Annotated in this window: 50 protein-coding genes and 2 other annotated features (1 of these 52 cut by a window edge); of the genes, 38 read left to right on the forward strand and 12 right to left on the reverse strand. The window is 24.0% G+C overall.

The genetic code is table 11. The annotated features are described in order from the left end of the window. The first annotated feature begins 309 nt into the window (after positions 1-309). The 6 genes from BGI42_RS03445 to BGI42_RS03470 all read left to right on the forward strand — a co-directional run bounded on the left by BGI42_RS03445 (position 310) and on the right by BGI42_RS03470 (position 6,735). A complete protein-coding gene (locus BGI42_RS03445) occupies positions 310-1,548 on the forward strand; it encodes a L,D-transpeptidase family protein (protein WP_069678980.1) in 1,239 nt (412 codons plus the stop codon). A gap of 162 nt (positions 1,549-1,710) precedes the next feature. Next, the gene (locus BGI42_RS16505) at positions 1,711-2,448 is read left to right on the forward strand and encodes a GntR family transcriptional regulator (RefSeq protein ID WP_069678981.1); all 738 of its coding nucleotides are present in this window, start codon (positions 1,711-1,713) and stop codon (positions 2,446-2,448) included. 80 nt (positions 2,449-2,528) lie between these two features. After that, positions 2,529-3,665 carry an N-acetylglucosamine-6-phosphate deacetylase gene (nagA, locus tag BGI42_RS03455; protein WP_069678982.1) on the forward strand — a complete coding sequence of 379 codons (1,137 nt, stop codon included), beginning with the start codon at positions 2,529-2,531 and terminating at the stop codon, positions 3,663-3,665. 14 nt (positions 3,666-3,679) lie between these two features. Then, the gene (gene nagB, locus BGI42_RS03460; protein WP_069678983.1) at positions 3,680-4,429 is read left to right on the forward strand and encodes a glucosamine-6-phosphate deaminase; all 750 of its coding nucleotides are present in this window, start codon (positions 3,680-3,682) and stop codon (positions 4,427-4,429) included. Positions 4,430-4,562: 133 nt separating this feature from the next. After that, positions 4,563-5,987, forward strand: a complete 1,425-nt coding sequence (locus BGI42_RS03465) for a PTS transporter subunit EIIC (protein ID WP_069678984.1) — start codon at positions 4,563-4,565, stop codon at positions 5,985-5,987. A 76-nt stretch (positions 5,988-6,063) separates the two neighbouring features. After that, positions 6,064-6,735: a copper homeostasis protein CutC gene (locus BGI42_RS03470; RefSeq protein WP_069678985.1), complete on the forward strand. Its 672-nt coding sequence runs from the start codon at positions 6,064-6,066 to the stop codon at positions 6,733-6,735. A 93-nt stretch (positions 6,736-6,828) separates the two neighbouring features. On the opposite strand, the gene BGI42_RS03475 is transcribed toward BGI42_RS03470, so the two are convergent. After that, entirely contained in the window at positions 6,829-7,338 is a 510-nt protein-coding gene (locus tag BGI42_RS03475) for a ferritin (protein ID WP_069678986.1), read from the reverse strand. A 405-nt stretch (positions 7,339-7,743) separates the two neighbouring features. On the opposite strand from BGI42_RS03475, the gene BGI42_RS03480 reads away from it, so the two are divergent. The 6 genes from BGI42_RS03480 to BGI42_RS03505 all read left to right on the forward strand — a co-directional run bounded on the left by BGI42_RS03480 (position 7,744) and on the right by BGI42_RS03505 (position 14,177). Then, positions 7,744-8,316 carry a hypothetical protein gene (locus BGI42_RS03480; protein ID WP_069678987.1) on the forward strand — a complete coding sequence of 191 codons (573 nt, stop codon included), beginning with the start codon at positions 7,744-7,746 and terminating at the stop codon, positions 8,314-8,316. Between the two features lie 284 nt (positions 8,317-8,600). Continuing rightward, complete coding sequence (locus BGI42_RS03485) at positions 8,601-9,092, forward strand: CarD family transcriptional regulator (RefSeq protein WP_069678988.1); 492 nt, start codon at positions 8,601-8,603, stop codon at positions 9,090-9,092. A 167-nt stretch (positions 9,093-9,259) separates the two neighbouring features. Continuing rightward, positions 9,260-9,415 carry a zinc-ribbon domain-containing protein gene (locus BGI42_RS03490; RefSeq protein WP_003372054.1) on the forward strand — a complete coding sequence of 52 codons (156 nt, stop codon included), beginning with the start codon at positions 9,260-9,262 and terminating at the stop codon, positions 9,413-9,415. Positions 9,416-9,672: 257 nt separating this feature from the next. Then, on the forward strand, positions 9,673-11,379 hold the full coding sequence (locus tag BGI42_RS03495) for an FUSC family protein (RefSeq protein ID WP_242984744.1): 1,707 nt from the start codon (positions 9,673-9,675) through the stop codon (positions 11,377-11,379). A gap of 265 nt (positions 11,380-11,644) precedes the next feature. Continuing rightward, positions 11,645-11,915 (forward strand) — a binding site (T-box leader). Between the two features lie 109 nt (positions 11,916-12,024). Further along, a complete protein-coding gene (gene brnQ / locus BGI42_RS03500) occupies positions 12,025-13,365 on the forward strand; it encodes a branched-chain amino acid transport system II carrier protein (RefSeq protein WP_069678989.1) in 1,341 nt (446 codons plus the stop codon). 131 nt (positions 13,366-13,496) lie between these two features. Continuing rightward, positions 13,497-14,177, forward strand: a complete 681-nt coding sequence (locus BGI42_RS03505) for a Crp/Fnr family transcriptional regulator (protein WP_069678990.1) — start codon at positions 13,497-13,499, stop codon at positions 14,175-14,177. A 243-nt stretch (positions 14,178-14,420) separates the two neighbouring features. Here BGI42_RS03505 and BGI42_RS03510 read toward each other — a convergent pair whose 3' ends face one another. Further along, complete coding sequence (locus BGI42_RS03510) at positions 14,421-15,200, reverse strand: DeoR/GlpR family DNA-binding transcription regulator (RefSeq protein ID WP_069678991.1); 780 nt, start codon at positions 15,198-15,200, stop codon at positions 14,421-14,423. A 260-nt stretch (positions 15,201-15,460) separates the two neighbouring features. On the opposite strand from BGI42_RS03510, the gene deoC reads away from it, so the two are divergent. The 15 genes from deoC to clpB all read left to right on the forward strand — a co-directional run bounded on the left by deoC (position 15,461) and on the right by clpB (position 32,910). Then, entirely contained in the window at positions 15,461-16,126 is a 666-nt protein-coding gene (gene deoC, locus BGI42_RS03515; RefSeq protein WP_069678992.1) for a deoxyribose-phosphate aldolase, read from the forward strand. A 380-nt stretch (positions 16,127-16,506) separates the two neighbouring features. Continuing rightward, on the forward strand, positions 16,507-18,150 hold the full coding sequence (gene hcp / locus BGI42_RS03520) for a hydroxylamine reductase (RefSeq protein WP_069678993.1): 1,644 nt from the start codon (positions 16,507-16,509) through the stop codon (positions 18,148-18,150). Positions 18,151-18,290: 140 nt separating this feature from the next. After that, positions 18,291-19,061 carry a viral A-type inclusion protein gene (locus tag BGI42_RS03525; RefSeq protein WP_069678994.1) on the forward strand — a complete coding sequence of 257 codons (771 nt, stop codon included), beginning with the start codon at positions 18,291-18,293 and terminating at the stop codon, positions 19,059-19,061. Positions 19,062-19,262: 201 nt separating this feature from the next. Continuing rightward, positions 19,263-19,931 carry a YczE/YyaS/YitT family protein gene (locus BGI42_RS03530; protein ID WP_069678995.1) on the forward strand — a complete coding sequence of 223 codons (669 nt, stop codon included), beginning with the start codon at positions 19,263-19,265 and terminating at the stop codon, positions 19,929-19,931. Between the two features lie 281 nt (positions 19,932-20,212). Beyond that, positions 20,213-20,773 carry an accessory gene regulator ArgB-like protein gene (locus BGI42_RS03535; protein ID WP_069678996.1) on the forward strand — a complete coding sequence of 187 codons (561 nt, stop codon included), beginning with the start codon at positions 20,213-20,215 and terminating at the stop codon, positions 20,771-20,773. 40 nt (positions 20,774-20,813) lie between these two features. Next, positions 20,814-20,936, forward strand: a complete 123-nt coding sequence (locus BGI42_RS16510; RefSeq protein WP_275542703.1) for a hypothetical protein — start codon at positions 20,814-20,816, stop codon at positions 20,934-20,936. Positions 20,937-20,963: 27 nt separating this feature from the next. Beyond that, entirely contained in the window at positions 20,964-22,226 is a 1,263-nt protein-coding gene (locus BGI42_RS03540) for a sensor histidine kinase (protein ID WP_069678997.1), read from the forward strand. 81 nt (positions 22,227-22,307) lie between these two features. Beyond that, positions 22,308-23,537, forward strand: a complete 1,230-nt coding sequence (locus BGI42_RS03545; RefSeq protein WP_069678998.1) for a histidine kinase — start codon at positions 22,308-22,310, stop codon at positions 23,535-23,537. 451 nt (positions 23,538-23,988) lie between these two features. Further along, positions 23,989-24,951, forward strand: a complete 963-nt coding sequence (locus BGI42_RS03550) for a YkvA family protein (RefSeq protein WP_069678999.1) — start codon at positions 23,989-23,991, stop codon at positions 24,949-24,951. A gap of 196 nt (positions 24,952-25,147) precedes the next feature. Further along, positions 25,148-26,071 (forward strand): ribonuclease H family protein, encoded by a 924-nt coding sequence (locus BGI42_RS03555; RefSeq protein WP_069679000.1) that lies wholly within the window; start codon positions 25,148-25,150, stop codon positions 26,069-26,071. Positions 26,072-26,240: 169 nt separating this feature from the next. Then, positions 26,241-26,417 (forward strand): YtxH domain-containing protein, encoded by a 177-nt coding sequence (locus BGI42_RS15940; protein ID WP_125461012.1) that lies wholly within the window; start codon positions 26,241-26,243, stop codon positions 26,415-26,417. A gap of 267 nt (positions 26,418-26,684) precedes the next feature. Next, positions 26,685-27,983, forward strand: a complete 1,299-nt coding sequence (locus BGI42_RS03560) for a helix-turn-helix domain-containing protein (protein ID WP_069679001.1) — start codon at positions 26,685-26,687, stop codon at positions 27,981-27,983. Positions 27,984-28,031: 48 nt separating this feature from the next. After that, positions 28,032-29,294 (forward strand): helix-turn-helix transcriptional regulator, encoded by a 1,263-nt coding sequence (locus tag BGI42_RS03565; RefSeq protein ID WP_069679002.1) that lies wholly within the window; start codon positions 28,032-28,034, stop codon positions 29,292-29,294. Between the two features lie 322 nt (positions 29,295-29,616). Next, a complete protein-coding gene (locus BGI42_RS03570; RefSeq protein ID WP_069679003.1) occupies positions 29,617-30,147 on the forward strand; it encodes a DNRLRE domain-containing protein in 531 nt (176 codons plus the stop codon). Positions 30,148-30,303: 156 nt separating this feature from the next. Further along, positions 30,304-32,910, forward strand: a complete 2,607-nt coding sequence (gene clpB, locus BGI42_RS03575; protein ID WP_069679004.1) for an ATP-dependent chaperone ClpB — start codon at positions 30,304-30,306, stop codon at positions 32,908-32,910. Positions 32,911-33,258: 348 nt separating this feature from the next. On the opposite strand, the gene BGI42_RS03580 is transcribed toward clpB, so the two are convergent. From BGI42_RS03580 to BGI42_RS03590, 3 genes are all read right to left on the reverse strand, one after another. Then, positions 33,259-33,441: an alpha/beta-type small acid-soluble spore protein gene (locus BGI42_RS03580; protein WP_012423416.1), complete on the reverse strand. Its 183-nt coding sequence runs from the start codon at positions 33,439-33,441 to the stop codon at positions 33,259-33,261. Positions 33,442-33,618: 177 nt separating this feature from the next. Continuing rightward, entirely contained in the window at positions 33,619-34,587 is a 969-nt protein-coding gene (locus BGI42_RS03585) for a P1 family peptidase (RefSeq protein WP_069679005.1), read from the reverse strand. Positions 34,588-34,704: 117 nt separating this feature from the next. Next, complete coding sequence (locus BGI42_RS03590) at positions 34,705-35,298, reverse strand: ECF transporter S component (protein ID WP_069679006.1); 594 nt, start codon at positions 35,296-35,298, stop codon at positions 34,705-34,707. A gap of 565 nt (positions 35,299-35,863) precedes the next feature. Here BGI42_RS03590 and BGI42_RS03595 point away from each other — a divergent pair. From BGI42_RS03595 to BGI42_RS03610, 4 genes are all read left to right on the forward strand, one after another. Continuing rightward, positions 35,864-36,730 (forward strand): tRNA 2-thiocytidine biosynthesis TtcA family protein, encoded by an 867-nt coding sequence (locus tag BGI42_RS03595; protein WP_069679007.1) that lies wholly within the window; start codon positions 35,864-35,866, stop codon positions 36,728-36,730. Between the two features lie 273 nt (positions 36,731-37,003). Beyond that, positions 37,004-37,198 (forward strand): DUF4250 domain-containing protein, encoded by a 195-nt coding sequence (locus tag BGI42_RS03600; protein ID WP_069679008.1) that lies wholly within the window; start codon positions 37,004-37,006, stop codon positions 37,196-37,198. A gap of 350 nt (positions 37,199-37,548) precedes the next feature. Then, a complete protein-coding gene (locus BGI42_RS03605) occupies positions 37,549-39,309 on the forward strand; it encodes a putative bifunctional diguanylate cyclase/phosphodiesterase (RefSeq protein WP_069679009.1) in 1,761 nt (586 codons plus the stop codon). Positions 39,310-39,347: 38 nt separating this feature from the next. Next, positions 39,348-39,584 (forward strand) — a binding site (T-box leader). A 175-nt stretch (positions 39,585-39,759) separates the two neighbouring features. After that, positions 39,760-40,278: a tryptophan transporter gene (locus BGI42_RS03610; RefSeq protein ID WP_069679010.1), complete on the forward strand. Its 519-nt coding sequence runs from the start codon at positions 39,760-39,762 to the stop codon at positions 40,276-40,278. A 49-nt stretch (positions 40,279-40,327) separates the two neighbouring features. Here BGI42_RS03610 and BGI42_RS03615 read toward each other — a convergent pair whose 3' ends face one another. Continuing rightward, entirely contained in the window at positions 40,328-41,044 is a 717-nt protein-coding gene (locus BGI42_RS03615) for a polysaccharide deacetylase family protein (protein WP_069679011.1), read from the reverse strand. Positions 41,045-41,354: 310 nt separating this feature from the next. On the opposite strand from BGI42_RS03615, the gene BGI42_RS03620 reads away from it, so the two are divergent. From BGI42_RS03620 to BGI42_RS03630, 3 genes are all read left to right on the forward strand, one after another. After that, positions 41,355-46,622, forward strand: a complete 5,268-nt coding sequence (locus BGI42_RS03620; RefSeq protein WP_242984745.1) for a diguanylate cyclase — start codon at positions 41,355-41,357, stop codon at positions 46,620-46,622. Positions 46,623-46,670: 48 nt separating this feature from the next. Beyond that, positions 46,671-47,573, forward strand: a complete 903-nt coding sequence (locus BGI42_RS03625) for an MSCRAMM family protein (RefSeq protein ID WP_242984746.1) — start codon at positions 46,671-46,673, stop codon at positions 47,571-47,573. A 177-nt stretch (positions 47,574-47,750) separates the two neighbouring features. Next, positions 47,751-48,215 carry a dUTP diphosphatase gene (locus tag BGI42_RS03630; RefSeq protein WP_069679013.1) on the forward strand — a complete coding sequence of 155 codons (465 nt, stop codon included), beginning with the start codon at positions 47,751-47,753 and terminating at the stop codon, positions 48,213-48,215. A 91-nt stretch (positions 48,216-48,306) separates the two neighbouring features. Here BGI42_RS03630 and abc-f read toward each other — a convergent pair whose 3' ends face one another. After that, a complete protein-coding gene (gene abc-f / locus BGI42_RS03635; RefSeq protein ID WP_069679014.1) occupies positions 48,307-50,232 on the reverse strand; it encodes a ribosomal protection-like ABC-F family protein in 1,926 nt (641 codons plus the stop codon). 107 nt (positions 50,233-50,339) lie between these two features. Between abc-f and BGI42_RS03640 the strand changes: the two genes are divergently transcribed. Then, positions 50,340-50,954: a TetR/AcrR family transcriptional regulator gene (locus tag BGI42_RS03640; protein WP_069679015.1), complete on the forward strand. Its 615-nt coding sequence runs from the start codon at positions 50,340-50,342 to the stop codon at positions 50,952-50,954. A gap of 101 nt (positions 50,955-51,055) precedes the next feature. On the opposite strand, the gene BGI42_RS03645 is transcribed toward BGI42_RS03640, so the two are convergent. Together BGI42_RS03645 and BGI42_RS03650 are read right to left on the reverse strand one after the other, a co-directional pair. Continuing rightward, positions 51,056-51,676: a DUF4397 domain-containing protein gene (locus tag BGI42_RS03645; RefSeq protein WP_069679016.1), complete on the reverse strand. Its 621-nt coding sequence runs from the start codon at positions 51,674-51,676 to the stop codon at positions 51,056-51,058. Positions 51,677-51,685: 9 nt separating this feature from the next. Continuing rightward, on the reverse strand, positions 51,686-52,225 hold the full coding sequence (locus BGI42_RS03650) for a hypothetical protein (protein WP_069679017.1): 540 nt from the start codon (positions 52,223-52,225) through the stop codon (positions 51,686-51,688). A 328-nt stretch (positions 52,226-52,553) separates the two neighbouring features. On the opposite strand from BGI42_RS03650, the gene BGI42_RS03655 reads away from it, so the two are divergent. Further along, positions 52,554-53,861: an aminotransferase class V-fold PLP-dependent enzyme gene (locus BGI42_RS03655; RefSeq protein WP_069679018.1), complete on the forward strand. Its 1,308-nt coding sequence runs from the start codon at positions 52,554-52,556 to the stop codon at positions 53,859-53,861. Positions 53,862-53,956: 95 nt separating this feature from the next. Here BGI42_RS03655 and BGI42_RS03660 read toward each other — a convergent pair whose 3' ends face one another. Beyond that, entirely contained in the window at positions 53,957-55,174 is a 1,218-nt protein-coding gene (locus tag BGI42_RS03660; protein WP_069679019.1) for a 6-phosphofructokinase, read from the reverse strand. Between the two features lie 213 nt (positions 55,175-55,387). Between BGI42_RS03660 and BGI42_RS03665 the strand changes: the two genes are divergently transcribed. Further along, positions 55,388-55,939: a manganese efflux pump MntP gene (locus BGI42_RS03665; RefSeq protein ID WP_069679020.1), complete on the forward strand. Its 552-nt coding sequence runs from the start codon at positions 55,388-55,390 to the stop codon at positions 55,937-55,939. 62 nt (positions 55,940-56,001) lie between these two features. Next, positions 56,002-56,415, forward strand: coding sequence for a Fur family transcriptional regulator (locus BGI42_RS03670; protein WP_069679021.1), 414 nt, complete (start codon positions 56,002-56,004; stop codon positions 56,413-56,415). 95 nt (positions 56,416-56,510) lie between these two features. Here BGI42_RS03670 and BGI42_RS03675 read toward each other — a convergent pair whose 3' ends face one another. Further along, positions 56,511-57,305 carry a metal ABC transporter permease gene (locus BGI42_RS03675; protein WP_069679022.1) on the reverse strand — a complete coding sequence of 265 codons (795 nt, stop codon included), beginning with the start codon at positions 57,303-57,305 and terminating at the stop codon, positions 56,511-56,513. A gap of 31 nt (positions 57,306-57,336) precedes the next feature. Continuing rightward, positions 57,337-57,671: the final stretch of a metal ABC transporter ATP-binding protein gene (locus tag BGI42_RS03680; protein WP_069679023.1), read on the reverse strand. It continues 340 nt past the right edge of the window; the window shows 335 of its 675 coding nt (coding positions 341-675); its start codon lies beyond the right edge, outside the window; the stop codon is at positions 57,337-57,339.

The following is a 57,671-nucleotide window of genomic DNA, read 5'->3' on the forward strand; positions in this document are numbered from 1 at the left end:
AGTTAATTTCATTATATAGCTTATTATAATTTAATAATAATTAAAATAAAAAACATTATATATCATGTATAATATTGATAAAATTTAAGTTAATATAGTATAATTGGGTGTAAAATGTAAAAATAAAAGTTTTATATAAAAAGTAATTTTAAAATAATTTATAACATATTGCTTTACAAATGGAAAAAAATGTATAATAATAAATGTAAATTATAACTTTTATAAACATTATAATTCTATTTAATAATCATAAATTATATTAGAAATTATTAAATACTTTAATATCAAAAATAAGGGGGGATTATTCATATGGAGATAGGAACTGATAATTACAATAAGTTTGTAAGTAAGTTATTAGTTACTTTTCTAAGTTTAATCTTAGTATTAAGTATTATATTTATTAATTCTATAAATGTTTATGCAGATACTTTGAGTTCCACTTCAACAGATGAATATGTATTAAAATTAATTAAAAGGGGAGGGACTGTTGAAGAAATTAAAGGTAAAGATATAAATTTAAAACTTAATTCTGGAGATTCTAGTGTAGTTTCCTATGATAAACAATTATTAAATAAATGTTTGGATAATTTAGATTGCTTAAATACGAAAAATCTAATTGAACCTAAAAGTGCTAGACTTGAATATAGAGATTATGATTATGTAATTGTATCAGAAGTTAAAGGAAACAAAATAAATAAAGATGTATTGTATAATAAGGTAGTTTCAGCTATAAATAATCAAGAAACTGAATTGAATTTAGAATCAAATAACTGTTATGTAACTCCTAAATATAGTTCAAATTCACCTGCAATGATATATGCAGTAAATACAATTAATAAATATTTGTCAGCTAATATAACTTATAATTACGCTGGAATTGTACAAACTGTAGATAAATACAAAATAATAGATTGGATTTCAATAGATTCTAATATGTCAATAATATTAGATGAATCTAAAGTTAGAAATTTTGTGGAAGGTATAGCTAGTTCTTATAAAACTTCTTTAGGAAAATCTATAAAAGTTGGTGGAGGATATTCTGGAAATAATCATGGATGGGCAATTAATGTTGATGCAGAAACTAAAGCACTAATAAATCACATAAAAAATGGACAAACATTAACTAAAAATCCATCATATTATCAAACAGCAATATCAGGATATTTTACTAATTTGTCAGATACTTTTGTTGAAATAGATATGACTAATCAACATATATGGTTTTATAAAAATGGATATTTAGTTACTGATAGTGATATAGTTACAGGAAATATGAGTGCAGGACATGCAACACCGGTTGGAATCTATAAATTATACTTTAAACAAAAAGATACAGTGTTAAAAGGTCCAGGATATGCAGCACCAGTAAGTTTTTGGATGCCATTTAATGGTGGTATAGGCCTTCATGATGCTAATTGGAGATCCCAATTTGGAGGGCAGATATATAAAAATAATGGATCACACGGATGTATAAATTTACCTTATAGTACAGCTAAATCTATTTATGATAATATAACAGCTAAAACCACAATTATTTGTTATTATTAAATATAGGATAAAAAGTCTAATGTAGAATAAAACTACATTAGGCTTTTTATTTTTGAAAATTATTTTAAAAAGTAATTGACATTGAAAACGATATATCATATTATATTGGTATAGACCAATTGGTATAGACCAATATGATATACCAAGGTGGGGGAGATAAAATTGAAAATAGTAGACAAAAATTTAAATGTACCATTACATACTCAATTATCTTTGATAATTAGAGAAATGATAGAAGGTGGTGAATTAAAAGAAGGCAATTATTTAATGCCAGAAAGGGAAATTTGTAAGATCCAAAATGTTAGTAGAATGACAGTTAATAAAGCAATATTAAATCTTGTATCTGAAGGGTTGTTAGATAGAAAACAAGGAAAAGGAACATTTGTTGCTTATAAAAAGAAAAAACATAAATTTGAAAAATTATTAGGATTTACTGAGGTAATGAGTGAAAAAGGTTTTAAAGTAAAAAGTAAATTACTAAAATTTGAGTTAGATTTTCAAAATAAAAATATAAGAAAGAAATTAAATGTGAAAGATAAAGATACTCTTATATATAGAATTGAAAGAATAAGATATATAGACGATGATCCATTTGCATTAGAAGTTGTATATATATTAAAAAATATGTGTGAGGATTTAAACGAGGATTTAGTAAAAGAAAATTCTTTATATAAATTGTATAGAGAAAGGTATAATCATAAAACTAAAAGGGCAGAACAAGTTATAAGTCCAATAATAATAGATAATCTAACAGCAGACTTATTAAATCAAGATAATGACACTTTAGCACTTAAAATAGATAGATTGGTTTATACAGACAAAGAAGAAATAATGGAATATACAAATTCCGTATTTATAACAGGTAAACATCAATATGAAATAGTATTACATGAAGATTGAAAATGAGATAGTGTAAAGTACTCTATGAAAAAATAAAGCTAATAATTAAATAACTTAAAAAATGATAGGAGGGATTGAATATGAAAGCAATAATAAATGGAGTGATTATAACAAAAAATAGTGTTTTGGAAAACAAAGTTCTTTTATTTGATAACAAAATAATTGATATATGTGATGATGTACCAGAAGGTTGTGAAATTATTAATGCAAATCAAAAAATTGTAACAGCTGGACTTATAGATATTCATGTACATGGTAGCTGTAATTGTGACACTATGGATAGTTCTGTTGAAGCAATAGAAGCTATAAGTAGTGGAATTAGTAGATATGGTGTGACTTCATTTTTGCCAACAACAATGACAATGAGTAAAGAAAATATTTATAGTTCTTTAGATACAATAAAGAAATGTATGTCAAAAGAATTTATTGGTGCAAAAGTAATTGGAGCTCATATGGAAGGACCTTTTATAAATTCAATTTATAAAGGTGCACAAGATGAGAAACATATATTAAAACCAAACTTTGAGTTTATAAAACATCATATAGATGTTATAAAATTGATTTCATATTCACCTGAGTTAGATGAGAATTATAAATTTACTAAAGAAGTTAAAGAAAATACAAAAATAACTTTATCAATTTGTCATAGTAATGCTTCGTATATTCAAGCTATTGAAGCTATAAGATTAGGAGTTTCTAATATAACACATTTGTTTAATGCTATGACTCCTTTAAATCACAGAGAACCAGGGGTAGTAGGGGCAGCTCTTATGAGTGATGCATATTGCGAAATAATAGCAGATAAAATACATGTAGATAAAAGTTTATTTCAATTTATATTAAATAACAAAGGCAAACAGAAGGTAATTCTTATCACTGATTGTATGAGAGCAGGGTGCATGGATGATGGTAAATATGAGTTGGGTGGACAAGACGTTTATGTTAAAAATGGTGCTGCAAGGTTGATAAATGGAACCTTAGCAGGTAGCATTTTAACTTTAAATAAAGCAGTTTATAATTTCTTTGAAAATACTAATTTAGAACTTAATGAAGTTATAAATATGGCTTCATTAAATCCAGCAAAGTCTATAGGAATAGATGATAAAAAAGGAAGTTTAGATATAGGAAAAGATGCAGATATATGTATTTTCGATGATGAGATGAATTGCTATCTTTCAGTATCAGAAGGAAGAATTATTTTTAATAAATTAAATTAGAGGTGGTTAAGATTATGAAAATATTAGTTTGTGAAAATTATGATAAATTAAGTGAAAAGGCAGCTCAATTAATAATGAGCCAAATAACTTTAAAATCTAATTCAGTATTAGGTCTTGCAACAGGTAGCACACCAATAGGAATGTATAAAAAGTTAGTTGAAATGTATGAAAATAAAATGATAGATTTCTCAGATGTAATAACATTTAATCTAGATGAATATCAAAATTTACCTATAGATAATGATCAAAGCTATCATTATTTTATGGATGAAAATTTATTTAATTATATAAACGTTAAAAGAGAAAATATTCACATACCTAATGGTATGGCTAAGGATATTAAAAAAGAATGTATAGAGTATGATGAGTCAATAAGAAAAATTGGTGGAATAGATATACAAGTTTTAGGTATAGGAAATAATGCTCATATAGGGTTTAATGAACCAACTGTTAATTTTGAAAAGAAAACTTATGTAGTTGAGTTACAAGAATCTACTAGAATTGCAAATGCTAGATTTTTTAATAGTTTAGATGATGTTCCTAAAAATGCAATAACAATGGGAATAGGATCAATATTTAAAAGTAAAAAAATTATGCTTTTAGCTGCTGGAGAGAATAAAGCAAAGGCTATATATGATACTGTTTATGGGAAAGTTACTCCAGAAGTTCCAGCTTCAATACTTCAACTTCATGATGATGTAATAGTTATATTAGATAAAGAAGCAGCAAGATTGTTAAATCCAGTGGATTATAGTGTAGTTTAAAAAATTATTATTATAATATATTACAAAAAATATACTTCCAATATAGTAATTGAAGATTGGTAGAATGAACAATGATATTAAAATTATTGGAAGATATTTAGATAAAGCTTATTTTTATAAGGAGGAATAACTTATGATTAAATTTTTACAACGTATAGGAAAATCACTTATGCTTCCGATAGCATGCCTGCCAATTGCAGGCTTAATGCTTAGGATTGGTCAACCAGATGTTATTGAAGCATTAGGTTTCATACCATTCTTGGGGCAAATATTACCTTTTTTTGGAGCGGCAGGAAGTGCGTTATTCGGCAAATTACCATTACTATTTGCAATAGGAGTTGCTGTAGGATTCTCTGATGATCAAAATGGTTCAGCTGGATTAGCTGGTGTTATTACTTATTTGACTTTAACTAAAGTAACTGAACAATATTGGAGTATGAACTATGAAGCGGGATTTGCTGCAACACTTAATATTTCATTTTTAGGTGGTATAATTGCAGGTATTATAGGTGGATTGTCATACAATAAGTTTAGAACTGTAAAATTACCAGAATTTTTAGCATTCTTTGGTGGAAGAAGACTTGTTCCCATTATGTCAGGGTTAATTGGGTTTATAGTAGCAATACCTCTTGGAATGGTTTGGCCATCAATTCAAAATGCATTAGGAAGTGCATCAGCTGGAGTGGCATCACTAGGGGCAATTGGTGTAGCATTCTTTGGATTATTTAATCGTTTACTGATACCTATGGGACTTCATCATGTTTTAAATTCATTTTTCTGGTTCCAACTAGGAGAGTATAATGGTGCTACAGGAGACTTAAATAGATTTTTCCAAGGAGATCCAACAGCAGGGCATTTTATGGCAGGATTTTTCCCAGTAATGATGTTTGGTATGCCAGCAATAGGACTTGCAATTTACTTTGCAGCTAAAAAAGAAAAAAGAAAAGCCGTATCTGGAATGTTAATATCATTAGCTCTTACAGCTTTCTTAACAGGGGTTACAGAACCATTAGAATTCTTATTTATATTTTTATCACCAGTTTTATTGGTAGCACATGGTTTATTAACTGCTTTATCTTGTTTCGTAGTAGATTATATGGGAGTATTGCATGGTTTCACATTTTCAGCAGGAGTTATTGATTATGCATTAAACTTTAATTTAGCAACTAATCCATCATTAATAATACCAATAGGACTTGGAATAGGGGGATTATATTTCTTAATATTCTATGCATTAATAAAGAAATTAAATTTACCAACTCCAGGTAGAGAAGAAGATGATGAATTTACAGAAAACATAACTTTTAACATGGAAGATGAAAACGTTTATAAAAAATATATAGAGTACTTAGGTGGAAAAGAAAATATATTAAAGGTTGACAATTGTGCAACTCGTTTGAGATTAGAACTAGCAGATTCAAACTTAATTGATGAGAAAAAAATAAAATCCATTGGAGCTAGAGGTGTTGTTAAATTAAATAAAAATAGTGCTCAAGTTATAGTAGGAACCAATGTTGAATTTGTTGCAGATGGTATTAAAAATATGATGAGAGTTTAATTAAATATTTAAAATTAAAAGTATATAAGGAGTCGTAATATAAGCGACTCCTTTAAATAGTTTGAGGTGAGATATGATGTTAGAAATAATAGGAATGACATTAGATGATGCTAGGATTATAGAAGAATGTGGCGCAGATAGAATAGAACTTGTAAGTGCTTTAACTGAGGGGGGGCTTACTCCAAGTTTTGCACTTATAGAAAGTGTATTAAAAAATGTAAAAATACCTGTAAATGTAATGATAAGAAATCATGCAAAGGGCTTTATTTACAGTGATGAAGAAATAGACATAATGGTAAGAGATATTGATATAGTAAAGAAATTAGGTGCTAATGGAGTTGTACTTGGAATGTTAGATATAAACAATAATGTATCAGAAGTGCAATTAGAAAGAGTTCTTAAAAATTGCAATGGTATAGATGTGACATTTCATAAAGCTATAGATGAAATAAATCCAATAGAAGGAATGAAAATACTTAATAAATATAATGAAATAACTAATGTGTTAACTTCTGGTGGTAGTGGAAATGTGGTGAAAAATATTCCTGTATTAAAAGAAATGATAAAAAATTCTAAGCATATTAAATTACTTTTAGGTGGAGGATTAAATTTTAATAATATAGAAATAATTAAAGAAAATAAGGAATTTAAAGATTTTCATTTTGGAACATCTGTTAGAATTAACAATAATTCATTTAGTGATATTGATAGAAATAAATTAAAAAAATTAGTAAATATATTGAAGTGATAATTTAAAAATAAAATGATTTAAAAAGACTAGACATATCTTTTTTGATTGTTCTAGTCTTTTTATATGTTAAGTTTATTCTAAATTTGATTTTTAAACAGTAGTTTTAGGAGCATAAGTTCTAGTAGCTAGTTCCTCATCCATCATATATAGAGATGCAGGATTAGCTTCAAATCTTTTAACCTTTTTTAATAGTAAGTTAAAATTATTTTCTTCTTCAACTTGTTCATCTATAAACCATTTTAATAAACTCATAGTTGCATGCTCTCTTTCTTCATATGCAATATCTGCAAGCTCATAAATTTTCTTAGTAACTAATTGTTCATGTTCATAGCCTTTTTCAAAAACATCAACTATATTTTTAAAGTCTTTAGCAGGTTGTGGTATTTGCTCTAATATTACAATTCCATTCTTTTGAAAAATGTAATCATATAATTTCATTGCGTGGTCTAATTCTTCTTTAGCTTGAACTCTGAAAAAGTTAGCAAAGCCAGGTAAATCCATTGACTCAGCATAACCAGCCATAGATAAGTATGTATAAGAAGAATAAAATTCAAAATTAACTTGTTTATTAAGTTTATCTAATAAATTTTTGTTTAACATTTTTTCTCTCCTTTTCATCGTAAGTAATTATTATAAAGTATTTCGTTATTATTTTATACTACTTGATGATAATTTATAAAGTATTTTTTAAAATATTTCGATTTTCTATTAAAATATTAATAGAAGCTAAAATTAACTGTGATAATAATAATATATTCATACAGATAATAACAGAATTTTAGAAAAATGATTGAAATATCTATTTGTATATGTGGATATGTTAGTATATGAGAAAAATCATACTATGCATCATTGAAGTGCATTAAGAATTTTTATATTTTAGATTAATTATAATTATCATATAGATAAATATAATAATTAATTTTTATAAAAGGTATAATTTGTTTTATAAATAACAAAAGATATGTTATAATAATTATTATTAATTAATAAAAGGAGAGAGATATGAGTAATAAGATAACTTTAACATATGAAGAAGGAAAAATTAATATTCATATAAATGAAAAGTTAGTAATTGAAGAAAAAGATTTAGAAAAATCATTTAATAGATTTAAACAAATAATTAGAGATAATGAGGTTAAGAAATCAGTTACATGGGAAAGTATATTAGAAAATATTAAGAGAATTAATAATGATAATTTAGAAATCAATAATGAATATAAAACATTAACTTTTGGAGTTATGAAATATTTTTATAATACAGGAAAAGTATTTTATACTAAAGACAGTAAAATGACTCCATTAATGGGTGGTGCTGATTTATTTTATTTTGTTGTTGAAATGAGTACTAATGGACAAATTGATAATTATGAAGATTTTTTAGAATTTTGCAAAGAAATTTTAGAAAGTAAATCTTCTTATAGAGTAAGAGAATCAAGTTTATTTGTTTCAAATCCGGGATTTAATTATGGGTCTGCTGAATATAATTTTAGTAGCAAAAAAATAAATAAAGGTGCTTCAATTAAAAATTGTACTTTTGATGAATTTAAATGTTATGTATTAGATATAATAAAATAGTATATATTCAATATATAAGGATAATTGATTCTAATATAATAATAAAAAATCGCCATGTTATTTTAGCGTGGTGATTTTTTATATATTTAATCATTTTAAAGTGTAACTTATAAATTATTGCATGGTATATATTTTTTATTATTTATCGTTTATTAAAAAATTATCCTTATTTTGGCTTTGAAATATATTGATACTGAATTTGATTTATGATAAAATAATAATTTTATGAAAAATAACTGAATATGTGTTATACTATAAATAGTAACATAAAAGGAGGTTATATTTTGTTTAGTATAGGAGATAAGGTTGTATATCCTAGTCAAGGGGTAGGAGTAATAGAATCAATAGGGGAAATGGTATTTAAAGGAGAAAAACAAAAATATTATAAAATACATATATTTAATAATAATATGAAATTGACCCTACCAGTAATTAGAGTAGAAGATTTAAATATAAGATTAATAAGTGATGCAGAAACTTTAGATAATGCATTGAAAAATATAGAAGAATTTACCAATGATTTAGATGCTTTAAATAAATCTGATTTTAAAGAAAGAGCATCTATAAATACACAAAAAATAAAATCAGGAACATTAACTGATTATTTGGAAGTTATTTGTAATCTTACAAAAGTAAAAGAACAACATTCATTGAATTCTAGTGAAAAAGATACTTTGCGTAAAACAATGAAAATATTGGTAGAAGAAATAAGTCAAGTTAAAAATGTATCAGATTCTGATGCTAATAATTTATTAAATTCAGCAATAAATTTTTAATAACAGAAATAAAAAAATAAAAAAGTCTTGCTATTTTTTAAAAAAGTGTTAAAATTAAATTATCAGTTAGATAAAAAGGTTTTTAATATAGATGTATAAATTTCTCCTTTTAGAGAATGATATTAATCAATATACTAATCTTTTAATTAATAAGGAGGAATTTTAAAATGGAAGATAAGACTTTAGTATGTAGAGATTGTGGTAAGGAATTTGTTTTTACAGTAGGAGAACAAGAATTCTACAAAGAAAAAGGATTTACTAACGAACCTACAAGATGTATCGATTGTAGAAGAGCTAGAAAACAACAAAACAACAGAAGATAGTTTTGTTTAATTATGAGCTATTTCTTAATTTATTAAGAAATAGCTCATTTTTTTTATCTAGAAAATTATAAAACAACCATTTTTAAAAATAATATTAATTTATTTAATGAATAATTTAAGGAATTATAGATAAATTATAAATAGTGTTAATTTTAGTTCATTAAAAGATAAATATAAACTTGATAATATTAATAAACTTATATTTAACTTACTATTTAGGATTATAAATAAAGACCAAATAAAAGGAATATATATTTATGTTAATTATTAATAAAGTAATAAACAAATATAATATTAATGTTTATTCAATGTTAAAGCATGGTACAGTAGCAACAATAACTATGTTTGGAGTTAGCATGTTATTTGGAATAAAAAATATAATGTTAGCTTTCCCAATAGCTTTAACATCAGTAGTATTGGGAAGACAAAATTTGCAAGTTAAAACTGCAAGTAAAATTTTACGTATAATATTTATTGATACATTTATTGTGGTATTTGCTTTTATTTCATCATTAAATATATATTTAGGGATTATAATAAATTTTATAGCAATATTTTTAATAATGTATAATATGTTCTCACCTTATGATTTAACTTTTTATAAACCATTTATTATGTTATATGTTTTTACTGGATATGCACGTATAAATTTAAATGAATTGCCACTTAGAGTATTATCTATTATTTTTGGAGTATTAGTTATAGTTTTTTGTAATATGATAGCGAAAGCTAATGAAAAATCTAAACTTGGAAATACTGTTAATACATCTTTAGTTATTATAAAAAATCAACTTAATAATATTATCATTAATAATTTAGATGAAGAATTAATAAAGAAGTGCTCTACAATTATGAGAGAACTAGTATATAAAATATATATTACAAGACATAAAAAATATTTAACTACCAATTTAGGAAGAATACAATTTAATATATACATAAATATAGAGTATTTTAATCTTTATTTAAGGAATATTCATCTTGAATATAAAAATAACAATATTAAAAAAAATGATATTTTAAATATAATTAGTATAATAGATTCTATACTGCAGTATTCTGATTATGGAATTAGCATAGAAGAATTAGAGAATGAAATAAATTTGTTTGAATTCATAAATAAAAATAAGTCTAAGGTTTTAAATGAAATAAGTAATACAATCAAATCCCTAGAGATAAGTTTAAAAGAATTAAAACAGTTAAGTCATAGAGACATAAATAAAGTTTATGAAGAATGGGAAAAAGAAAAAATAGAGAGTTTTAAAGAAGCCTTTCGTAAAGGAATGAGATTTAATTTTTCTATAAGAATGGCAGTTACATTAACAATAGCTTTATTCATTGGAGAAAAGCTTGGATATTATAAAGTGATTTGGGCAATTATAACCATAATGTCTGTAATTCAACCTTATTATGAATATACATTAAAGAAAATAAAGGAAAGAATAATTGGGAATGTTATAGGGATATTATTTACTGGAGTATTTATCAATATAGTAAATAATAGTTTATTAACTATATTGATCTTAATATTATCATTATATTTATTATATGGATTCAAGGATTACTCGAAAATTTCATTATTTGCTTCTATTGCATCTATATGTATATCATCACTAACAGAAAATATACATGTTCTTTTATTTTATAGAATTATTTATGTAATAGCAGGAGTAGTAATAGCTATTATAGTAAATAAAAATATATTTCCATATAAATTAAGAGAAGGAATGAATGAAATTATAGCTAAAATAGATAAATTAAATACTAAGTTGATAAATTATAGTATAACTATTTTAAATGGAACAGAAAATCCTAATAAGGTTAGAGATATAATAATACATTCTACTTTATTATGTGGAAAATTAGACATAAGAAATTTAAATTTTAATGATGAAAAAATAAAGAGAATAGTAAATATTAATAATGAGTTTGTTATTCAAGTAGGATATAGAGTTCTTAGATAGAATATTTTTAGAAATATATTAAACATAAAATAAGATTTCAAAAAATAATTTTTTAATAATTGATGTTTAATAAGTATTTTAGTTGTATAAATTATGTAATGAGTAATAGTAATTTTAATATATTGGTAATTTAATATAAAATTTGCTAAAAATTATTATATAAATCTTTAAAATAAGAAATTAAAATTATTAAAATGACAAATAATAAACCTAAATATTGACAAAATATATAATGAGATGTAATCTAAATATAGATTTAATAAAATATAATTCTAAGAAGAGAAAGAGTAAGTAATATTTTTGTTCTACAGAAAGTTAGCGGGTGATGAAAGCTAATGTGCGATATATAACCGAAGATCATCTCAGAGAAGTGAAGCTGAAATTTTATGAAAATTGAGTAAGTTTCAACGGAGTTTCACCGTTAAAAGAAAAGCGTATTATTTAGTACGTATTAGAGTGCTATAAAATGATTTTAATATATTATCATATCATTTTATAGAATTAGGGTGGTATCGCGATTTAACCTCGTCCCTTTGTTAGGGACGGGGTATTTTTATATGTAAAAAGGGGGAATTTAAATGGACATTGAAGGTGACATTAAGCATTGAGTTGATATTTAGAATAGAAAATTAGGGGGACTTTAAAATGAAAAATTTATCAAAGAAAAATTTAATACTAGTGAGTTTTATGCTTTTTTCAATGTTTTTTGGAGCAGGAAATCTAATATTCCCGCCATTTTTAGGACAATCAGCAGGAAATCAAACGTGGATAGCATTATTAGGATTTTTTATAACAGCAGTAGGATTTCCTATTTTAGGAGTAATTGCAGTTGCTAAATGTGGAGGGCTTAAAAATTTAGCTAATAGAGTTAATCCAAGTTTTGCAATTATATTTACAATATTAATATATTTATCAATAGGTCCATGTCTTGGAATTCCTAGAGCAGGAAGTTTGCCTTTTGAAATGGTAGTAGCTCCATTTTTACCACAAGAATATTCAATTACATTATCAAGATTAATTTATACTTTTATATTCTTTTCAGTTGCTTATTGGATATGTCTATCACCAGGAAAATTAGTTGACCGTGTAGGTAAATTTTTGACACCAACATTACTATCATTAATTTCAATAGTATTTATAGGAAGTATATTTAAACCATTAGGTGGATATGGATTAGCAACTGGAGAATATTTATCATCACCTTTAGCAAAAGGATTTTTAGAAGGTTATATGACAATGGATACAATTGCTGCATTAAATTTTGGAATAGTAATAGCTTTTGCAATAAAATCTAAAGGAATTAATGAAGAAAAAGGTGTTATTTCAACATCAATAAAAGCAGGAATAATTGCAGGAACCATGTTAATAGCTATTTATTCTATGTTAGCGCATTTAGGAGCTACTTCAGGTAGTGTGTTTGGAACAACTGAAACAGGAGCAGAAACTCTTACTAATGTAATGACCTATTTATTTGGTAAACCAGGAGTTATATTATTAGCAGCAATTTTTACAGTAGCTTGTTTAACAACTTGTGTTGGTCTTATAACATCTTGTAGTGAATATTTTACAACATTAAATTCAAGAATAAATTATAAAACTTACGTTAGAATTTTAGCACTTTCAAGTATGATACTTGCTAATATGGGATTAAGTAAAATTCTTGCAATATCAGTACCAGTTTTAAATGCAATTTATCCAATAGCTATAATGCTTATATTATTAGGAATATTAAATAATACTTTTGGAGGAAGTCCTATAGTATATAAATTAACACTTTTATTTACAGGAATAGTAAGTATTGTTGATGCTATTAGTCAATCTGGAATAAAAGTAGATATTTTGGTAAATATATTCTCTAAATTACCTCTTTATTCTCAAGGTTTAGGATGGGTTTTACCAGCAGTGTGTGGAATGGCATTAGGATTAGTATTTAAATTAATAAAAAATAAATCTAGTAAAAATGATTTAGCAATACAAGATATTTAAATAATTATTATATGCTAAATATAAATAAAAATATTAATATATAAAGATACTATTAATGATATAATATAAGTTATTTAGAAAAACATACATTAAACAATGTGTGTTTTTCTTTTTAGAAAGGTGTAATTTATATGAAGGATTTAATAAATAAATTAACTAAGAATAATTTATTTAAAGGACTTAGTGAAAAAGAGATAGGCTCTGTAATATCTGATAAAAATTATTTTATTAAATTGTATAAAAAGGGAGAAATTATTGCTTCAGAAGATGATGAATGTAGTTCTTTAGGAATTATATTAGATGGAATGGTAGAGATACAGAAAATATATTTAAGTGGAAAATATATTGTTTTAAAAAGATTATCTAATAATCAGGTATTTGGAGAAGCTCTTATTTTTTCAAATAAAAATACTTATCCATCTACAATTGTTGCTTTTGAGGATTGTAGTGTTTTATACATGAAAAGAAAAACTATCATAAATTTATGTTTAGAAAATGAAAAATTATTAGAGAATTTTATGTCTATATTAAGTAATAAAGTTTTGATGCTTAATGCTAAAATAAAGAATATATCATTTAAGAGCATTAAGCATAAAGTTATAAATTTTATTCTTGAACTATCTAAAAAACAAAATAGTATGTATATAACTTTAAGAGAAAGTAAAAAAGAAATTGCTTCTAATCTTGGAATACCTAGACCATCATTTTCAAGAGAACTTATGAATTTAAGAGATGGTGGATATATTGAATTTGATAAAAATATAATTAAAATTTTAGATTTAGAAAAATTAGAAGAGGAACTATTTAATTAACTAAAAAGCGTGGGGTAGCCACTTTTGTTCATTGGTAGAAAATTATAAAGTTTTAAATGCATGGATAACTCCCTTAAACAAGTGAAACATATGGAAGTATTAAGTTGAGAATTGAAAGTTAAAAGTGGAGATTGAAGGATAAATATTCTCAGGAAAATCTTAAAAAATATAATTAAATAAAACCTTTGATTTTCAACAATAACTTTCAATTATCCACTTTTGTTATTAACAGAAATATTGACTTTAAGCAATAATAACTTTAATCCCCATATCTTTAAGAAGTATCTTCCAATTTTCAGGTATTCCTTGATCTGTAACGACAATGTTAAATTCCTGAAGATCTGAAAAATAAGAGGATTTAACAGAATCAAATTTATCTGAATCAACTAATAATATTTTTTCTACAGATGAATTTATTATAGTTCTTTTTGTTGCTACTTCATAATTATTAGAACATGTAACTCCTAAATCTTCATGAACTCCGGCAGCAGATACAAATACTTTAGTAGCTCTAATATTTTCAATAAGAGATATACCTTCAGGACTTTCAAACATTTGGGTATTTTCATGAAAATATCCACCAGAGAATATTAATTCAATATTTTTTTTATTTCTTAGAGCCATTAAAATATTAATACTATAAAATAATGCTGTTAATTCTACATCATCGCTAATATTTTTAGCTAATTTTTCTGTAGTTGTACCTGCATCTATGATTATAATATCATCATTTTTTATTAGCTTTGCAGCAGCTTTACCTATTTTTATTTTTTCATTTTCTCTTTTTACAATTTCATCTGTGAGATCATAATTAGCATTTAATTTATCAATATTATTTAAAGGATTATATATAGTTGCGCCATATACATTACTAACTATATTATTTGATTTTAAAATATTTAAATCTCTTCTAATAGTCATTTCAGAAACTCCTAATGTAGAAGCTAATTCTTTAACAGAGGCTCCATTTTTTTCTTTTAGAATTTCTATAATTTTATTAGCACGTTGTAGTTTTTTATTCATTATAAATCACCTTATTCTATTTTTTAGTGAACAATTTTATAAATTAGAACATATTGTTTATATTCTAACATCATTAAAAAAATAATACAAAGAAATAAGTATTTCTCAATAAAAAACCTATAATAATGATAGTGTTAGTTAATACAGGGTTAAAATGTTCTAACTTTAACATTTTGTGTTGACAATTTAACATTTGAAGAATAGAATAAAGTCATAGAATAAAAGCGTAAATACAAAATAAAGAAATGAGGATGTAACTTATGAATAATTCAGAAATATTAAAACATGTTGATCACACTTTATTAAAACCGGTTGCTACTTGGGATGATATAAAAAAGATATGTGATGAATCAATAGAATATAAGACAGCATCAATATGTATACCAGCTTGCTATATATCTCGTATCCATGAAACATATGGGGACAAGGTTAATATATGTACAGTAGTAGGTTTCCCTTTAGGATATTCATCAACAGAAGGTAAAATTGCTGAAACAAAGCAAGCGTTAGCTGATGGAGCAAATGAAATAGATATGGTAATTAATATTACAGATGTAAAAAACAAAGAATATGATAAAGTTACAAAAGAGATAAGAGCTCTAAAAGAAGTTATAGGAGATAAAATATTAAAAGTTATAATTGAAACTTGTTACTTAACAGAAGAAGAAAAAATAGCTATGTGCAAAGCAGTTACAGATGCAGAAGCTAATTATATAAAAACATCAACTGGATTTGGAACAGGTGGAGCAACAATAGAAGATGTGAAATTGTTTAAACAACACATTGGACCAAATATTAAAATTAAAGCAGCAGGTGGAGTAAGTACAATAGAAGATCTTAAAATGTTTATAAATGAAGGATGCGATAGAATTGGAACAAGCAGAGCTGTTGGTCTTTTAAAAGGTGAACAAACACAAGGATATTAATTGATAATAATTAATGAAGAAAATTATAATATATTAAAAAGCAACTATACCTTATATATAAATAGAAGTAAGAGATTTTAGTTTTAACAATTAAAATCTCTTATTTATTTTTATGAAGTAAAATTTATATAAATAAGAAATAAGTTAATGATAATCTTAATATTAAATTGTATAACTTTTATTTAAATAAAAACAAAATTGTAACAACTGTTACGGAATGTTTTTTTTATTCCATATAAAATTTAATCATACCAAATAAAAAATAACTCTATATTAAAACTTAAATATAGAAGTAAATAAAATAAATTTAATTTCTGCAATTAATTTTATTTAAGGATATATAATTTTAAAAATATAAAAAGATAAGGGAGAAATTTATTATGGAAAATAAAATGTTCTGTTTTCAATGTCAAGAAGCAGCAGGATGTACAGGCTGTACTATAAAAGGAGTGTGTGGAAAAACACCTGAACTTGCAAGACTTCAAGATTTATTAGTATATGTAACTAAAGGATTAGCAGAAGTGGCAACCAAAGCAAGAGAAGAAGGTATTAATATATCAAGTTCTATAAATCATATGGTAACAATGAACCTTTTCACTACAATAACAAATGCTAATTTTGATAATGAAATTTTTTATATAAGAATAAAGGAGACTATAAAATTAAAAAAAGATTTATTAGCTAAAATGAATGATAAATCTAATTTTAGTGAAGCAGCTCTATTTATATGCGAAACAAAAGAAGAAATGGAAGCTAAAGCACCTACTATAGGAGTATTATCTACTGAGGATGAAGATATAAGAAGTTTAAGAGAACTTATAATTTATGGATTAAAAGGATTATCAGCTTATATGAAACATGCTAATGCTTTAGGACATGATGATGAAAAAATAGCTGAGTTTATGCAAAGAGCACTAGCATCTACTAATAACAAAGATGTAACTTTAAATGAATACGTGGCATTAGCTTTAGAAACAGGTAAAGTAGGCGTTGATGGTATGGCTCTTTTAGATAAAGCTAATACAGAAAGTTATGGAAATCCTGAAATAACTAAAGTAAACATAGGTGTAGGAAAAAAACCAGGAATATTAGTATCAGGACATGATTTAAAAGATTTAGAACAAGTATTAATTCAAACTCAAGGAACAGGGGTAGATGTATATACTCATTCAGAAATGCTACCAGCTCATTATTATCCACATTTAAAGAAGTATTCTAATTTAATAGGTAATTATGGAAATGCTTGGTGGAAGCAAAGAGAAGAATTTACAAGTTTTAATGGTCCAATTCTTATGACTACTAACTGTATAGTTCCACCAACTGACAAAGATGAATATAAGAGCAGAATGTATACAACTGGAGCATCAGGTTTTGAAGGATGCGTTCATATTGAAGCTGATGAAAATGGAAAGAAGGATTTTTCAGTTATTATAGAACAAGCAAAACAATGTGAAGTACCAACTGAAATAGAAAATGGAGAAATAATTGGTGGATTTGCACACGCACAAGTCTTAGCATTAGCTGATAAAATTGTTGATGCAGTGAAAAGTGGTGCTATAAAGAAATTCTTTGTTATGGCAGGTTGTGATGGAAGACATAAATCAAGAGAATACTATACAGATTTTGCAAAGGCTCTTCCAAAAGATACTGTAATATTAACAGCAGGATGTGCAAAATATAAATATAATAAATTAGAATTAGGCGATATTGGAGGAATCCCAAGAGTATTAGATGCAGGGCAATGTAATGATTCATATTCACTAGCTGTAATTGCTTTAAAATTAAAAGAAGTGTTTGAATTAGAAGATATAAATGAATTACCTATAGCCTTTAATATAGCATGGTATGAACAAAAAGCAGTAATAGTACTTTTATCACTATTACATTTAGGAATTAAAAATATTCATTTAGGACCAACATTACCAGCATTCTTATCAAAAAATGTAACTAAGGTATTAGTAGACAACTTTGGAATTTGTGGAATAACTAATGTTGATGATGATTTAAAAATATTTTTAGACTAATATAAGTTATTAAGAGTAGTTATATAGATATATTTCTATAATAACTACTCTTTTTTATGTAACACTCTATTTTCATAAAAGGAAAAATATGGTAAAATAAATATAAATAAGAATTTAATTTGTATTTAAGGAGTGTAATTATGATAAGACCTAGTTTTAGTAGAAAAAATAGTGCAGAATTAGAGGCTAATAAAATGTTTGCTGAAGAAATTAAAAAAGAAAAGAATAATGAGAAGGAATTAAAAGAAATTAAAAATAGAAACAATGATTTATCAATACTAAATAAAGACACTGTAAAATATATAATTAAACAATTTCCAGAAATGTCTTTGAAAATAAAGGAAAGCTTATTAAATTTAGTAAATACTTTAGAAAATACAATAGATTATATAGAAGATGAGTCAAGTAAAATTATTAAAGAAAATAGAAATTTTTCTTTAAGTGAATCCCATAGAAAAATATCTGTGGAAGTATATGGTATGGTAAAAGATATAGATAATTATGCAAAATGGATATCAGAAGAAAATTTATCTAATAAAAATGAGTTGTGCAATAAAAAAATAATTGATAAAGAAGTAGCATGTAGTAAAGTTGATGATAAAAAAGATAATAAAATTAAAGAAAATATAGAAAATAAAGGAATAGAAATATTCAAAGATTTTTCTCTAAAGAATCCAAAAGCATTTAGATTAAATGATAATGTTGTTGAAGTAGAAAATTGGGATGACTTACTTGTAAAAACAGCAGAAATATTAAATAAAAAATATAAAGAAAATAAAAAATTAAAACCTATACAAAATGAAATAAAAATATTTAATAAAAAATCTAATGAGAATATGCTAAGAAATACTGTAATAGATATGTTAAACGAATACAGAATAAATTTAAAAGATTTTAAAATTATAGTTTAATAAAGTGATTTTTTAAAAAAAATATGGGATTCAGCTTGTGAATTAAAATGATTTTTTTTGAATGTTTTTGACAAAATTCATATGATAATGTAAAATAAAAATACTTTTTGTTTTTTAAAAAAAATTTTTATGGTATCGTATAGAGTGTGAGAATTATATGTAGCAATGAATGAGATAAAAATGAAGAAAAGGATGAAAACCATGAATCAAAAAAAATTATTTATAAGATTAATTCTGTTTTTTTTAGGAATGTCAATAATTCAGTTTGGAGTAGGATTATCAATAGTAACTAATATTGGATCGGATCCATTTACTGTATTTACTCAAGGATTATCAAATTTACTTAATATTACCCCAGGAATTGCAAATAGATGTATTTTATTTGTATTAACTATAGGAATTGTTTTAGTTGATAGAAAGAAAATAAATATTGGTACTTTTATATCTCTTATAGGAGTTGGATATGTTATAGATTTGGCTATTGATATATTTTCAAGATTTAACATACAAGATCATAACATGTTTGTAAAGGCTTTAATAGTAGTTTTAGTACAACTTATAATAGCAGTAGGGTTTTCAATTCTTTCTGCAAGTAACTTAGGAGTTGCTCCTAATGATATTGTTCCTTTTATTATAAAGGATAAGACTCAATTTCAATATAGATGGATTAGAATGAGTTTAGATGCAACTTATTTAATTGGAGGATATTTATTAGGTGGAATAGTGGGACTTGGTACTGTAATATCAATGTTGACATTAGGACCATTTATTCAAGTGTGTCTTCCGTATGGTGAAAAAATTGTTGGATTTTTACTTAGCGGTCAAAATGATATCGTTAAGAAAGAAAAAATGGAAGAAATAGAAGCTTAAAATTAGAATAAATAATGTGTTTTATAAAAAAAGATGAATTTATATTTTTAAATATAAATTCATCTTTTTTATGTTTATATCCAAATTTATGTTTATATCCAAATGATAAGATTTATTACATTTAAATGATAAATATTATATATTAGTACAATTATTTAGAATATTTACAAAAAACAATTTAGAAAAGCTACATAATCTTTAAAAATTACAATTTTTATTGTAAAAAATGTAAATTAATAGTATAATATAATAAAATATGAAATATAAGAGATGGAAATAATATGATTAGAGAGTTTATAAAAAAATTTGTGCAAGATATTTGTCAACATAACGGGTATACTGAAGAACAGTGTGAACAAATTCAATATACAACAACAGTATTCTTTTTTGAGTTAGTAAAATTAATATCAATAATAATATTATTTTCTTTATGTGGGTACTGGAAAGAAAGCATCATAATAATAGGTATAATGTGTGTAACCAAGCCTTTTATTGGAGGCTATCATGAGGATACCCAAATGAAATGTTTTATAGCAACAATGCTTATAACTACTGGTGTTATATTACTAAGTTTAAATTGTAAACTTAACTTTATAAGTAACATTATTTTAATATTGATTAGTTTATTTTCAATATATAACACAGCACCAGTGTTAAATGATAAAATGCCAATTACGCGCCTCGAACTTATAAAAAGAAATAGAGTTTTAGGAATTTCTATTTCATCAGTTTTAGGAATAAGCTCTATATTTTTATATAAGTATAGCAATTTATATGAACTTATAACATGGACAATTTTATTTCAGTCTATATTAATGTTTAATAAAAGAGAAAAGAAGTAAAGAATATTAAATTATCGTATATTTTAGGAGGATGATAATAATGAAAAGATTAATAGGAAAAATTTTAATGAAATTAACTGAAAAATTTATAATTGCTACACCAGCTTCTGCATATTCAGTTGGTATAGAAGATATGCCTGAATCAATGAAAAAAATGAGATAAAGGATATAAGAAGTAGGAGGGCGTAATTTGGTAATAAATTTAGTAGACACATTAAATTCTATTTTGCAATCTATTATTTTTGTATACGTAATAGACTATTGTATTGAAGATAAGTATAAAAAAAATAATATAGAAAAGATATGTTCAACTATAGTTGTATTTCTATCAATGTATATTTTAAATTATTTATTTGGAAACCTATCTATTTGTGTTTTTATTATACATGCTTTCGGTATAATTTTTATTAGTTGTATATTGTATAGGAAGAATATTTATAGTTCATTGATTTCGTATACACTAATTTATTTTTTTATAGCAATTAATGTGAATATATTTGGAAATTTATTTTTTGGATATTTAAAAAAATTAGAGGTATTTAAATATGAAGAAATTTTAATGGTTTGTGTAGTATATATTCCACATTTTATAATGGGAATTTTAATATTAAAATATATAGAAAAAATAAAGAGAATTCACAATCAAATTTTATCAATAAAACCATCTATTATAACTATAATTCTAGTAAATTTTTCTTTAGATTTTATAATAGGTTTTTATTTTATTTTTTATAAAAATGAATTTGAGGCATTAAAAATTTTATTAAATATAAATTTGATGTTGTTTTTGGCAATAATTATAATTTATTTTATTAAGATAGATGTTAAATGGCATAAAATACTTGACTTGAATAAAAGTTTATATGATAAAAATGTAGAACTTACAACAATTCAAGGTGGTTATGCAAAAGAAATTGAATATATGTATGACCTTTATTGTATGAAAAGAATTGATAAAATTGGAGAAAAACTAAAAAATATAATTAATCAAAATAATGTAGAGGCTGATATTAAGATAAACGAAGATAATAGTTTAATCAACAATATAGTAAGAAAAATAAATAATAAAGACATTAATTTAATAATAGAAGATGAAGGTAGCGTTAATAATGTAAAAATAACAGAAATAGAGCTTTATAGGATAATATCTAATATAGTAAATAATGCTGTTAAGGCTATGAAGGGATCAGGAATTTTAATTATAAAAACCTATGATGTAGAAAATTTTGTAGTTATTATTATAGAAAATAATGGACCTAAAATTAAAGAAGAAAATATTTCTAGAATATTTGAACCAGGTTTTACTACAAAAAATAATGCTGAAGAAAATCATGGATATGGTTTAAGTATTGTAAAAGAATTAATAGAAAAAAATGGTGGGAATATAAAATTATCAAGTAATGATATTTCTACAAAATTTGAAATAACTTTGCCTATAAATCATACATATTAATAATAAAGTGTTGATATTATATCAACACTTTATTGTTAAGTTTAATATTTTTATTAATTATTACATATAGAGGGGAAAACAATGATTATAATGTTAGGAAGTATAATAGAACTTTTTTTAGAAGCATTAGTTATATTAAATATTGTGAATTCTTGTGTTAAAAAAGATAGTAAAAAAGAAAAAAAACAATTAAGTATAATAGTATTTTTCATATCAATTGTATCTATAATAATTAAAAGCTTAAATATTAATTATAATTATAATATTATTTATAATAGTATGTTATATATTGTTACAGTAGGAATTTTGTATAAAAATGATTTTAAGACAGCCCAAATTATATGTAACAGCATTTATGCATTAATAGTAATATTATCAGTAATAATTATTGGAATATTTTATCCATACATAGACTTATTAAATTTAGAAAAAATATATTTGCTTAATACAATGTATATAATAGTTTTCATGTTAAATTATATTTGTTTATATACATTATTTAAATATAAAAAATATATAGTTAGATTTTATAGATTTATGGTTAAAGATAAAATATTTATATCTCTAACTTTAGCCATAAATATATTTGTTTATTATAATATAATTTTTAAAAAAAGACTTGTAGATTTTGATAATCCATTATTAAAAAATATAATAATTATAAATTTATTTATATTTTTTATTATAAGTGCAATATATTTTAGTAGTATAAAAAAAGAAAGTGAACAAATAAATAGATTAAATTGTGAATTAGAAAAGAAAAATAATGACTTGAGAAAAATAAAACATGATTATGGAGCAGAAATTTCATATTTATATGGTTTATATCTTATGAATAAAGAAAAAAAATTAGGTGAAGCATTAGAAAATATTATAGAAAATAATAATAAAGTGAAATTATCAATAAAAATAAATGAAAATAAGAATGGATTTATTTCAGAAATATTAAAACCAATTATAGAGTTAGATACATGTATTATTATAGATGACAATGTAGATGTGAATTTATTAAAAATTTCAGATGAGGATTTATATATTGTTATAAGTAATATAATATCTTGCATAGATGGAAAAAAAGGTTTTATAAGAATACAAACTTATAATATTTTAGATAAATTAATAATCAACATAGAATGTAATATGAAGAACTTATATAAGAAAAGAAAAATTAGATTTTTTAATAGTAATATTAAGATAGATAGTAAAAAAATAAAGTTAGTTGAAGGACTATTGGAGAAATATGGTGGCACACTTTATGTAAGCAGTATGTTTTATTCAAGTGAATTTGAAATAACATTACCATTATCTTAGAGTAATATAAGAAATATTAATATAGAAAAGCAACTGGTTTAACAGAATTAGTTGCTTTTTTATTCTTTAGGAATTTATATATTTTAAAATCTGTGGATAATTTTTAGAATATCTTGTTTTATAGGTATTATAAGTACCACCTAAAGAATAAAAAATAATATGTGGTACTATTATTTTGGGAAAGGGTACATGGATAAAAAAATTGACAATCAATAGTCGAGTAGATATTTTTTTATATATTTATAAACTTTAATACAGATATATATAGGAAAATAATCTATCATTTAATTTATTATTTAATTATAGTATAATTTTAATAATAAATTAAAGAATTTATAAGTTTTCTTATAGAAAAATCATAGAATGCACAGACTATATGTAGTTTACATATAAATCAGTGAAATACAATATTTTGTTAGTCATTATAAGAGATACTAAAGGAGAATATATTATGAAAATATCCAATGTTAAAGTTAAATTACTAGGTAAAGATTTACTGAGTATTATTAATGAATTTGTTAAGGTTGATGGACTATTTTTAAATAAAATAGATATATTTAATGGAATTATAATTGAAGGAAGTTTTAAAAAAGGAATTAATATAGAATTTTCTTTAAAAGTTGAAATAATTCAGGTAAGTAATGGGAAAGTAATATGTAAATTATCCAATTTAAAAGTAATGAATTTAGGTTTCTTTAGGATTTTTAGAAGTTTTATTTTAAAAAAATTAGTTAAAGATTTTAAAGATAAAGGTATAAGTGCTGAAAAAGATAAAATATCAATAGATATTCCTAAAATATTATATGATATTCCATTTGTAGATTTTACATTAAAAGAAATATACATAAAAGATAATGAACTTTGGACTAGTTTAGAAGAAATTAATATTTCACTAAAAGGAGATTTAATTAAAGAGAACCTTGTAGAAGAAGCTCAGGATAATATTAAAGAAAACTCTAATGAATTAATTGTTATAAATAAAGTTAATGATAAGTATTCATCAGGAAGAAATATATTAGTTAATCGATTACCCCAAAAAGCTAAAAAGTTTAAAGAATATATATTTCTTTTACCAGATATTATATCTTTAATATATAGATTATTAAAAGATAATAGAGTACCTCTAAAAACTAAATTAATATTATCATCAGCTATTGCATATATAACGTTACCTACAGATATAATACCAAATAAGATACCATTTATAGGAGCAATAGATGATATTGGAGTAGCATTTTTTGCATTAAACAACGTTGTAAATGACGTTCCTATGAATGTAATCATTGAAAATTGGCAAGGAAAAAATGAGATAATTACAGTTTTAAAAAGTGGATTGGAATATTTGATAAATTTTACAGCTGCTAAAAATGTTGAGAAATTATGTTCATTAGTAACAGAATTGACAACATTATAATATGAAAATAAATAATAAGTTAAATATGCGACGGATATTTTGTGAAATACAATGGATTTGAGTTCTGCTAACAGTTGTACTATTAGTAGGTTCCAATGGAGAAATAGTTCATAAAATAAAATAGCATGCTGTCTAGTTATTTATTTTAATGTACATTATAATATAAAAAAAGTTTATTAATGGAAGGAATAGAATATTGGGAAAAAAAGTTTATGCTATAAAAGAAGGTTTTGATTTTAAAAATAATTGTAAGATACAAGATAAAATAGTTTATAGTTGGTCAGAATGTTTGACATATGTTAAAGGTGTTAAGAATGCTAAATATAAGAGTTTTACTGACTTAACTGAAGCTAAAGAATTTTTAAGTAGTAGTAGTGTGTTATTAAGTAAATTAGAAGGAAATTATCCAAAAGATTGCTTACACATATATGTAGATGGTAGCTATAATATTTCAACTAAGAAATATTCTTATGGAGTTGTTGCAGTAAAAAATGATGTTGTGGAATACATAGATAGTGGTATTGGAGAAAATGATCCAAATAATAATATAAGGCAAATAGCAGGAGAATTACAAGGAGCAGTAAAAGGGGTTGAATATGCTTTAAACTGTGGACAAAAAAAAGTCGTTATTTTCCATGATTATGCTGGAATATGTTATCATGCAACTGGTGCATGGGAAAGAAAAGAGAACTCATCTAAAGAGTATTATGAAAAAATGCAATCTCTAATGAATAAAGGTATAGAAGTTATATTTGTAAAGGTAGATAGTCATACAGGAGATTTTTTTAATGAACTTGTTGATGAAAAATGTAAAGAAGTATTAAATATAGAATCTGATAAAGTTGTTGCAAAATGGCTTAAAAATAATATATTAAAGGTTTTAAACGAAGAAATAAAATTAAAAATACAATCATTAGTATTTGATAACTATGAAAATATAGTAGTTGTTGATAAAGATATTAAAGTAAGTAATACTAATGTTTTAGGGAATAAATATGAGGATATATTTAACAAATATAGGGAGGATTCCAATAAAGGAAAAAAATTAATATCTAAGTTGTTAAGTAAGCAAAAAGAGGAAATGATTTTATATTTGTTAGAAAATAAGTGTAATATGTAAATAAACCAAAAATTTCTTAGAGTAAATTTTAAAAAAATACAGAAATTATATATATAGAAATTAATCTAAAAAATAGTATTATTTAAATATTTTATAGATATGTTTCTGTTTTAAACAAAGATATTTAAAGATATTTAAAAAACAAAAAAATATATAAGAGGTGTTTTATATGAGAAATTTTACAAAAGGAATTGTTGCAGGAGCATTAGTTAGTACAGCTGTAGGAATTATGGTTATGCCTAATTTAGACAGAAGGACTCAAAGAAGAATGAGAAGAGCAGGATCGAGAATAAAAAATATGGCAGAAGATACATATGAAAATATGATGAACTGCTGTAACAAATAAGAAAATATATATTAAAAAAGACAAGAAAAAATAAATATTTTTTCTTGTCTTTTTATATTTTTATAATTAAATTTTAAAACATATATTTATATTACTAAAATTTATATAAAAAATATATTAAATATAATGCAATTGAAGCGATATTGTATAAACATGTAAAATATATATAAATAATAGAAGAAGAATAATAATTTGGTGTAGTTTATTGTGATTTTATGGTATAATTATTAATATAATAATTCTTAGTATAGAAAAGAGTTGAAAAATGTGGAAATCATGTCATTAGGTGAGAAGATAAAGACAAGAAGAAAAGAATTAAATATGACATTAAAAGATTTAGCTAAGAATAGGATAACTCCTGGTCAAATAAGCCTAATTGAATCAGGACGATCAAATCCATCAATGGATTTACTTGAATATTTAGCTACTACATTAAATATAAGCATAGAACATCTTATGGAGTCGGAGGAAAGTCAAGCTGAAAAAATAAGTATATATTATGAACAAGTTGCAGAATCAAACATATTATTAAAAAATTATGACATTGCACAAAAATACATAGAAAATGCTTTATATTATTCAGAAAAATATAATTTAGAGTATAGAAAGGCACGTTTATTATTTATAAATGCTCAAATATATGCTTATAAAGAAGATTTTCAAATGGCACAAAAGTTTTTCTTATCTTCAAATGTTATATTTATTAAAAACAATAATTATGAAGAAATAATAAAAACGTTTTTAAATTTAGCTAAAATAACAATAAATTTAAAAGCGTATCTTTCTGCCAGCAGTTATTTAAGACAAGCAGAGAAAGTATATTTAGACAACAATATAGAAGATGATTTTGTATTAGGAGAAATATATTATAATATGGCAAGAACCTGTTTTAATATAGAAAACTTAGACAAGGCATTAGAATATTCTAATTTAGCTAAGAAAAAATTAGAAAGAACTTACAGTGATAAAAATTATGCAAAAACATTACTTTCCTTAGCAGAAGAATTCAACGAACAAGGGAATTTATTAAAAGCAACTAAGTATTCTAAAAAGGCCTTGGAAGTTTATAGAAAAATAGAACATAATAAAAATGTTGTAGAAATAGAACATAATCTAGGAAAGTTATTTTATGAATTAGATAATTTAGAGGAATCGTTTAAACATTATGAAATATCTAAAAAGATGATTAAACAAAATGAATTTGAAAATGAAGTTGATATTTTAATGGATATATGTAAATCACATATAAAACTTAAGAATATAGAAGAGTGTAAAAAAATAGTTTGTCAAATAGAAGGTCTTATAGATAAAAATGATTTTAATAGATTAATAGAATGTAGATTAATACAATGCATAATATTTAACATATCAGAAGAATATGAAGAAGCCGAAAGAATGGTTATAGAAGCATATGATAAAGCAAAAGAGAGTGGAGATCTATTAAAATCAGGAGAAATAGCTATGAAAATAGGTAAACATTTTATGGATAAAAAAGATAAAGATAAAGCAAGTAAATATTTGGATGAAGGAATTAAATTTTTTGAAAAGTTAGGTTTAATAAAATAGAATTATTTAAATATTACATGAACGAATAAATATAAATGGGTGATGTAAGTGGAAATATTATCTACAGGAGAAAAAATAAAAAGAGCTAGGATTTTTAAAGGTATAACCTTAAAAGACTTGTGCGGAAACAAAATTTCAATTTCTAAAATGAGTTGTATAGAAAATGGAAAAGTTAAAGCCGATAAAGAATTATTAGAGTATATATCAGATAAGATAGGAATTGATTTAAATTATTTAATAGAAGATGTTTATGATCAAATATTAAATAATCTAGAATTAATAAAAACAACAACATATTCTGACACTGAAATTGAAAATAGACTAAAATATAATTTAGAATATTCTTTAAAACATGAATATAATGATTTAGCTTTTGAATTAATACATATATTATTTACTTATTATGTTGAAAAAGGCAAGGTTGAAAATATTCAATTAATAGTTTCTCAATATTATGATTTATATCAAAAAAATAATAATGTGGCAAATACATTAGTATATTTTAAAGATATGGCTAGATATTTATATGAAAATAAGGAGTATTTAGAGGCAATAGCTTATTATAATAAGTTAAGAGAATTTTTAAATCAAGAAAATAAAGAAATAAATAGAGAAGAATACTGTTTGATTTTATATAATGAGGCTATATGCTATCAAAAGTTAGACAAGTATGAAGAAGCATATGAGCTCTTATCAAGAGTAATTAATGAAATTGACAAATTAAATGATACTAATAAAGGAAAGACATATCATGCATATGCAACCTTATGTATTAAGTTAAAGAAAGATTATGCAGAAGATTTTAAACTTAAAGCATTTAAATATCAAAAACATAATTTAATAAACTTAGCCTTATCTAGAGGTGATTATGGTAAATATTATTTTCAAGTAAATAATAGGGAAAAAGCCATAGAAGAGATAGAAGAGGGAATAAAAATATTTCCACAACATAATAAAGAAAAATATGTTGAATTTTTAAATTCTTGTACCAAAATTTTAGTAAAAAATTCTGAATTTGAAATTGCTTCAAAAATCGCTGACGAATCTTTAAATATTGCAATTTCTACTGATAATATTTCATTATTAAAGAAATCATATTATTTAAAAGGAACAATTCTTCAAAAATTAGGAGATTATGTACAAGCTGAAAAATACATGAATATAGCATTAGATGCTGTATTTAAATCAGGAACTAAAGAAGAGCGTAAAGAAAGATATATTGATATGGGAAATATGTATTATAAATTAGGTTCTGTATCAGATTCATTAAAATATTTCAATTTGGCTTTTTTTGTTGATAAAAAAATATAGAATTTTAATAACTATAAGTTTATATTAAAAATAATATAAATTGTAGTCTTAAAATATATTGTAATAAGCTTATATTGACTTAAATAAGTGCGTTACAATATATTTTTTTATATTTTACTAAATTATAATGAAGCAAAGTATAAAGATAACTTATAAATAAATTATATATAACTTAGAGAATCAAAAAATACCTACATATCTTTTGATTTTTAATATTAATGCAGTATTTACTTTTAGTATATATTAATTTCAATAATGTGAATTAAATTTTAAATTTTCTCATAGATATAGATTAAGAGAGATAATTTAAAGGAGCGGTTGTATGAAATTAATTTCTGTGTACCCTTCATCTATATCAGTTATTAGTAGAAGATTTAATGAAGAAAATTTTTATGAAAATAAGTATTTACCAGTAGGAAATGTAACTGGAAATGATAGTAATGTTTTTAGAACATTAATGATGTTTGACATAAAGGACAAAGTATTGGGTACCTATAATATAAAATCTGCATCATTAAATTTTTGTGTAGAAAAAAATATATATAATTCAAAGAAAATTAGTGGTAATAAGATTTTTTTAAATGAAAATAAAAAAGAATATAATCCCTTATCTGTAAATTGGAATAATGCCCCTAATTTCGAATACACAGGAAAATTTCTTATAATTGAAAGCAATAAAGATCAGGAGTTTGTAAGTGTAGACGTTTTCGATATTGTGAAGAAATGGATTGATTATTATGAAAATAATTATGGATTAACATTAACGGGTATAGAAGATATAGAAAATTGCATAAGTATATTTTCTTATTCTAGAAATAGAAATAAGCCATATTTATCATTGGAAGTTGAGTGATAAAATACAATGTAATTTTAAAAGAAGACTTATTAAATTTTAATTTAATGAGACTTCTTTTATTTTAAAATAAACTTTGACTTTCCTTGACCTTTGTATTATTATATATTTAAAGAAGAAAATATATAGTGAAAATAAGTATGGGAGGTAATAGGAATGAATGTAGAAAAAATGACATTAAGAGTACAACAAGCTTTAAATGATGCTAATGTTATTGCAGTTAAATATAATCATCAACAAATAGATGTAATTCATGTTTTTTCTGCTTTAGTTAATCAAGATGATGGATTAGTACCTAATATTTTTACTAAAATGGGAATTCAAGTGAAATCTTTAAAAGATAATTTAGATAGAATAATGGATTCAATGCCTAAAGTTTTAGGTGAAGGAGCATCAAGTGCAGGAGTATATATCACAAGAAAAGTAGATGAGGTCTTAATAAAAGCTGAAGAAATATCTAAAAAATTTGAAGATTCATATATAAGTGTTGAACACTTAATGTTAGCTATAATGGATATTGATAAAAATGGTGAGGTTGCTAAATTATTAGATAAATATAATATTAGTAAAGATAAGTTCTTGAAAGTTTTATCAGAAGTTAGAGGTAGCCAAAGAGTAGATACTCAAGATCCAGAAGGAACTTATGATGCGTTAGCAAAGTATGGAACTAATTTAGTAGAGTTAGCTAAAAAACACAAATTAGATCCTGTTATTGGAAGAGATGAAGAAATAAGAAGAACTATAAGAATACTTTCAAGAAGAACTAAAAATAATCCAGTTCTTATAGGTGAACCAGGTGTTGGTAAAACTGCTATAGTTGAAGGGTTAGCAGAAAGAATAGTTAGAGGGGATGTACCAGAAGGATTAAAAGAGAAAATTATATTTTCTTTAGATATGGGTTCATTAATAGCTGGTGCAAAGTATAGAGGCGAATTTGAAGAGAGGTTAAAAGCCGTTCTTAAAGAAGTTCAAAATAGTGAAGGTAGAATAATATTATTTATAGATGAAATTCATACTATTGTTGGTGCTGGTAAAACTGATGGTGCTATGGATGCTGGAAATTTAATTAAGCCATTACTTGCAAGAGGAGAGCTTCATTGTATAGGAGCAACAACATTTGATGAATATAGGCAATATATAGAAAAAGATAAGGCTTTGGAAAGAAGATTCCAACCTGTAATAGTAGGAGAACCCACTGTTGAAGACACAATTTCTATATTAAGAGGATTAAAAGAGAGATTTGAGATTCATCATGGTATAAGAATACATGATTCTGCCATAATATCAGCAGCAAAATTATCAGATAGATATATTCAAGATAGATATTTGCCGGATAAAGCTATAGATTTAATTGATGAAGCAGGTGCAATGATAAGATCTGAAATTGATTCTCTGCCAACAGAACTTGATGTTATAAGAAGAAAGATATTTAAACTTGAAATTGAAAGAGAAGCATTATCAAAAGAAAATGATGAAGGTTCTAAAAAGAGATTAGTTGATTTAGAAAAAGAATTAGCTGGGCTGAAAGAAAAAAATGATGAAATGACAGCTAAATATGAAAAAGAAAAATCACATATAGTTGTTTTAAAGAATATTAAAGAAGAATTAGATGAAGCTAGAGGAGAGTTAGAAGCTGCTCAAAGAAATTATGATTATAATATGGTAGCTGAAATTCAATATAGTAAAATTCCAGCATTAGAAGAAAAACTTAAAGAAGTGGAATCCGAAGTTAAAGAAAATTATGAAGGAGCTCTTTTAAAGGAAGAAGTAACTGAAGAAGAAGTATCACAAATTTTATCTAAATGGACTGGAATCCCTGTAAGTAATATTCTTGAAGGCGAAAGAGATAAACTTTTAAGATTAGAAGATGAAATGAGAAAGAGAGTAATAGGTCAAGATGAAGCAATTGAGTCTGTAACTAATGCTATTCTGAGAGCTAGAGCAGGTCTCAAAGATGTTAATAGACCAATAGGTTCATTTATTTTTTTAGGACCAACAGGTGTTGGTAAAACAGAACTTGCTAAAACTTTAGCTAGAAATTTATTTGATTCTGAGGAAAACATTATTCGTATTGATATGTCAGAATATATGGAGAAACATTCAGTTTCAAGATTAGTTGGAGCTCCTCCAGGATATGTAGGATATGATGAAGGAGGTCAATTAACAGAAGCTGTTAGAAGGAATCCATACAGTGTAATACTTTTTGATGAAATAGAAAAAGCTCATGATGATGTATTTAATATTTTTCTTCAAATTTTAGATGATGGTAGATTAACTGATAATAAGGGAAAAACTGTGGATTTTAAAAATACAATAATTATAATGACATCAAATATTGGAAGTAACTATTTATTAGAAAATAAGAGTGAGGATCATGTTGACCAAAGTATAAAAGAAGATGTGATGAATCAATTGAAATTAAGGTTTAAACCTGAGTTTTTAAATAGAGTTGATGATATTATAATGTTTAAACCATTATCAGAAAAAGGAATAAAGCAAATAATTAATATATTCTTAAAAGAAGTAAATACTAGATTAAAAGAAAAGAATATAGTATTAGAAGTAACAGATGCAGCAAAATTAATTATGGCTAGAGAAGGATATGATCCAATATATGGAGCGAGACCACTTAAGAGATATATTCAAAATACCTTAGAGAATAATCTTGCAAGAATGATAATTAAAGGTGATTTAATTTATGGATCTAAGGTAATTGTTGATGGTGAAAATGAAGAAATAATATTAAAACCAATAAATGATTAATGTTATTAAGTGAACTATTTTTATAATAGTTCACTTAAATTTTTTAGTATACACGAAGTTATAGAATTCTAAAATATATATTTTTACAAAGTCACTTAACAATTTTTTTATTATGGTATATTTCTAATGTTAGAAATAAGTTTTATATATAGGCTTTAAAAATAAGAAAAGGAGATAGAATACTTTTATATCTCCTAAATTATTTTTATGTATCTTACTTTAAAAAGAATTTGGTTTGACCTGAAAAATTTCAGTTTTCCATAATCCTATATTTAAAGTAAGAAAACATAAATTAATTTATTAATACTAAAGTATATCTATCTCCTCTTTTGGTACATAGTCAGAATACTATTTTATGCCAGATTCGTATTGTTGTACCATTCTTTTTACCATTTCTCCGCCAACACTTCCGCATTGTTTAGAAGAAAGGTTACCATTGTAATCAGTAAATGGAACACCCATTTCGTTTGCTACTTCATTTTTGAATTTTGCTAACCCGTTTTTTGCTTCTGGTACTAATGAATTTGCCATAATATATTCCTCCTTAGATCTATATAATTAATATAGATATTTTTATTTGCTAAGCATTTCTGCTTTGCAGTATTATTTTGTGCTATATTATGAAATATACTCTATGTAATGAAAGGAATATAAGTTAAAATTAAATATAAAATACAAAAAAGTACAAACAATAAAAAAGAAGTAAATTTATCTAATTATATTTTTAAAGCTAGGAACTCCAAACATAGATTCAGCAGATTTAACACCTCTTAAAATAGCTTTTTCCATTACTTTTGCAGCAATCATACCTACTGTAGTTACATCAGCACTTATTTTATTTGTTGCCATTGTAAATATAGTATCACCATCAAACATAGTATGAGAAGGATATATAGTTCTAGCATAGCCATTATGAGCCATAGAAGCTACTTTATTTGCTTCTGCTTTTGTAAAATTTGCATTGGTAACAATTAGTCCAATAGTAGTATTTCCTTTAAATGGATTAATAGGCTTTTCTAGTGTGGATAATAATAGATTTTCAGTATTTAAAAATTTATTTTTATTTCTATCATAAGCTCCAGAAATGATATTTAAATTTTTAGGATTTATTACGTCGCCTAAACAATTTACCGCAACTATTGCACCTACTTCTAAATCACCAACCTTAATAGCATATGTACCTAATCCACCTTTCATAGCATAATCTGGACCTAAAAATTTGCCTACAGTTGCGCCAAATCCAGCACCTATATTACCATTTATATCATAAGAATATTCTTCAGCATTTAAACATGCACGAATTCCCATACTCTTGTCAGGTCTAACGTTAGGGTTACCAAATGATAAATCAAATAAAACGGCTTGACATACTATGGGAACTTTAGCAACTGTTACATCAAAACCAATATTTTTATTTTCTAAGTATTCCATTACACCACTAGAAGCATCTAAACCAAAAGCACTTCCACCAGATAAAACAACAGCATGAATTTTATCTACCATTTCCATGGGGTTTAATAAATCTGTTTCTCTTGTTCCTGGTGCTCCACCACGTACATCAACACCACCAGTTGCTCCATTTTCACAAATTACAACAGAACACCCAGTTCCACCTTGTTTATCTTGTGCATGACCTAATTTTATACCATTTATATTACAAAATTTAATTTCTTTCATAAAAAATATACCTCCTGTAGGTTGTAAAATCTTTAAATAATTTTTACAATAAATAAAAAAGACAATGATGGTAAAGATATACTATTCTACAACATTGTCTTTTATTTTATATTAAATTTAATTTCTATTTATTTTTAAAATTGTCATGATTACTGGAACTGAAATTAAAGCACTTACAATAGCTTCTATTGAACCATTTAAAGTAACAACACTACCAATTCCTATAGTTGCAGCTTGTCTACTAATACCTAATGTATGGGCATATCTTTCTAAATAAATGATATAAGTTAATCCCATTACACCAATAGTATTTGTTAGTGTTCCAAGTACAGCAGCAATTCCTATACTAATACTTTTATTTTTAAGTTTACTTTTTAAAAATGCATAAACATAATATGATACTACACCAATTAAAACTCTAGGTAATATTGCAATTATAGGATTCCAAAATATAAATGATGTTGGCATTGGAGCAGTAAATGCTTGATACATTGAAAATAATCCAAATACTCCACCGACTAAAGCACCAACTATAGGACCTTCGATAATTGCACCTATAATAACAGGTATATGCATTATAGTAGCTTTAACAGGTGGTATTGGTATGAATCCTAGACCTGTTAATCCTAAAAAAATAGAAACAGCAGATAACATACCTACCATAGCCATCTTTCTAGTTGAAAATTTTGTTTTTACATTAATTCTTTCCATGAAATGCCTCCGTTCTTATTCCCATCTTAATATAAGGATATAATTCAGAAAAATTTGATTAATATTTTTTCTGTTCAGTTTCTTTTTTATAGAATACCGACAATGTAATTTTATCATGTTTTTAAGAATATTCAATAAAAAATTGTTAAAAATTTATCTAAGTTTAAACTTTTACATAAATTTTTAATATGAATTATGAAAATAAATATTAAAAATACCATATTTTTATGATTATAATGCTAAAATATTATAATTATAGAAAAATATATAGTTATTTTTATTATTATTGGAATAATTTATTATGTTAAAAATTTATTAAGTATAGTTAGATAAAGATAAGAGAGTTTAGACATATGAAAATAAATAATAAGTTAAAGATGTAACAGATATTTTGTGAAATACAATGACTTGGATTTTGTTATTAGTAGGTTCCAAGAAAGAATTAGTTTACAAAATAAATTAGCATACTGACTAGTTATTTATTTCAATGTATCTTATAGAAAGAATTATTTTTAAAATTATATAAATGATGTTATAATTACTATGAAAAAATGAGGTGTATATTATGAATAGTATAGCAGGTAAAGGTTGTCCGACTATTATACCGGATGAGGAAAAAAAGCCATTAAAAGATATTGAAAGAAGTATAGTAAAAAAATATAGAAAACATATTTGGTCAAAATTTGTTAAGGCAGTTAAGAATTACGAACTTATTCAAGAAGGAGATAAAGTAGCTGTTGCTATATCAGGTGGAAAAGATAGTCTTCTTATGGCTAAATTATTTCAAGAACTTCAAAAACATGGTCAAATAAAATTTGAATTAGAGTTTATAGCCATGGATCCAGGATATCATCCACATATTAAACAGTTATTAATAGAAAATTGTGAACATTTAAATATTCCAATTACTATATATGAATCAGGAATTTTTGATGTAGTTGATAAAATGGCAAAAGATTATCCTTGTTATTTATGTGCAAGAATGAGAAGAGGATCTCTTTATAATAAAGCACAAGATCTTGGATGTAATAAGTTAGCTTTAGGTCATCACTATAATGATGTGATAGAAACTACATTATTGAATATATTATACGCAGGTAATTTTAAAACAATGTTACCTAAACTTAAATCAGCAAATTTTGAAAATTTAGAATTAATAAGACCTATGTACTATATTGAAGAAGATTACATAAAGAGATTTATAAAAAATGCTGGAATAGCTCCTTTAAATTGTGCATGCATGGTAGCAGCTAAAAAAACAGGAAATAAGCGATATGAAATAAAAGATTTAATTGCTCAGTTAAAGCAGAATTTTGATGGTGTAGATAAATCTATATTTAAATCTGCTGAAAATGTTAGTATGGATTCAATCTTAGGATGGCAAAAAGGAAATAAGAAATTTTCATTTTTAGATGTATATGATGAAGAGTAGATAAAGGTTGTCTTAAATGTGACAACCTTTTTTTATGTGTAGATCAGTTATACAAAAAATAAAAAATTTCTTAGATTAATTTTTAAATTTGAAAGACTGATAAAAGCTAGGTTTAATAAAATATTAGTTCATTTATACACTTTCAATTAAAATGTGTGATGTAGCGACTTTGTTGTTATAAAAATACAAATTTTAATTGAAAGTATAGATATAAAATAATAGAATTAGAAGTATATTATAAATAAATACAAAATATTTAAAAGGATGATGAATATGAATAGAGAAGATATAATAAATATGGATCCAAATTTATTAATTAGTATTGTAAATATGAAATTAAGAGATAACTATGATTCATTAGAATCTCTTTGCTATGATTTAGATTTAAGAGAAGAGGATATAATACATAGATGTAAAAGCATTGGATATGAATATAGTAAATTACATAATCAATTTAAAGCATTTTAGGCATATAAAAATAAATACTAAGTCAAAGATGAGATGGATATTTTGTGAAATAAAATGACTTGGGCGTTGCTAATAGTTTTACTATTAGTAGATTCTAATGAAGAAGTAGTTCACAAAATAAATTAACATATTGACTAGTTATTTAATTTAATGTGACTTAATTGCAAATTGGTATAATAGAATAAAAGGAATAGGAGGAGAGAATAATGAACTTAAAGAAATATGGAAAAATCATGGGCGTTCTTGCAGCAACTACAGCGTTAGTAGTATCTCTAGTAAATGATAAAAAGGACAATAAGGATGTTAATGACAAGTAATTAAAATAATTATTTGATGAGGTAATGTTAATTATGAATATAGAAAAACTAGAGTTTAATTACAAGGATTTATTTAATCACTTAGATATTAATGGAATAACTATGTTCTGGAATCCCCAAAAGGATGAATTGACATTTGAATATAAAATAGTTGATTTTTTAGAAGAATATGAAATAGAGAATAAAGAAATTAATCAATTTTTAAACTATGTATATATCGAAGATTTAGAAAAATTAAGAAATGTATTTCAAGAAGATTTAGAAAAAGCGTATACTTCTAAAAAACACATAGTAATTAATTATAGAATCAAAAAAAATAACAATATTTTGTATTTTATTTTTGTAGGTAAAATAATTAAGAACTATGAAGGATATATTTTAATAGGTATACATTATTGTTTTGAAAATATAGAATTAAATCATTGGAATTCAGAAATAGATTTTGTATATAGGGAATTATCAGAAGAGTACTTTATAAATGAAAAAATAGCTTCGTTAATTGAATGTGATAGAACAACAGAGCTTCCTAATTGTTATTATTTCAAACGAACAGTAATGGATTTTTTAAAAGAATGTAAAGAAGACCAAATACAATGTGCTATGTTAATGCTTAATTTAGATAATTTTAAATATGTAAATGAATCTTTTGGACATGAATTTGGAGATAGAGCATTAAAGGTGGCTGCTAATAAGATATTATCTTTAGTTTCGGAATACGATCTAGTATGTAGATATAGTGGTGATACTTTTTTGATATTTATTCCGGATATAATAGATTTAAATAAAGTAAGTATTTTATGTAGAAAGATAGTTAAATCCTTTGATGAATCAATAATAATGGATAAAAAAGAAGTTTATGTTAGTATAAGTATAGGAGCTGCTTTGTATCCATATAATGGAATAGATTTTGAGACACTTTTAAAAAATTCAGATGCAGCTATGTATGTAGCAAAAAGAAATGGTAAGAATGAATATAATTTTTTTAATGATAATATATCAATTGAATTAAATAGAGTATATTCATTACAAAAAGGGTTAAGATATGCTTTGGATAATAAGGAAATATTTATAGTATTTCAGCCTAAAGTTACATTAGGTGACTTTTTAGTACGTAGTTTTGAAGCTTTGGTAAGATGGCATAGTAATGATATTGGGATAGTTAGTCCTGATGAGTTTATTCCAATAGCTGAAAATACAAAAATGATTATTCCAATTGGAAGTTTTGTATTAGAAGAAGTGTTCAAGAAAGTTCGTATATTAATAAATGAGGGATATTCAAATTTTAAAATAGCGATAAATTTATCAGAAATGCAACTTAGAGAAGACAGTGTTGTATCAGATTTAAAAAGATGTATAAATAAATATAGAGTTAATCCTAATTATATTCAAGTAGAAATAACTGAAAGCATGTTAATGAAATCATTTGATAAAAATATAAAAATACTTAATGAGATTAAGAATTTAGGAATAAGTATAGCATTAGATGATTTTGGGACAGGTTATTCATCATTGAATTATTTAACAAAACTTCCCATTGATGCATTAAAAATTGACAGGACATTTGTTATTGATTTAGAAGATAATTTAAAAAATAAATGTATAATAGAAAATATTATAAATTTATCACATCAATTGGGTATAGAAGTAATAGCAGAAGGTGTAGAATCTAAACAACAAGTAGAATATTTAAAGAATATTTCTTGTGATGTAGTTCAGGGGTATTATTATAGTAAACCTGAAAAATTTGAAAAAATTAAAAGTATGATATGTAAAAAAATTTCTAAAGATAATTGACAAATTTTCAAAAAAGAGATATTATATATACAAATAATATAAATTCGTTGAAAAGGGATAGTAATCAAGTGCTAGGTTTAAGAGAGCTGAAGATGGTGTGATTTCAGTACTGATGCTAATGATGAATGGGCCTTTGAGAAGCAATATGAAATCTTTTAGAGAGTAGTTGAGCCGTAAGTCGCACGTTATAGCGAATGAGATATGTTAGTATCAAAAACGAGAGGCATATTTATTATGCAATTTAGGTGGCAACGCGGATAATATCCGTCCTATATATTTTATATAGGACGGTTTTTTTATTTATAAAAATAAATTGTTGCTTATTAAAAATTATATATAGATACTAACTACTTAGAATTTAAAGTATATGGGGTGTGGTAGTTATGTTGTGAAATAGAGTGTATTTTGGAAAATTAGTATTAATTATTAAAATTAAATGGGGGAATTAAAATGAACACAAAAAGAATGATTACAAATGCAATTTTAATAGCAATAGGAGTAATTTTACATCAACTTACACCAGCACTTGGACTACCAATGCAACCAGACTTTGCATTAGCTATATTATTTATAATAATTGTTTATAACAAAGATTATAAAACAACGGTTATTTGTGGGCTTATAGTAGGAATCTTTACAGCATTAACTACTAAAACTCCAGGAGGACAACTACCTAATATGGCAGATAAATTTATTACTTGTAATATAATGTATTTAATATTAATGCCTTTAAGAAGTAGAATTTCTAAAAATATACAAATGATAATGTTATTATCTTTTGGAACTTTATTAAGTGGAGTAACATTTTTAACTGTATTAATGTTAACATCAGGCTTACCAAGTGGAGCATCGTTTAAAGTACTTTTTATGGCAGTAGTATTACCTACAACTGTTTTGAATTCAATTGCTGGATATATGGTATATAAAATAGTTCAAAGGACAGTATCAACAACAAAAGCATACGTTTAATTAGGAAAATAAAGCATCTATATTATTATAAAATAATATAGATGCTTTATTATTTAGTAATATGATATTGTTCAGGAGTTTCATCTGTAATAGTTTTAAATTCATAATCTTTATCTTTATAATATTTAATTATTTGTGGTAAAGCTTTAACAGAATTTTTACTAATATAGCTACAATGCATTAATAAAATAACTTTATCTTTATCACTTCTAGAATTTTTTATAAATGTACTAGGGTTTGCTAAATGATTAGCACCATCTCCACTATCTACATTCCAATCATATATTCTTAAGTTATTTTCATGAAGTAGATCAACCATAGGTTTACATAAATGATAGCTAGTATTATTACATCCAAATGGAAATCTTAAAATATTAGGTTTTATTCCAATAACAGAATTTATTAATTCTTGAGTTTCTAACATTTCTTTTAAAAAATGTTCATTAGAAGAATATAAGTTGTTTTTTTTATGAGACATGCTATGTAAACCAATAGAATGCCCTTCATTATAAAGTCTTTTTACTAAATCTTCTTGCCCCTTAATTTGTTCTCCTATTAAAAAAAATGTTGCATGTACTTTTTCATTTTTTAAAATATCTAGAATATCTTCTGTAATTTTTTTAGCTGGACCATCATCAAATGTTAAATAAACCACTTTATTATTATTTATTTCATCTTCTGCAAAAATAGTTTTGTTATTAAGATTAATTAGTAGTATAAATGATAATAATATAATAATTAATCTATTAAGTTTATTAAGTTTCATAAAATCACCTTCAGTATATATTTTGATAATATTATTCCCTTAAATATTAAAAATATTTATATCTGGTAAATGTATGTTTTGGTTGAATTGCGTTCCGGTAAGTGTTAAAATTACAGGTATATGGAATATATGTATAAAAATGGAGAAGAGATATTTAATTATACTTATCAGATAAGACTATTTATAGAAGAGAAGAGTTCTCATTTATAAATAGTCTTTTAAGATAAAAATAAGAATTATCTATTATATAAATGTATTAAACAAAAATATTTATATAGTTTTATATAAAACAGTAAAGAGGTGAACTTACTTGAAAATTTTAAATAATAAATATTCTATTGATAGTTCTATAGATAATAATGAAAATTTTTATATATATAAAGTTACTAATATTTTCAATAATAAAACATATAGCTTATATATTTTTCAAGACAATGTTGAATATGAAAATTGTAGAGAATATTTATTAAGTAAGTTTAAGACATTAAGAAATTTGAATTTTAAAAATTTAGTTAATATATTGGATATAGAAATAATAAGGAATATAGATGGAGTAAATTTAGATAAATTAAATTATGGATATGTAACAGAGTATATAGAAAGTTTAATAGATACCCAAAATTATTTTAATGAATCCTCATTTAATAAAAAGTTAGATATTTTTATGCAGTTATGTGCAGCAGTTAATACTTTAAATATTAAGGGATATATATTTAATGAATTAAATATTAAAGATATTAATATAATTTTAGATAACAAGGGTAAACCATTATTAAAAATAAAAAATCTTCTACAATATGAGATAAGTAAACTTAGAGCGAATAATTTATTAGATGTGCAATCATTACCGTATCCTTATAATATTGAAAAATTAGATTGTGAAATTAGTCAAAAGGATAATATAAAAGATATATTATCTCTATTTAAGTATATGTTTAATGAAAAAGAATTAAACATATACTTTAAAGAAAATAACTGCATAGATAATATACTATCATTTAATAGAGTACATAAGATAACAGATTTTATTAAATGGATAAATAAGAGACTAAGAACAAATTATAATATATTTGTTTTTGAAGCGTTAGATAAAGTAACAACTGATTTAGATATTATTGGGATGGAAGAGGAAATAAAAAAAGTAGAATTAAGATTAAAATATATATATGAAAATAAATTAAAATATAAGATAATATGCTTTAAGGGAGAACAAGGTAATGGAAAAACTAAAACTTTAATTGAAATTAAGAATAAAATACTAAGAAAATATGTAGGGAATAATGGTGAAAATGGATTTTTAATAATAGATAATCTAGATGAAAATAATTCATTTATGTTTATTATAGAAAAGATATTAAGCAGATTGGATAAATATCTGAAAGACAAATATGAATTATATTTAAAAAAATTCATATTGATGATTTTGGATAAAAATGTGGTTATAAATGAGGAAGTTTTTAAAATTATTAATAGAGTTTGTGCTTTATTACATGAATATACTTTAAATAATGTATTAATTATTTTGATAGATGACATTGAAAAAACAAGTGAAATATTCAAAGTATTTTTTAAATATATGTGCTTTTTGCGAAAAAAATTAGAAAATGTAATGGTTATAATATCAACCAATGAGGAAAATTTTGATTCTAATATGATAAATTATATGAAATCAATTAAAGAATTAATAAATTATGAGGAAGTTTCAATAAATTATTTTAATAATTATAATACTAGCAAAATGGTAAAAAACATGTTGAATTACCATAAAAGTATAGATGAACTTTCAATGAAGATATATTCTGAAACTTTAGGAAAGCCAGGTTTTATAAGCAAAACTATAGAGGGGTTATATAAAGAAGGAATTATATATTTATGTAAAGATGATGGTAAATGGAAAAGTAAGATCAATATAAATGATATAGTAATTCCTAAAGTGGTAAAAAAAATTTTAGAAAATAAAATGTTAAATTTGAATAGTGAAGAGCTTGAGGTTTTAGAAAGATTATCAATATTTCAAACTCCATTATCAGAAACTTTAATATTTTCATATGTAATTTTAGATAAAAAGAGAAAAGATAGATATTATAAATTAAAAAAAGATAGATTTTTAATTGAAAAGATAAGTGATGATGGAGTTAGGGTAGATTTTTATAATGATTTAATAAAAAAAATAATTTATTCTAAAATCCCAAAAGAAAAAAGTTTAACTATGCATAATGATGCATGTTATTTTTTGGAATGCATATTAAAAAATACTCAGGAATATTTAGATGAATTTTTAAATCAATTAGAAAAATCAAATCAAAGAGATAAGTTAGTAGAATACAGTTTAAAATGTGGAAAAAATTTTGATCAAATAGGGGATACGTTTAAAGCAATAGATTATTATAAAAAGGCATTAAATTATTCTAAAGATAGCAAAAAAACACGAATTGCAATAAGTATTGCAAAATTGAATGAAAAAGTAGGAAAGGATAAGGAGGCATATAATTATTTTAATAAAGCTAACATATATTCAGTAAATAATAATCAAAAGGAGTTACAAATATATGCATTACTTAGAATGATAATTATAACATCTAAGGAGTATAGAGCAATAGATTTAACTTTTCCATTAGAAGTAGTTAGAAAGCTTTTAAGAAATATCACATATCCTAAAGGTGAAGCGTACTATTACTATGCACTTGCATCAGTAGTCAAAGTAAAAGAAAAGAAAGAATTATCAGTAAAATATATAGAAGAAGTATTTAAAATTTGTGAAGTTAATAACATAAAAGTTGGAGTATATGCTTGTGCAAAATTATTATTGAGTAATATATATATATCTAGAGGTAAATATGATAAAGCTAGAAAGTTATTAACTGAATCAATGAGTGTATTTGAAATTGAAAATAATTATTCAGGTATATTAACTACCAAAATAAATTTCGAAATTATAAATAAAGAAGTTGGAGAAAATATAAGCAACATATTATGTAATATTACACATATTAAAAGATTATGTAATAAATATAAAGTGTATAAAAAAGAGGTTACAAGCTTAATATACATTGCTAAATGTAATATAGAAATATTTGAATATAAAAAAGCTGCAAAAAACTTATTATTAGCCTTAGAAGTTGCTAGAGAAAATGGTTTGGATAGATATATACTAAAAATTTGTACATTATTATGCTTAGTATATTGTAGAGAAGGAAAAATAAAATTAGCTTCAGATTATTATCAATTAATTTTACAACTAAAAGATGGTATACAGGTATCAGGATTAGATATGTTAACTTTAAAATCTGCACAAGCATTATATAATTCAATAATTTATAATTTTAAAACAGCATTTAAAGAGTTAAGTGTAGTTAATGATATAGGAAATGACTATAAGGGATCTGAATTTAGTAAGATAAAAAGTCAGTATTATCAATTATGTATTATTAATTGCAAAAATGAAGGTGATGTAAAATATAATTTTAAATTATTAAAAGAAGAATTGGTTAATTTAAAGAATTCTATAATAAAAGAAAGTATGATAATAGGAAGCATAACAAGTATACTACTTTTAGGATATAAGGAATTATCTAGAGAATTATTTTCTGATATAAAAGAGTGTCCTAAGTATTATGATAACCAATTAGCATATATCTTTTTACAAATATATTTCTCAAAAGATGATGAGTGTGAAAATTTAATTAATAGTGCTTTAAACATAATTAGATTTGCTAAAAATAAACAAATAAAAGGTATAGTATACTGTTCAATAGCAGAAAAATATGAATTTAAAGGAGATTTTGAACTTGCTATAAATTACTATTATGAATCTATTAATATATTTATTAATATATTAAACTCATTACCTGAAAAAGAAAAATTACAATATGCTAATAATAGTATGTTTTTATTTGCTTATGATAAATTTAGAAAAATATTAGTTGAAAATATTGGTATAAAATTAAATTTGGATAAAGTAGAATATATAAATTCAAATATTAAAATAAGCGATTTATTAGGTAAACTTAAAATAAATAAATTAATATTAAATGAAGAATTTTTTAATATAATGCAAAATAATTATAGTAATAATTATTTTAATTTTAAAAAAAACATACATGAGATATTAAATGGATTTTCTAGTGATATATTGAAAAATTTAGATGAATTATTAAAATATACTGCAAGATTAACTTTAGCAGATAAAGCTTTACTTACTGTTGAAAATAATTTTGGAGAAAATCGAGTTATATGTAAATATAGAATAAGAAATGATGATGAAATAAAGAAATATATTGCATTAAAAATAAACTCAAATAAAGACATAATTACTATATGCAATGATTATGATAATAACAGCAGGATAAATTATGAAATTATTAAAGATGGAATTAAGGCAGTTATGTATATTAAATTTGGAAATAAAAGAAAGTTTATAAATAATAATGAATGTATTAATGGAAAACTAATATTAATATCAAATAATTCTATTAATAATATAAATTCTAATTCAGAAATCACAGTTAAAAAATTAGTGCCTTTTATTATATTTTTATTAGATCAATATAATTTAATGATAACATCTACTTTAGATAAACTTACGGGTGCATATAATAGAAAATATCTTGAAAAAGTTTTTGATAATCTTATTAATGATTCATACTCTAAAGAAAAGGAATTTTCATTAATTATTTTTGATATAGATGATTTTAAGGGAGTAAATGATAGATATGGTCATCAAACTGGAGATGAAGTGTTAATAAAATTAACTGAAGAAGTAAAAAATTCTTTATGTAAAGATGAAATCTTTGTTAGGTATGGAGGAGAGGAATTTATAATACTTTTACCAGAAAAAAATCAAAAAGAAGCTTATATGTTAGCAGAAAGAATAAGAAATAGAATAGAAAAGGCCAAAATTTTAGGTAACAAAAGGACAGTAACTATTAGTTTAGGGATATCAGTTTATATGAAACATTCCTCTAATTCAGAAGAACTAATTAAAATGGCAGATCAAGCTTTATATACATCTAAAGCACAGGGAAAAAACAGAACAACTATATGGAATGAAAATATAGATGTCTTAAATAATAATTTAAACACTTCTAAAAGGATGTTATTATCAAGGTATAATAAGGATAATAATTTGATTTTGTTAATAAAAGATATTATTGAATTATTGTCAAATAAAAATAGTAAAGAAGATAAATTATATAAATTTCTTTCTAAAATAATTCAAATAACTGATTCAGAATTTGCTACAGCTTTTATTATAGAAAATAATAAAATAACAAACATTTATAGTAAAAAAATTCAAGAGGATAATGCTTATAATAAGGAAAGATTTAATATTAATTTAATAGAACAGGTTATAAAAAATGCCAAAGGATGCTATTTAGTGGATTGGGATAATTCATATATTAATAAACATTTTGGTATATATGATTGGAAATCATTATGTATAAATCCTATTATATATAACAATGAAGTTATTGGAATTATATATGTGTCTATTTCGGTTAATAAAAAAGAATATACATTAGAAGATTTACATTTAATAAATTATTTAGGTCAGCTTATGATACCATTATTTTTCTAAAAATAATAATTATAAAAAATAAGAAAGTAGTAATTTTATAATAACCTTATGGTAAGTCATTATCACATAAAATATTTACAAGCATATTCTAATATTGTAGAAATAAGAAAGGAAAGTTTTATGGGTAATGATGTTAATAATTCTAATAGCAATATGCATATAAATTTATCAGCAGATGGTCAAAAAATAAAATATTATGAATCTGATGATGATATGTGTGTATTTGAGATATTAGATGATAATTCTAAATTTTCTAATATAGATAATAATCGAATAAATAATAATAGGGACATAGACACCCCAAAATATAATTTTATGAAAAGTGTAAATAATTTACCAGAAAGAAATTTCAACTTAATAGAGGATGGTGAGGAATTATTTAATAAAGAATGTGATTTATTAAATGAAAATGACATAATAGATAATTGTGATTTATTAAAAAAAGATAATGATTATAAAGAAAGTACCCAAAAACAAAAATCATTTTATGAAAACTATGAATCAGATATACAGAAATATCATACATTAAATAAGTCCAAAGATAATGATTTTAACTATTATAATAATCCTAATTATTACAATGATTTTAATTATTATGATGATGAATGTACAGATGTTGATGGAAAAATAATAGTTTTGGCATCTATAAATTGTGATGGCAAAAACAAATGTTTAGAAGGAGCTAAGATAAATTTATACAGATTAAATGGAGTGTGTCCACAATTTGTAGAATCATATTTAACAGATAGACAAGGAAAAGTTGAATTTAAAAATTTATCAGAAGGATGTTATAGAATAATAGAAATTGTTAATAAAAATTATTTTGAAAAACCTAAATATATAGATTGGAATGAGGTAAATATTAATAAAGAAAATACTGAAGCAAAGGTATTAGTTATGAATAAGTTGAAAAAAAAATGCAGAAGAAATTTTAGATGTAGAGAATATTAAATTTCAGAAGATTGATAAGAAAAAACTTATCAATCTTTTGAAATTTATAAAATAATATTTTATAATCAAATAAGCATTATTTTATTGTATACAAAATTATATAATGCTTAAGCTTATAAGCTTTATATAAGTTAAATATTAAAAATAAAATTAAACAAAGAATGGAAGAGATTACATATGAAAATTAGAGTTAAATATTTTGATGGTGCAAGTAAATTAAAAAAAATACCAAAGGGAAACTGGATTGATGTATATGCGAATAAAGATATTTTTGTTGGTATAAATGAAAGGGCAATGATTCCATTAGGGTTTGCATTAGAATTGCCACAAGGATGGGAAGGACATCTAGCTCCTAGAAGTTCAACTTTTAAAAGTTGGGGAATTATTCAAACAAATTCAATTGGAGTTGTAGATGATACATATATAGGTGATAATGATGAATGGCATATGCCCGTATATTGTTTACAAGGAAAAGATGTAGAATTTTTAAATGGACAAGAAAAAGAAGGTACATGGATAAGAAAGGGGGATAAGATAGGACAGTTTAGAATAATGGAAGTTATGCCGAATTTAGAATTTGATGAAGTAGAATCATTCGGTAATAGTGATAGAGGGGGCTTTGGTACTACAGGAGTAAAATAGTATATTGAAAATATAGCTGGAAAGTAGATTGCCAGCTATATTTAAATATTAACTTATATAAATTATTTTATGTCTTTTAAAATAATATTATTTAATTTGATTCGTTTAATTGTTCCCATTCTTCATAAAACTTTTCAATTAAGCTTTCTTTAGCTTTAATTTCTTTATTAATTCTTTCGCTTTCTGATGGAACAGAATAAATCTCTTCTTTACATAGTTCTTCTTGAAGTTTTATTAAATCTTCTTCATTTTTATTTATAGTTTCTTCAAGAGTTTTTATTTTATTTTGAAGTGCTCTAGCTTCTTTGTCTAAAGCCTTTTTCTTCTTTTTTTCCATATTTAATTGAGTTTTTGTTTTTGATGAATTATGCTCATTAAAATTTTCAAATCTTAAAGGATTTTTCTTCTTCTCTGTATAGTAAGTATAATTTCCTAAATAATTCACAACACCGTCTTTGGTTAATTCTAATATTCTATTTATAACTTTGTTTAAAAAATACCTATCATGTGATATTACAATTAATGAACCATCATAACTTAAAATTGCATCTTCTAAAGCTTCTCTAGAAGGTATATCTAAATGATTAGTAGGCTCATCTAACAATAGTAAATTAGATTTAGATAACATAAGTTTTAATAAATTAATTCTACATTTTTCTCCACCACTAAGTTTATCAATTTTTTTAAAAACATCATCTCCAGTAAATAAAAATGAAGCTAGAATATTTCTAATTTGTGTTGTCGTTAATTCAGGAAAATCATCCCAAATTTCATCTATTATTGTTTTATCAGGATTAATATTAGATTGTTCTTGATCATAATATCCAACATTAACATTTGCACCTAAAACTTTAACACCACTATCACTTTTAACTTTATCCATTATAATATTAAATAGAGTTGTTTTACCTCTACCATTTTCACCGATTAAAGCAATTTTTTCACCACGTTTTAAGTCTAATGAAAGGTTAGAAAATAGTTTCTTTTCTCCATAAGATTTAGACAGATTTTCAATATGTAACACATCAAATCCACTTTTTACCGAGGTTTCAAATTTTATCTTAGAACCAGCTTTTTCAACATCTGGTGCATCAATTAATTCAATTTTATTAAGAGCTTTTTCTCTACTTTCAGCAGCTTTAATACTTTTTTCCCTATTGAATGATCTAAATCTCTCAATAATAGCTTCCTGTCTTTTAATTTCAGCCTGTTGAAGAGTATAAGCTTTTAATTTACTTTCATAATCTTTTTCTTTTAACTCTAAATATTTAGTATATGGTGCATTGTAGCAATTAATATGACCATTTATAACTTGAAAAGTTATATTAGTAACAGAATCTAAAAAATATCTATCATGAGAAATTATAAGAACTGTACCTTTATAAGTTTTCAAATATTCTTCAAGCCATTCAATTGCATCTAAATCTAAATGGTTTGTAGGTTCATCTAGAAGAAGTATATCGGGTTTTAGAAGTAGTAATTTACATAATGCCACTCTAGTTTTTTGTCCACCACTAAGAGTTGAAATGATTTTACTAAAGTCATCTTCATTAAATCCTAAACCTTTAACTACTCGGGAAATTTCACCTTTATATGTATAACCACCTCTGTTTTCATATAAATCTTGAGCAGTAGTATAATCTTTTATTATTTTTTCATGATAAGCAGCATTATTCTCATTATAAGGTTCACTCATTTTTATTTGAAGATTAGAAATTTTATTTTCTAATTGTATAAGTTCGTTAAATACTGTTAACATTTCTTCATAAAGAGTTACTTCAGAATTTAAATTTAAGTGTTGAGATAAATACCCTATAGATTTATTTTTATCTATATAAACATCGCCTGAATCTTGAAGGATTTCTTTTGAAAGGATTTTAAATAGAGTGGATTTTCCTTCTCCATTTGATCCAATTATACCAATTTTATCTCCATCATTAACAGAAAAAGTTACATCTTTTAATATATCATCTATTCCATAACTTTTGTTTATATCTTTACAGCTTAAAACAATCATTATTTATCCTCCAATGTTTTATTGTTATAATTAAGTATATATTATATAATTATACTATTTTATAATAGGTATATCAATTTAATGAATAATCTTTGGAGGAATTATAAATGAACTTATATGACGAAAAGATTGATAAAGTAAGAGTCAAGAAAAAGTTAAAAGAAAAACAACTATTTGACTCAGCATATGATCTGTTTTTAACTCAGGGAATAGAAAAAACTTCTATAAGTGATATAGTTAATAAAGCTGGAATAGCAAAAGGTACATTTTATTTATATTTTACTGATAAATATGATCTTCTAAATAAACTTATATTAAAAAAGAGTAATAAATTATTAAAGGATGCTTTAAATGAGACATCAAAGAATTCTATAGATGATTTTCCTAAAAGAGTACTATTTTTTATAAATTATATAATAGAAAATTTAAAGGATAATAAGTTACTTCTTAAAATTATAAATAAAAATATATCATGGGGGCTATATAGAAAAAATGTATTGAAACCTGAAGAATATGATAATGTAAGGAAAGTAGTGGAGAGTTTTATAAACAACTTGGTTAAGTCAGGTATGGATAAAGAAGAAGCAGAAATGACTTTATTTATGATAATAGAGTTAGTGGGAAGTATATGTTTTACAACCATAATATTTAAAGAGCCTACAGATATAGATACAATAAAACCTATCTTATTTAAAAAAATTTTAGCTATGATACAAGTTTAAATATTTTATTGTTTAATCTAAGATAAAAATTTTTATAGAAATAAAACACCTATTTTAAAATATAAATTAAATATTTTAAAATAGGTGTTAGTTAGTTTAAATTAACTTTTTTTATAAACATCTTTAGTAAGTACATAGCCTATTCTAGGAGTATCATTTAATAATCCAACAATATAAATTGTTATGAATACATTTTTCCCTAAATCAATATTGCTTATAAATTTACTAAAATTATTTTTATCTGATACAACAAAATTATATATTCCAGGAGATACAGGATAATAATCTGTTATTTCTAAGTAAGGAGTTTCATCAAATAAAATAGGACCATTTGGTAAAGATAAAGATAAATTAAACGAATTTGGTGAAAGGTTAATAAACCTTACATATGAGAGTAGAGGGTTAGCTTCAGATTCTCCATCATCTAATTTTAAAAGTGACACTTCGTTATCTTCATAATTTATATTTATAGTTGAAGATGAAAGAGGTAATACCTCTATTGTTTCAGATAATAAAGGATCATCATAAGTATATGCTTTATATAGCTTAATGTTATATTTACCAGGAGCCATGTCTATATAATTTGAAATTTCTCCAAATGAAAGGTTAGAGTATATTAAATTACCATTCGCATAAATATCTACACTTATAGATTCTGGAACAGCATGTAAAAATCTTATATTAGACTTTATATCAGGAAAAGAATTTCTAAATAAGAACATCACATTCACTTACCTTTCTTTATAATATCTTAATGATAATTTTATTATTCTTTTGATCATAATTTTAGCTATTGGATAAGGAATACCATAACGTAAAAAAGTATTTAATATATTAGGGTTGTTTCTTTGAATTTTAAAGAAGATTCTATTTACTTTATTATCTGGACGAACTCTATCTAAGTCTTCATTTTCATCTAAATCTAAATCAAATTCTCTTAATATCTTATCAGGAGTTAGATCATTTATATCATTATCATTTTCTAATGTCATATTATTTTTATAATTTGTATCTTTTTCTAATTGGTTAGTATAGCAGTAGAGTTGCGATTCCATAGTTTCATCTGGAAATAAATTTGAAGACTCAGTATCATTTCTAAAATTATAATCAAAGTTATTATAGTCATCAGCAAAAATAGAATTATTAACTTTAAAAAAGGGAGTCAAGGATGAATTATTACAACGAAAATTAAAAGTATTTTTTAAGGGCATAAAATCATAATCAAGCTCGTCATTGTATTGAATATTCATATATTTTTTATCAGGTTTCATTTTATAATATACCTCCATATATTTTCTTAATAACTATATGACTGTAAAATATTATTTGTTACAATTTATAATATGACTTCATATAAATATATATGCTTTAAAGCACATTCAAATAAATAACTAGTTAGTATGATGGTTTATTTTGTCAACTACTTCTTCCTTGGAATCTCCTAATATCACAACTATTAGGATAACAAAAGTTATTGTATTTCACAGAATAGTTGTTGCATCTTTCACTTGTTATTTATTTTCATATACCTAATTTTGCAGTGTTTATTATGACACAATAAATACTTAACATGAATAGGATATATTGGAGGAGATGTATATGAGCATAAAAAATGAGAAGAACATTAGAAACTTGTTTATTGGAATAAATGAAAAAGTTTATAATTACAAAGGTCGTCCCATAGATTCAATAAATTTTGATAATGCAGCAACTACATCAGCTTTTAAATCAGATTTTTTATATATGAAAAATCTTAGCAAAACCTATGCGTCAATAGGAAGAGGAACAGGTCAAAAAGCAGAGATAACAACAGAATTATATTATCAATCAAAAGTATTTTTAATGGATTTCTTCAATATAAAAGATAGAGAAAAGTATGTTGTGATATATGTTAATAATACAACTGAAGCTTTAAATAAACTTGCTAAAACTTTAAATAAAGTAGATGATGAGATTGTTCTTATATCAAGAATGGAACATCATTCAAATGATTTACCTTGGAGGAATAGAGGAAAAGTTGACTATATAGAAGTTGATAAAAATGGTAGATTAAAACTTAATGAGTTAGAAGAAAAATTAAAGAATAATTTTGGAAAGATAAAATATGTATCATTAACTGGTGCATCTAATGTAACAGGATATGTAAACAATATTCACGAAATAGCTAAAATTGTTCATAAATATAATGCTAAATTAATTGTAGATGCAGCTCAACTTGTAGCACATAAAAAAATTAGCATTAGTGGAAATTCAAAAGAAGAGGATATAGACTTTCTAGTATTTTCTTCTCATAAAATATATTCTCCATTTGGAATTGGTGTAATAATAGGCTTAAAAGAAGATTTTAAAAATTCTCTTCCAGACTATTCAGGTGGAGGAACAGTTGAATTAGTTTTAGATGATGAAGTAACTTATCTTGAACCTCCAGAAAAAAATGAAGCAGGAACTCCTAATTTTTTAGGAGTAATGTCTCTAATAAATTCATTAAAAGAAATAAGGAATATAGGATATAAATTTATTGAAGAACATGAAAAAATTCTTTTAAAGAGAATGTTGCAAGGTCTTGAAAGCATTCCTCAAGTTATTAATTATGGAGACACCTTTAATATTTATGATAGATTAGGAATAGCAGTTTTTAATATAAATGGTTTTTATGACAGAGATGTGGCAGAAATATTAGCTAAAAAGAGAGGAATAGCAGTAAGGCATGGATGGTTTTGTGCACATCCATATTGTAGAAGGCTTATGAGAATAACTGAAGAAGAAGCTAGTTCTTTTCTAAATGATAGTACTAAGAAAATGCCAGGAATGATTAGAGTAAGTTTTGCAGTATACAATACAGAAAGGGAAGTAGATTTCTTTTTAAATACAGTAGAAGATATTGCAAAGGGGATTTTATATTTATAAGAATATTTACAAAATATAAAATTTTATATTTTTATACAGATATATAGAAAGGGAGTTATTTAAAGATTAACTCCCTTTCTTAGTAAAAAAGCAATTTATATATTAAAAGCTTTATATTTAGGCAAATTATTTTCCATTTTTAAACTAGGCATATCTGCTATTAATGGTAAGAAGTATTCATAGGCTTCTTCTTTTAAAAAGTTTCCATCTTCATTAATCCATTCAGTTGGGAAATATTTAACATTATTTGCTATTTTATCAGCGTCAACTAAGAAATAAGAAGCTTTATAATCTTTGGTGTTTTCACGTTTTATAGCCACCATTTTACCAGTTTCATTTTTAGCTGCACTTTCTAAAGCTATATATCCAACATTATAAGCTTCATCTAAATCTGTATTAGAAGCACAATGCATAGCACAACGTTGTAAAATTCCTAATTCTAAGGATTTTACTCTTTTTGTTATACTAGCATCAAGAATTAAGTTTCTTAGATATTGGCTAACACCACCTAATTGAGTATGACCAAATTTATCATCAGAAACACATTGGAATTCAGATATAAATTTACCATTTCCATCTTTGATACCTTCAGATACAACAATATATACTTTATTTTGTTTTTTAAATTTTTCTCTAACATCATTTATAAATTTATATTTATCAAAGACTGTTTCAGGAAGATATATAAAATCAGCTACAGGTTTGTTATCAATTTTTGCCATACAAGCAGAAGCTGCTAACCATCCAGTATCTCTTCCCATTGTTTCTAGAATAAATATTCCATTATTTAAATAAACAGAAGAATCAAGATAAGTTTCTAATACAGATGTAGTAACAAATCTTGCAGCACTACCAAATCCAGGAGTATGATCTGTAAACATCAAATCATTATCAATTGTTTTTGGAATACCTATAAAATTTATATGTATATTATTTTTTTTAGCATAAGCAGATAGCTTGGCTATTGTATCCATAGAATCATTTCCACCTACATAAAAAAATGAAGTTATATCATATTCTCTTAATATTTGAATTAAATTTTCATATTCATCACAAGAATTATCAGGATTTTGTAATTTATATCTACAAGATCCTAACCCTGAAGATGGTGTGTATCTAAAAGTTTGTAATTCATTTTCATTGATTGAAGTAAGATCAATTATACTCCCATTTAAAATACCTTCAACTCCATTTAGGCCACCATATACTTTATCAAATATTTTAAGTGACTTATTAGCATTTATTAACCCTACAACACTAGAATTAATAACAGAAGTTGGACCTCCAGATTGTGCAATAATACAATTAGACATAAAAACGCTCCTTTTTAAAACATAGTAGCATATATATGCTACACAATTTAGTTATTAGTTATACTATATTTAATAATATACAACAAAAAGTACATTAAATAAATAGTTTTTTTCATAAATATTAAATTAATTAATTATTTGTGCATATATTTTTAGTTTAATAATAATAATTATTATGAATATTAAATTTATAGATATGAGGAAAGTGATATTATGAGTTTAAGTGAAGTTATATTAATAGGGATTATATTGGCTATGGATGCATTTGGTGTAACACTGAGTATAGGATTAAATTCTATACTAACTTATAAAAATAAAATGAAATTTATATTATCATTTGCTTTTTTTCAATTTTTATTCACATATATTGGAGGTGAGGCAGGATATCTCTTTGATACTTATATTGTAAATATATCATCTTTGGCTGGAGGAATAATAATTTTTATTGTAGGTACATTAATGATATTAGATGGGATAAAAGAAGATAAAAATGATATTTTAGAAAAGAATAGTACATGTATAATATTAGGTATATCTGTAAGTATAGATGCTTTAGTGATAGGTTTCACAACTCTTCATAACTTAAAAAATAATATATTATTTACAGTGGATTCTATATTAATAGGGCTTATAACATTATTAATATGCATGATAGGATTATTCTTATGTAAGTATATAAGAAGAATTAATTTTGTAAGTAAATATGCAGATTTTTTAGCAGGAATAGTATTGATATTATTTGGATTAAAAATGGTAATGTTTTAGTTTAGTCCTTTAATAAGTATGTGTTATAATAAATGTAAGAACGTTTATTAGGGGATAGACTAATGGATTTAAAAGAATTTTTAAAAAATAAAAATATAAAGGTAACAAAAGGAAGAGTTGAGATATTAGAAATATTAAGAATGTCTAATAATAGCTTAAGTGCCGAGAGAATATACCAAATTTGTAAATGTGATAAAGTAAATATTAATTTGAGTACCATTTATAGAACGTTAGAATTATTTGAAGAAAAAGATATAATCGACAAAATTGTTCTTGAAGATGGAGTTTTTTCATATAAATTAAAGAAAAAAACTCATATACACTTTTTGAAATGTGATATTTGTCACAAAGAAGTAGAAATACCATGTCCAATGATTCAAATACAAGAGATTGTAGAGAATAAGACAGGATTTACATTAACAGAACATAACCTTATTCTTAAAGGGGTATGCAAAGACTGTAAAAAGAACAAGTAAATAATAAAAAGAATTTTAAAGTAAAGTGCTACATAATAAATATTTATTTATGTAGCACTTTATTTGGTATGTATTTAATAAGTTTAAATAACCTATTAATGATGTTTTTTAGTTGTAAAAATTAAAGTTAATATTAATAATATAACTGAAGTTAAAGCTATTGTTCCTCCAGGAGCACTATTTAGATAATAAGATAAAATTAATCCTAATATAACATCTATTAATCCAAATATTATAGAAAAAATTAATGTCTTATTAAAACCTTTTTTTAATTGCATAGAAGTAGCCACAGGAACTACCATTATTGATGATACAACCAAAATACCCATTATTTGAATTGAAAGAGATATAGTTGCTCCAACTAACAGTGTAAATATATAATTTATTAGCTTAACATTTATTCCTACTGTTTTAGCACCACTTTCATCAAATGTTACATATATCAATTTATTATAAATTGTAAGTAGAAGTATTATACAAATAGCACCAATTAATGCAATTAAGAAAATATCAGATCTTGTTACTGTTAATATACTACCAAATAGAAAAGAATCTACTTTAGCAACTGCTTTACCACTACTAACTAATATAATTGCAATACCTAAGCTTAATGTTAGTACAATAGACATAACTAATTCAGAATATTTTTTATAATATTGCCTTAAAAATTCTATGATTATAGCACAAAGTGATGTAAATAAAAAAGCAGTAATTATTGGATTTGTTCCAAATACAAGACCAATAGCTACTCCTGCAAAAGATGAATGTGATAATGTATCTCCAATCATGGAATTTCTTCTAAGAACAATAAATAGTCCAATGAATGGACAAAGTATAGCCACTATTATTCCAGCCATAAATGCATTTTGCATAAAATTTAATTCAAACATATATAATTACCTTTCTAAAATTAATAAAAATTTACATTGCGCAAGACTTATGATGTTCATATTCAAGGTAATTAATAAATTCTTTTTTAGTATATAAAGTAAGAATTCCATTATTAACTCTTAAAATATGAGTAGAATATTTTAATGCAATATCAGTATTGTGTTCAACAGAAATAATAGTTTTATTTAAATTTTCGTTTAAACTTTTTAATATAGGATAAATTTCTTTTTGGCTTTTTTCATCAACACCAGTAGATGGTTCATCTAGTATTATTAAATCAGGATTACCTAGTAATGCTTTAGCAATAAAAACTCTTTGTTGTTGACCACCAGATAAATTTCCTATTAATGAATTTTTGAAATTTT

The organism is Clostridium taeniosporum, from assembly GCF_001735765.2.
Classification (GTDB): domain Bacteria; phylum Bacillota; class Clostridia; order Clostridiales; family Clostridiaceae; genus Clostridium; species Clostridium taeniosporum.

What these genes read in the sequence shown, in the direction of transcription:
- BGI42_RS03445 (WP_069678980.1), top strand. Translation starts at nt 310, where the DNA reads ATGGAGATAGGAACTGATAATTACAATAAGTTTGTAAGTAAGTTATTA.
- nagA (WP_069678982.1), top strand. Translation starts at nt 2,529, where the DNA reads ATGAAAGCAATAATAAATGGAGTGATTATAACAAAAAATAGTGTTTTG.
- nagB (WP_069678983.1), top strand. Translation starts at nt 3,680, where the DNA reads ATGAAAATATTAGTTTGTGAAAATTATGATAAATTAAGTGAAAAGGCA.
- BGI42_RS03465 (WP_069678984.1), top strand. Translation starts at nt 4,563, where the DNA reads ATGATTAAATTTTTACAACGTATAGGAAAATCACTTATGCTTCCGATA.
- BGI42_RS03470 (WP_069678985.1), top strand. Translation starts at nt 6,064, where the DNA reads ATGTTAGAAATAATAGGAATGACATTAGATGATGCTAGGATTATAGAA.
- BGI42_RS03475 (WP_069678986.1), bottom strand. Translation starts at nt 7,338, where the DNA reads ATGTTAAACAAAAATTTATTAGATAAACTTAATAAACAAGTTAATTTT.
- BGI42_RS03480 (WP_069678987.1), top strand. Translation starts at nt 7,744, where the DNA reads ATGAGTAATAAGATAACTTTAACATATGAAGAAGGAAAAATTAATATT.
- BGI42_RS03490 (WP_003372054.1), top strand. Translation starts at nt 9,260, where the DNA reads ATGGAAGATAAGACTTTAGTATGTAGAGATTGTGGTAAGGAATTTGTT.
- BGI42_RS03495 (WP_242984744.1), top strand. Translation starts at nt 9,673, where the DNA reads ATGTTAATTATTAATAAAGTAATAAACAAATATAATATTAATGTTTAT.
- brnQ (WP_069678989.1), top strand. Translation starts at nt 12,025, where the DNA reads ATGAAAAATTTATCAAAGAAAAATTTAATACTAGTGAGTTTTATGCTT.
- BGI42_RS03505 (WP_069678990.1), top strand. Translation starts at nt 13,497, where the DNA reads ATGAAGGATTTAATAAATAAATTAACTAAGAATAATTTATTTAAAGGA.
- BGI42_RS03510 (WP_069678991.1), bottom strand. Translation starts at nt 15,200, where the DNA reads ATGAATAAAAAACTACAACGTGCTAATAAAATTATAGAAATTCTAAAA.
- deoC (WP_069678992.1), top strand. Translation starts at nt 15,461, where the DNA reads ATGAATAATTCAGAAATATTAAAACATGTTGATCACACTTTATTAAAA.
- hcp (WP_069678993.1), top strand. Translation starts at nt 16,507, where the DNA reads ATGGAAAATAAAATGTTCTGTTTTCAATGTCAAGAAGCAGCAGGATGT.
- BGI42_RS03525 (WP_069678994.1), top strand. Translation starts at nt 18,291, where the DNA reads ATGATAAGACCTAGTTTTAGTAGAAAAAATAGTGCAGAATTAGAGGCT.
- BGI42_RS03530 (WP_069678995.1), top strand. Translation starts at nt 19,263, where the DNA reads ATGAATCAAAAAAAATTATTTATAAGATTAATTCTGTTTTTTTTAGGA.
- BGI42_RS03535 (WP_069678996.1), top strand. Translation starts at nt 20,213, where the DNA reads ATGATTAGAGAGTTTATAAAAAAATTTGTGCAAGATATTTGTCAACAT.
- BGI42_RS16510 (WP_275542703.1), top strand. Translation starts at nt 20,814, where the DNA reads ATGAAAAGATTAATAGGAAAAATTTTAATGAAATTAACTGAAAAATTT.
- BGI42_RS03545 (WP_069678998.1), top strand. Translation starts at nt 22,308, where the DNA reads ATGATTATAATGTTAGGAAGTATAATAGAACTTTTTTTAGAAGCATTA.
- BGI42_RS03550 (WP_069678999.1), top strand. Translation starts at nt 23,989, where the DNA reads ATGAAAATATCCAATGTTAAAGTTAAATTACTAGGTAAAGATTTACTG.
- BGI42_RS15940 (WP_125461012.1), top strand. Translation starts at nt 26,241, where the DNA reads ATGAGAAATTTTACAAAAGGAATTGTTGCAGGAGCATTAGTTAGTACA.
- BGI42_RS03570 (WP_069679003.1), top strand. Translation starts at nt 29,617, where the DNA reads ATGAAATTAATTTCTGTGTACCCTTCATCTATATCAGTTATTAGTAGA.
- clpB (WP_069679004.1), top strand. Translation starts at nt 30,304, where the DNA reads ATGAATGTAGAAAAAATGACATTAAGAGTACAACAAGCTTTAAATGAT.
- BGI42_RS03580 (WP_012423416.1), bottom strand. Translation starts at nt 33,441, where the DNA reads ATGGCAAATTCATTAGTACCAGAAGCAAAAAACGGGTTAGCAAAATTC.
- BGI42_RS03585 (WP_069679005.1), bottom strand. Translation starts at nt 34,587, where the DNA reads ATGAAAGAAATTAAATTTTGTAATATAAATGGTATAAAATTAGGTCAT.
- BGI42_RS03590 (WP_069679006.1), bottom strand. Translation starts at nt 35,298, where the DNA reads ATGGAAAGAATTAATGTAAAAACAAAATTTTCAACTAGAAAGATGGCT.
- BGI42_RS03595 (WP_069679007.1), top strand. Translation starts at nt 35,864, where the DNA reads ATGAATAGTATAGCAGGTAAAGGTTGTCCGACTATTATACCGGATGAG.
- BGI42_RS03600 (WP_069679008.1), top strand. Translation starts at nt 37,004, where the DNA reads ATGAATAGAGAAGATATAATAAATATGGATCCAAATTTATTAATTAGT.
- BGI42_RS03605 (WP_069679009.1), top strand. Translation starts at nt 37,549, where the DNA reads ATGAATATAGAAAAACTAGAGTTTAATTACAAGGATTTATTTAATCAC.
- BGI42_RS03610 (WP_069679010.1), top strand. Translation starts at nt 39,760, where the DNA reads ATGAACACAAAAAGAATGATTACAAATGCAATTTTAATAGCAATAGGA.
- BGI42_RS03615 (WP_069679011.1), bottom strand. Translation starts at nt 41,044, where the DNA reads ATGAAACTTAATAAACTTAATAGATTAATTATTATATTATTATCATTT.
- BGI42_RS03625 (WP_242984746.1), top strand. Translation starts at nt 46,671, where the DNA reads ATGGTAAGTCATTATCACATAAAATATTTACAAGCATATTCTAATATT.
- BGI42_RS03630 (WP_069679013.1), top strand. Translation starts at nt 47,751, where the DNA reads ATGAAAATTAGAGTTAAATATTTTGATGGTGCAAGTAAATTAAAAAAA.
- abc-f (WP_069679014.1), bottom strand. Translation starts at nt 50,232, where the DNA reads ATGATTGTTTTAAGCTGTAAAGATATAAACAAAAGTTATGGAATAGAT.
- BGI42_RS03640 (WP_069679015.1), top strand. Translation starts at nt 50,340, where the DNA reads ATGAACTTATATGACGAAAAGATTGATAAAGTAAGAGTCAAGAAAAAG.
- BGI42_RS03645 (WP_069679016.1), bottom strand. Translation starts at nt 51,676, where the DNA reads ATGTTCTTATTTAGAAATTCTTTTCCTGATATAAAGTCTAATATAAGA.
- BGI42_RS03650 (WP_069679017.1), bottom strand. Translation starts at nt 52,225, where the DNA reads ATGAAACCTGATAAAAAATATATGAATATTCAATACAATGACGAGCTT.
- BGI42_RS03655 (WP_069679018.1), top strand. Translation starts at nt 52,554, where the DNA reads ATGAGCATAAAAAATGAGAAGAACATTAGAAACTTGTTTATTGGAATA.
- BGI42_RS03660 (WP_069679019.1), bottom strand. Translation starts at nt 55,174, where the DNA reads ATGTCTAATTGTATTATTGCACAATCTGGAGGTCCAACTTCTGTTATT.
- BGI42_RS03665 (WP_069679020.1), top strand. Translation starts at nt 55,388, where the DNA reads ATGAGTTTAAGTGAAGTTATATTAATAGGGATTATATTGGCTATGGAT.
- BGI42_RS03670 (WP_069679021.1), top strand. Translation starts at nt 56,002, where the DNA reads ATGGATTTAAAAGAATTTTTAAAAAATAAAAATATAAAGGTAACAAAA.
- BGI42_RS03675 (WP_069679022.1), bottom strand. Translation starts at nt 57,305, where the DNA reads ATGTTTGAATTAAATTTTATGCAAAATGCATTTATGGCTGGAATAATA.